Genomic DNA, 57,671 nt, shown 5'->3' with positions numbered 1-57,671 from the left:
AGAAAAAATATTAATTTCACATACTTAAATCTAGAATCATGGTCCGCCTGAACTTATTTCCTTTCCAAAAGAAGGAATTCGAATGAATGGTTTAGAATTATTATAACTATTGGACTAGTAAAGGGTATCTACTTGTATTTTAAGTTTGTTTCTGTAAACCAAATTTAAATAAACAGGAAATTTAATGGATAGGGGAGGTGTTGAAAATCGAGAAGGATGAAAAATACTTAAAAGCAAAAAGAAGAGTACAAAATTTGAAGGCTTTTTATCTTCATTTAACCGTATTCATTTTAGTAAATAGCATGTTAATTTTTATTAATTTTAATTCTGATTATGGGAATTGGTGGTTTCTCTATCCGCTTGGTGGATGGGGGATTGGACTCCTAGTACACGCAATAACCACATTAGCCTATGGACGTTTCGGGTCTGATTGGGAAGAAAAAAAGATTAAAGAGTATATGGATCAAGATCGTTAAACTTCTCTAATATAGAGGAGTTTTTTTGTTGTTTACAAAACTATATATTTCTCGCATTGTGAATAACTCTTTTATATTGATTGTCCACGTCCAGCTCCAGCGCCTAGCCCCTCGAGGTCAAATAACCTTCAACCCTAAAAGTCGAAAGGCAGACTTTTAGGGTTGAAGAACATTTGCTTGTCGGGGCTGACCGAGGCGCTTGCGCTTTTGTCCTTGGAAAAATATTGTTTTCTTTACTATGTAGTGATACGATGTACAGTAAGTAGTATAACGATATAGTAAGGGAGAGAGTGCCAGTTGAATAATAAAACAGAGCTTCTAAAAGGAAGTACGAGTATCATTCTTTTATCCTTATTATCGGAAAAAGACATGTACGGTTACGAAATTACAGAAAAGGTCCAGGAACTTAGTGAAGGGTATCTGAGCTACAAGGAAGGAACTTTATACCCGGCTTTGAAAAAGTTAGAATTAACCGGTTTGGTCGAGAGTTATTGGGAAAATTCGAGTGACGGACCCCGTCGAAAATATTATCGAATGACCAACACGGGTAAAAAGGCGTTAGCGGAACAAAAACAAGAATGGAATATGTTCCAAAAAGTGATGCATCGAATAGTGGGTGATGGGATTGTCGAAACAGGAACGAATTGAGCCATTCGAGCAATACATTAAGAAATTGGTTCTTAACTTGGACTTGGACAAAGAAGAGAAACTGGAATTAGAAGAAGAGTGGAAGCAGCATTTGTATGACCATTTTGCTGCATTACAAAAACAAGATATCAATCGCGAAGAGGCCATAAAAACCGTTCTTGAACAATTTGGTGAGATGGAGATGCTACAAACAGAGGTTAATCAAACGTACCCAAGTTCCATCAAAAACCATGTACAAAAAGAGTTGGTTATTGCAATCATCTGTTTAATAGCAAGTATGATAGGACCTTCTTTGTTGATTAATGCCCGCTTTCAAATTTACTTTATTCTAGCTCCCATTCAAGCACTCATTGTAGCCTATTTACTTTACCGTTTTGTAATAAAAAAGCAATCTTATTGGTTCATATCCATTATTGGATTCGTATGTATTTATTTCTTTTTTCTTCAAACCTTTGCAAACATTTTTCATGATCCTCTAACCTATCAGCTTTATTGGAGCCAGCTTTTTTCTTTAGATTGGAATCAGTTAACCGGAATGAACGGCCTATTTGAGTTTGAAACCATTCATATGATGTGGTATGTGGTGATTGCCATGCAATTTTTAACTAATAATGGTTATATTCCAGTTTGGAAACGGGTTTGTAATGCAACTTTTCAATATTGGGCCATGCTTTTAATTGGTTTTTTACTAGCTGGATTTCAGTCTAGTGGTCAGTGGTCTATTCTTTATTTAAACGTATTTCTGCTCTACTCTTTTCTTCAACAAACTCTTTCAATAAGAGCCTTTTTATTAGTAAAGGAAAAAGTAAGTAGGCGACTAACTCGAGAGTATTTTTAAACGTTAAGTGTCTCTAATGGATATATTTAGCAACATAAAAAGGTCTGATTGTACAACTATGATCAGACCTTTACGTGTGGGTAGCAATCTTAATCAGGCATAATGGAAACAATTTGTTGGATGCGAATAAAGAACGGAGAATCTCCAGCCATAATAAGGATATGATCAGGTTTAACATCTTTTAATGTCCCGCGGATAGTATCTCTTGTTGTTTGTATCACTAATTCCTTGCCTACAACGGTTTGTAATGTTTGGACAACAAAGGGATCAACCATTGTGCGGTATTGAGTATTTAAATTTGTTTGGGTACGTTGTGTTTCGTAACCGTAATACATTCATGCATTCCTCCTGATTCATCTCTCTATTTTTACAAGGGCATTATATGTAATAAAGTGGGATGTGCTTGGGCAGAAAGAGTGCCAACATTGGTGTCCTAGCGCTTTTTTTGCTCTAACTTTTTAAATTGCTTACTAATTCCCCAACAAATGAGTCCTAACAGCCAATAAATAGGGAAGGAATAGATGTTTTTCCAAGTAAATTCTTTGTAAATCATTAAGGCTTCCATAAAGGTTTCAGCCATAAAGGCGAGGAAGGCAGACAGTAGCCCAGTTGCAATAAGGAACTCCTTAAAATCATTCCCCCATCTTTGATAAACAAACATAAATGGAATAATAACAATGCCAACGTCGTATGGGTATAGTTGTGGATACAAGTAAGGTGTCAAACGTATGGGGTAAGTCCAAACTAAGGCATTGCTGCCAATCGAATCAAGGATGATTGCTGCAATTCCGTAGAACATACCAAATGAAGTAATTTCGGTGATCCTACTTTTATCAACAAACTTTATCCATACTATAGGTGACAGAACACTTAAGGTAACGAGCAACCACCATTTAGGCGTGAGAAAATTACTTTCTCTCCAAAAAGTTTTAAGAGTATCATAATATTCTTTCTCCACTTTTAGCACTTGGTCATAGGTAATGGTGTTTAAAAGATGATGATGAAAAATATCCAAAAGCAGATCCATAACTACACCACATTTCAGGGATACTTTTTCTCAGTTAAATGAGCATTGTGAATCACGTTTTATTCTCTTTTATAGTACTTTCCACATGTTATTGTTTTATCCAGAACGGAATGTGCATAATTTGACACAACACAATCGTAGGCGAATATGAGGTGTGACTTAGTAGGGGGCAAAAGAAAAATCACAAGTTTATATGAAGTAACTTGTGATTTTTCATTCAGATATTTATACTTTTAAATACTCTTTTAACGCTTGCTGTAGGGTACCTAGTGTTTTGGTGTTTTTATCAAAGGTGACTCCCATATGAATAATTTTACGAACTACTTCTGGTCTTAACCCCGTGATCACCGTTTTGCATCCCATCATCGAAGACCCATCAATAATTTTCATTAAGTGGTCGATCACATCGCCTTCCATGTCGGCAATTCCCGATAAGTCCATAATGAGTATCTGCATACGAGTACGTCCGATTTCCGTAAGTACTTTTTCCTCAAGTACACTGGTTCGGAATGAATCAACACTTCCAATCAACGGCAAAATACATACTGCCGGGTTGATAGGGATAATCGGAACAGATAATTTCTCGACCAATTCCCTATGTGCTTTAATTAAGGAATCCTTATATGTAGAGTAGCTGATAAAGAAAGTATTTAAAAATTGATCGACTCGATTATTAATTTGTTTCTCTAAGTCAAAGAAATCTTTGAAAGTTTGATTCTTAGAGAAAGAGCTATAACTTTCAATAAAAATCCATAATGTCCTTCTAATCGCTTGTACCCATTCTAATTTGAAGGTTAGGACGATGGAATGAGTCGCCCAGGCAATCCCTTCTTGTCTAGCAAAAAGCTTTAGGGCCTGCTCTTCCCCATTAATAATATCAATCACTAGTTTATGAGCATTATTCACAAGGTCAATATTACCGATTTCTAGAATCTCATCTATTTTATCTCTAACATTCACTGCCTCTGAAAGCAATCTATTTTCAAATTTTTGGTTGTTCGCATTGATAAATTCAATTAGACTAACATTCTCTTGATATATATATTCCACCTGATTTCCTCCAATTGAACAGATTCTAAGTTTCTATACCCTCATTCATCCCTTTTAAACGTGTAAACTGATTTTTTATTTTATGATATGATAAAATTGTCAAGAAATAACTGTATTTTCTTATATTTTAACATATTATTACTATGTTGGTAGTGTTAAATCAATCAGATCCTTAAGGAGAGATTTTAACTTGAGTAGTCATTTAGAGGCTTTTTTAGAAAAGCAAAATGAGCAGTTAGAGACTTTATATAAAAGGGTTGCCTTTAACCATTGGATGTCCGCCACAACTGGCAAAGAAGAGTGGGCTGAGAAAAATAAACATTCATTAAAAGAATATTATAGTTATTTCGCTAATAAAGAACGATTTCAAATGGTTAAATCATTTAGAAGTGAGGATACCATCTCAGTTGTGCAACGCCGCCAGCTAGATGACCTTTATAATAAAATGATAAAAAACCAACGGGACCAAAGCAGTTTAGATGAAACATTAGAGCTGGAAAAAGAATTGTCAGTAGCTTTCAATACATATAGACCGACTGTAGATGGAATGGAAATAACCAATAATGATATTTTAAAAGTTTTAAAAGAAAGTAAAAGTGAGTCAGAAAGAAAGCAAGCTTGGTTAGCTAGTAAACAGATAGTAAAGAAATTGGAAGAACGAATTCTAAAGTTAGTTCGTAAAAGAAATCAAGATGCACGTTCACTTGGATTTTCGAATTATTATGAAATGAATTTTATCACACAAGATTTAGATATTGATGTTGTATTTAAGGTATTTAATGATTTAAAGAAAATTTCAGACTTCGAATTCCGCAAAATAAAAAATGAAATTGATACGGAAATAACAGAAAAATTGAACATAAAAATAGAGGATATTCGACCATGGCATTATACGGATCCATTTTTTCAGGAGGCACCTCCTTTAAAAGGTATCGACGTTGACTGTTTTTATAAGGATAAAGATTTGGAGAAAGTTTCTAGAGCTACATTTGATTCAATGGGATTAAATGTGGATGATATATTAAATCAAAGCGATTTATATGCACGTAAGGATAAAAATCCATTTGGTTTTTGCTCGGACCTTGATCGATCGGGAGACATTAGGATTCTTATTAACTTAGAAAACAATCAGTTTTGGGGAACAGCTCTTTTACATGAATTAGGACATGCTGTTTATTCCAAGTATATTAATAGAACTCTTCCGTTTATTTTACGCTTTCAATCGCATACGTTGACTACGGAAGCAAGTGCACTATTTTTCGGTAGATTAACGAAGTCATCAGCGTGGTTGAAGAAATTCATGGAAGTAGATGATGAAAAGGTCATCTTTTCAATGGAAAAAGCACTACGACGGGACATGATTGTATCGGCAAGATGGTTCCTTACCTTTTCGTACTTTGAGAAAGCATTATATGAAAACCCTGACCAGGATTTAAACCAGCTTTGGTGGACTACTGTGAAGGAAATACAATTGTTAAATCCACCAGAAGATTGTACATATCCGGATTGGGCGTCAAAAATGCACTTTTCATTAGCTCCAGTTTCTTATCAAAATTATTTATTAGGTGAATTGGCAGCCTCTCAGCTTCAAGGTTATATAGAGAATCATATTTCTGTAGATTTATTTAAACCAGAAGTCGGACAATATTTGATAGAAAACTATTTTCAATATGGGGCTGTCTATGATTGGAACGAGAAAATTAAACAGGCAACAGGAGAAAACTTAAATCCTGCATACTTTGTTAAGCAGTTTTTAAAGTGTAAGGGGGATTTGTCGAAAAAACGATATATCTGAATTTTCGATGATATCTTACTAAAAATCGATGATATCTTACCGGAAAACGATGATAAATACTCCAGAATCGATGATATTTTACCGGAAATCGATGATAGGTACTCCAGAATCAATAGATATTACCGGAAATTGATGATAGGTACTCCAGAATCGATGATATCTTTACCGGAAAACGATGATAAATACTCCAGAATCGATAGTATTTGCTGAAATCGATGATATTTATCCCTAATCAATGCGATTTTTCTAGTCGAAATATATTGTTGTAGTATATTTCCGTAGTCAAAGATATATATAGATATGCGAGAGAATAAGAGGGCGGAAAGGGGTATAAAAATGAATTTTCGTTTGGAAGAAGCTATTGAAATTCTAGAACGTACACCTCAGACATTGGAGCTTTTTATAACTGGCTTATCTAAAGGGTGGTTGACTACGAATGAGGGTGAAGGAACTTGGAATGTAACGGAAGTCATTGATCACCTGATTGAGGGCGAAAAGCATAATTGGATCCCGAGGTTAGAGTTAATTTTACAGGAGGGTGAAAAGAGACCCTTTCCCGTATTTGATCGAAACTCTCATCTAAATGAGAAATCTGAAAGTTCAATGGATCAGAAGTTACTCGAGTTTAAAATGATTCGAATTCAAAATGTTGCTAAATTAAAATCTCTACTAGAAACAGAAGATTATCTTGAATTAAAAGGGCAACACCCAGCTTTCGGGGTAGTAAAGGTGAGGGAATTAATCTCCACATGGGCCGTTCATGATTTGACTCATATGGCTCAAATTGTAAGGGTGATGGCGGAGAGGTATAGAACAGATGTTGGTCCGTGGGTAGAGTATTTAGGAGTTTTAAGAAGGAAATAAGGAATATTTGAAAGTTTATGGTCGTCTCTTAAATTATATTTTTCATCCTTTAGGAGGTTTATGATGCAGAAGACTATTAGTATTTTAGAAAAACAACTAGAGGAAACGCTTATTACACTTGAGCAAAAAAATAATTTTGAACTAGCCTTAAATAGTTACAGAGAAATAGAAAATGAACTTCTTTCGCTGATTGAAAGTAATACAGATGATGTTAAAGATATTTCTAGGGTATTAGCACAAGTATACTTAAGACAAGCAGGAATGCTTAGGCAACTAGGACATATGGAAGAAGCAAATAAAGTTCATCTGAAAGAACTGGATTATGCAAAACTCTCAGAAAATTCAATTGCCCATGCTCAAAGTTTATTTTCTTCGGCAATCCATCTTTTATCTAATCGACAAATGGAAGAGGGACTATCAATATTAGAGGAAGCTAAGAGCGCTTTTGAAAAAGGAGAGACGGATGACCATAAGCAAGGGGTAGGATGGTATTGGATTATCCTTGCCGACTTAGGGAATAAAAAGTTAATTAATGTCTCTAGTGCTGAAATTGTTGATTTTTGTAATAAAGCACTTGAGATTCTAGTCCCTCTTAACAATAAACCTGGTGTATCAAGAGCTTACGAGGCAAGGGCGGCTGCTGGTAAACTGTAAGATAAATGAAGCTGGGATAAAAAATATCGTTTATAGGAAGCGAACAAGGAAGTGTCTTACATGTTAAAAAATGAACTTATAGAGAAGTTACATATCAAATATCCCATTATTCAAGCCCCAATGGCAGGTGGAGTAACCACTTCACAACTAGTAGCCGAGGTTTCAAAAGCGGGCGGGCTAGGTATGATTGGAGCGGGTTACATGACCCCTAGCAAATTAAGAGAACAAATTAGAGAAATTAAGCTGCTAACCTCCAATCCGTTTGGAGTCAATCTATTTGTTCCAAGCGAATTCGATTTTACCGAAGAAGAGGTTCAGTATGCTAGCCAAAAAATGCAGCCTATTCATGATGATTTTCAAATTCAACTGTCATTTGATTTTCCTACTGAAACCCAACTTTTCGAAACGTTCAGCGAACAAATTCAAGTTGTCATAGAAGAACAGGTGCCAATCTGCTCTTTTACCTTTGGTGTTCCTAAAGAGGATGTGATTCTTAAGCTAAAACATCAGAACATTATCCTAATGGGGACTGCTACGACTGTTCGAGAAGCTTTGGATAATGAAGATAGAGGAATGGACATCGTTATCGTTCAAGGGAGTGAGGCCGGGGGACATCGAGGAAATTATTTGGGTGGTGTTCAAGAAAGTTTAATTGGTCTAATGTCGCTCATTCCACAAGTTGTAGATAGTGTAAGCATTCCTGTTATAGCAGCTGGGGGAATTATGGATGGGAGAGGTGTAATGGCTTCTCTTTGTCTAGGGGCAAAAGGAGTTCAAATGGGTACCGCGTTTTTAACCTGTGTTGAAAGTGGTGCTAATGCTGTTCATAAAGAAGCAATTTTTCATGCTAGTGAAGATGAGATCGTGTTAACTCGTGCCTTTTCAGGTAAATCGGCAAGGGGGATAAAAAATCAATTTATTTCGGATATGCAAAAACATGAATCAAATCTTCCAGTATTTCCTGTACAAAACACACTGACACAAAAAATGAGGTCAGCTTCAACAGCACAAAGCAATCCAGCATACATGTCACTCTGGTCCGGGCAAAGTCCAAGATTAGCGAAGGTCCAAACAGTGGAAGCGTTGATGCACAATATAATGGAAGAAGTAAATAAAATTAGAAGTAGGACATTACTTTAATAGAAGTGGTGTGTTTTTTATCGAATAGTAGAGACAAACATACCGTTGAATTCATTATAATGAAGTGACATCTTTGGGTGACTTGGATGAAGGCCCATTCATATAAATTGAAGTACATTCTTTTCCCATAGGCATATGATATTTTCGTAAGGCCTTTTTCCAATTTTTATAAGTGGAAAGTTTTAAGATAGGCTCTTATTAAAAATCTGTGGAGGGAAAAAGATGTATTTTATGCCCAATATGTATTCATATCCTTATTACGCTAGTGGTATCACTCCGACAACTGATTTAAGTATGTTGAGATATTCTCAAGAAGATTACCACCAAGCTGCTGAGTCGTTGCTTGGAGCTATAAAAAGAGAGGCTTCAGCAATGGAACTTCATAGAGAGTTAGCTCATTTTGCTCCAAATCAAGAGCATAAAAGTGAAATTCTACATTCAATAGAAAAGAAGCAAGCTCATTTGATGCAGTTCACGAATCTCTATATTCAATTAACTGGATCTCATCCGATGTATCAAATCGAGAAAACTCCTTTCCAAAGTTACAGAGACGGATTACAAAAAGCATATAATAAGGAAGTTGAAAGCTACGGCGAATATCATAAAAACTATTTACTGCATCAACAGCCTCAGCTTCAAAATGTATTTTTGAGAGCGTTAACGGATGAACATGAAAGTGCCACAAGGTTTGGTTATTTAAATGAGTCCATGTCAAGTCGTGCTACCGATTTCGGTAAACAACCCTTTGTCGTTAATATAGAGGAGGCAACAAAGCAAAATAATACATTCCGTACAGCTATATGGACAGGAACCCACTTGCAATTAACATTAATGAGTATTAATGTTGGCGAGGACATAGGTTTAGAAATACATCCGAATCTTGATCAATTTTTACGTGTAGAACAAGGGCAGGGCATGGTTTTAATGGGTGATCGAAAAGAACAACTTAATTTCCAACAAAAAGTATCTGATGGTTACGCCATTATCATACCTGCAGGGAAATGGCACAATTTAATTAATACAGGAAAAGAACCACTAAAGCTGTACTCCATTTATGCACCACCACAACATCCATTTGGAACCGTCCACGAAACGAAAGCAATTGCTATGGCTGCTGAAGAGGAACATAACCATTAATAATAGAAGTAAAATGTTAGGATGAGAAAATCTCGTCCTTTTTTTAAATTTAAATAGTCTTGTGAAAATGAATGAAATGATGGATAATTCTCAGAAACAAGATTAGAACCACTAATGAGGTGAAAGTATGGATGTATTTCTCCAAAGACCGTTTCATGAAGAACAATCTTTTAGAGACATTATTAGAGGGAAGAAGAGTTTAGTTGTTTTCCTTAGGCACCCTGGCTGACCGGTTTGTCGTGAAATGCTTACGCAGTTGCGTGAGAGATATAGCGAATTAACATCTACAGGATTTCAAGTTATCGTTATTACTCCTTCTATTGGTTCCTATTTAGAGCAGTTTGAACAAGCTTTTGGCCCATTCCCATTTCCGGTTTATGGCGACGTTAAACGAGAGCTATATAGGAGTATGGGGCATAGGACAATGAAAAAATGGAAGTTACTTTCTAAGGCTTTAAAGGCATTTTTGATGCAAGGGTCTAAAACTTTCTTTCCAGAACATCTAGAACAGAAAAAGCTTGTCCAAAAGGCAATGAAAACCCATGATGTATATATACAAGGGGGAACATGGGTGTTTGATGAAAAAGGAAACACCCTCTGGAATCATATAGATACAGCTCCTGAAGACCATGCATCAATAGATAGGATACTTTCCGTATTAAATAAATTCTAAAAAAGCAGTGAGAGGCCGTTTTCCGGATCTCACTGCTTTATAAAGGGAAAAATAAATCATGCGATAGATTTATTTTAAGAAAGTACTTGGCATTACAACAGCAACAACTTCCCCACGGGCACATAGCGTATCATTGGCATATACCTCAGTATGTATTTTCCATCTCTTTGGATGTATTTCTTCAATCGTACCAATTGCTTTCAGTGGAACATCTTGTGGGGTAGGCTTTAAAAAGTCAACGTTAAGTGAAGCTGTTACAAACCTAGGCAGTTCAGTTCCGTCTCCAATTTCATGTCCATTCTTACGATGTAGAGCAAGTGCGGCAGAACCTGTCCCGTGACAATCTATAATTGAAGCAATCATTCCTCCGTAAATAAATCCTGGTATACCCATATACTTTTTCTCTGGGGTATAAATCGTAACTGTATTTTCCCCTTGCCAACCTGTACGAAGATGATGACCATCTTCATTCAAACGACCACATCCATAACACCAAGCAAAATCATCTGGATAAAAATCTTGAATCGCTTTAACCACTGTTTCCTCCATTACTTCTCCCCCTAATAAAATCATTGAAAATTTAAAATTTTTCGTCTTTATTGTAACATATTCTGTTCAAACGGTAACTAGTGGTTGCTGTTTAAACTTGGTTTATTATGAGATTTTTAATTTAATTTAGTGTAAAAATCCACCAGTATTGATTTATTTAAATTATATTGACTTCTTTGAGCTCTACTAGTAAGATAATAACTCTCGCAGGAAATGAGTTGCGAGACTGAAATTAGTCTTGACACAAACAACTAGATTTGATAGTATTTATAACTGTTGCTGTGAAGTAATTTAGTAATAGAAACTTTTTTTGGAGGATTAGCTCAGCTGGGAGAGCACCTGCCTTACAAGCAGGGGGTCGGCGGTTCGATCCCGTCATCCTCCACCAAAACTTTTTTGCGGAATGTTAGTGGAGCAAAAAGAATTTTCCTTATTTTCTTAATTTCCACGTAACGTAGTGAAGTAAAAAAGTTACTTCTTTAAATTATTGAGAGCCATTAGCTCAGTCGGTAGAGCATCTGACTTTTAATCAGAGGGTCGGAGGTTCGAGTCCTCCATGGCTCACCAAATCTTTTTGCGTAAGCAAAAAAGATTCCCTTATTATATTTTTGCTATAGCAAAAAGAAGTTTCCTTAATTTTTGCGATATCAAAAGAAGTATCCTTATTATTGTTCTTTTCGATAGCAAAAGAAGTATCATATTTTATTGCGGGTGTGGCGGAATTGGCAGACGCACTAGACTTAGGATCTAGCGCCGCAAGGCGTGGGGGTTCGACTCCCTTCACCCGCACCATAATATTTTATCTTATGACTAGAAAATTAATATAATGCGGAAGTAGTTCAGTGGTAGAACACCACCTTGCCAAGGTGGGGGTCGCGGGTTCGAATCCCGTCTTCCGCTCCAAATGAAAGTGCCGGGGTGGCGGAACTGGCAGACGCACAGGACTTAAAATCCTGCGGTAGGTGACTACCGTACCGGTTCGATTCCGGTCCTCGGCACCAAGTTTTTTCAATAATGATAAATAAAAAGTATTGCGCCCGTAGCTCAATTGGATAGAGCGTCTGACTACGGATCAGAAGGTTATGGGTTCGACTCCTTTCGGGCGCGCCATTATTATCAAGCAGTTACAACTAGATATCGGGGAGTAGCTCAGCTTGGTAGAGCACTTGGTTTGGGACCAAGGGGTCGCAGGTTCGAATCCTGTCTTCCCGACCATTGAATCAACTTAAGGGGACTCAAATCAGCGTAGTGGAGTGAAAAAGGAAGATTCCCTTAATTTTATTCTTAACGTAGTGGTGAAAAGAGAATTTACCTTAATATATCTTGGCGGTGTAGCTCAGCTGGCTAGAGCGTACGGTTCATACCCGTGAGGTCGTGGGTTCGACTCCCTCCGCCGCTACCATATTATTTTTTGGAGGTATACCCAAGTCCGGCTGAAGGGATCGGTCTTGAAAACCGACAGGCGGGTCAAACCGCGCGGGGGTTCGAATCCCTCTACCTCCTCCATTTATTTATGAAAATTGAATAGTATTTTAATATACGGCTCAGTAGCTCAGTTGGTAGAGCACGTTGAATAAGCTGCTTGAAGATGCATCCAGCGTACCGATTTGAATGACTTCAATGTTTTTTCATCCTCGTAAATCGGGACGAAGGACGGAGCTAAAATATGGTTGAATAGTGATTAAATATACGGCTCAGTAGCTCAGTTGGTAGAGCACGATGAATAAGCTGCTTGAAGATGCATCCAGCGTACCGATTTAAATGACTTCATTGTTTTTTTCATCCTCGTAAATCGGGACGAAGGACGAAGTAAAAATAGGTTGAATAGCGTTTTTGAATACGGCTCAGTAGCTCAGTTGGTAGAGCACGATGAATAAGCTGCTTGAAGATGCATCCAGCGTACCGATTTGAATGACTTCAATGTTTTTTCATCCTCGTAAATCGGGACGAAGGACGGAGCTAAAATATGTTGAATAGTGATTAAATATACGGCTCAGTAGCTCAGTTGGTAGAGCAAAGGACTGAAAATCCTTGTGTCGGCGGTTCGATTCCGTCCTGAGCCACCATGTATTACGGCGATTGTGGCGAAGTGGTTAACGCATCGGATTGTGGTTCCGACATTCGTGGGTTCGATTCCCATCAGTCGCCCCATATTTCTTTTTTTATTGGGCTATAGCCAAGCGGTAAGGCATCGCACTTTGACTGCGACATGCGTTGGTTCGAATCCAGCTAGCCCAGCCATTTATTTATTTGCGGGTGTAGTTTAATGGTAAAACCTCAGCCTTCCAAGCTGATGTCGTGAGTTCGATTCTCATCACCCGCTCCAATTGGGGCCTATAGCTCAGCTGGTTAGAGCGCACGCCTGATAAGCGTGAGGTCGATGGTTCGAGTCCATTTAGGCCCACCATTAATTAGTTGTATAATTACTAATTAATTGATTATACTATTTTTGTATTAATTATTCCCCAGTAGCTCAGTGGTAGAGCAACGAGCATTACTTCACTGAATTAACTACGAGTTGTACCCATCGAGCTTCTTCTTGTAGTACATTCTGAGATGGGGACATTCGGCATAGCTTGATTAACTTTAGGGAATTATATTAACTATTCCGCAGTAGCTCAGTGGTAGAGCATTCGGCTGTTAACCGAACGGTCGTAGGTTCGAGTCCTACCTGCGGAGCCATACATATTAAATCAAGACACTAACTGAAAATAGTTAGTGTCTTTTTTGCGAATGGTTGAATCTAAAGTTGTTTGTTTCTTCAATATTTTGTAGTATTTAAGTAAAGAAATGTGAAAGGAATCATCTATGCTTACAACTCAACACTTGCTCTTTAACTTCTCTATGTTGATTGGGATTTTGTTTGTCTATCACTTGTGGTCCGATCGTTTTGGAAGGAAAACCTCTAAAATTATATGGTTTCACGTTTTATTTGGAGCACTTGTTGTATGTTTTATTTTTAGTTTACCAGTGAATCATGAATTCAGGTTTGATTTACGCGTAATACCTGTAATAGTTTCAGGGTTGTATTTTAATATGGGATGGATTTTCGTTGGTCTGACGATGTTATTACGAGCTGCATTTGGCATTGATGGTGGGTTTTACGTTACTGCTGTAGTCTATTTTCTTTTAGGACTAGCTATGCATGTTTTGCATCCTTGGTTTATCCAACAGCATTCGTCTAGAAAAATAATGGTTGCTATTATGTTAACATTAAGTACTCATGTTGGTTCTCTAGCAGGTATTTATCTGTACGATCCAGTTAGTGAAATGAGCGTATGGCTACCATTTTTATTGGTACCACTTATGGGTATAAGTATTTTTGTATATATGTTAGAGTACATCACTCATACCGACCAGTTAAGAGAACAAGTTATCCAAGCGAGAAAAATGGATGCGATGGAACATTTAGGTGCGGCTATATCACATGAAATTAGAAACCCTTTAACCTCTGCCAAAGGATTTTTACAACTAGTCCAAGAAAAAAAGGAGCTATCCGAGGAAACGAGGGGGTATCTCAAAATAGCTTCAGAAGAATTAAATCAGGCTGAAAAAGTCATTCAGGATTATTTAACATTTGCGAAGCCTTCTTTGGAAGAAGTAGTGGAGCTAGATGTTTATGCAGAACTGCGGTATGTCATAAATACCGTACTTCCATTGGCGAATCGCCATTCGGTGAATATTAAAAAAGACTTTTTTCCTGTTCCAGCCATCCAGGGGGATCGTGCAAAATTTCGGCAGTGCTTGTTTAATGTGATTAAGAATAGTATCGAAGCAATGCCAAGTGGAGGTACGCTCTTACTGACAACGATGTCCACTGAAAAAAGTACCTTAATTATTGTACAGGACAATGGAATGGGAATGACAAAGGAGCAGATTGCACGTATTGGAGAACCTTATTACTCGACAAAAGAAGGAAATGGAACTGGTTTAGGTCTTATGGTTGTTAGGAGCATTTTAAAAGCAATGAAAGGTCAGTTGGAGATTTCAAGTGAAGTAGGAATTGGAACGAAGATGACTCTTTTATTTCCATCCTGTCAACAACGAAAGAAGAGTGTAGTACATGATGAAATTACAAGGGAAGGGTAGCTTATGGAGTGCGAAAAAGAGCTAACCTTTTTCTTGTATTAGGACGGTTTCCAAGTTTCCAGTAATTCAGTTAGTTCTTCTATATCTTGAGTGTGAAAGATGATATCATTGTCGTCAAAAACACAATATACGGGTATAGTGTCAAAAGGCATCTCTGGATAATATCTCTGTAGTTCTAATGGATAAGAGGTTCCTTCTAAATGAGCTAAAATAGGATTCTGACCTATTTTTTCAAATACTTTGTCCATCTGTTCTTGGTCGTTAGTTATTATTAATACTGATAGTCGTTCTGGATCTTGAGATAACCAATGTACATAACGAGATCCAAAAGAAGATAGATGCTCTATCATTTCGTTAGAATCATTTGTACGGTAGGCTTCAGATTTTTGGTCAAACAGAAAATAGGCAGGTAGTTTAGTAAGATTTAGCTCTGGATATTGTTGCTGAAGGTTTTCTAAGTCCCCACTAATGGTTTCAATTCCTGTTAGATGGTAAGCAATATGAGGGGGCAGGTAGATCTCATCACCCATCATGACTAGTGTATATTTTTCAGGAATGGAATTTAACCATTGTTGATAGGACCATTTTTTCTCCATTTGTATGGGAATAATATAAGAAGCTTTTCTTTTCTTATCCCATTCTGCTTCCACAATAAAAGTCATATTTCCCGGATATGTAGGTAGTTTCATCGTTTTTTCTTCTGTTTCAGTAGGTAAATAAGAACGCTGGAAGGCTCCTTCCTCTAGGACCCTTATCTTATAGGAAGTTGGATGTTTCTCTTCTGGGAACGTTACAACCAAGTCTTCAAAAGGCTCTACAAGAGTCCTTTTTGGCTGTGTGGTGTCTATTTTCGCTTGATATTTGTTCCCGTTTTCCCATGTATACGATTCGTACAGGGTAGGAATGGTTTGACTCCCAACTATTACATTTGGTAGGGGAGGTTTTTCCTCGCGTTTAAGTTTTTGTTGATCCATAAGCACCATAATAACCAAGAGTACGGCTCCTGCAATGGCCCATATATATTTCTTTTTCATATAATCACCTCATAAAGAATAGACCATTTTCTAAAGGTTTTGTTGCCCCTCAACAGGCATTATTCTATTTGTTAAAAGAGAAAAAATTTCTTTAACTATTAACAATAATTATTGTGAAAACAGCTTAATATTTAAACCTAATTCTCTCTAATTTTACCATGCTAAATAGAAATAATAGAAGAATTATTGTTGAAAAATGTATGTTTCTAAATGATAGAGTCAATATCATTACTTTTTAAAAGGGTTATTGAGAAATGTCTCGAATGTAAATATAGTGATGTTTTTTATGCTAGGAGGAATGGTTGATGGAAAATAAGTTTGTGTCTTTATCGATAGAAAATCATGTGGGGATTGTTACTTTAAATCGCCCTGAAGTAGGCAATGCATTGAATTTAGAAATGGCTCAGGATTTGTTGGATGTAGCCATCTATTGTTCGGAGAGTCAGGAGATTCGAGCGGTGGTGATTACTGGAGCGGGAAATAAATTCTCAGTTGGTGGGGATTTAAAGAGTTTTGCAAACGAAGGCAATGAGATTGGTTCACACCTTAAACGAGTTACGACCTACTTGCATCAGGCAATTTCCTATTTTGCTAGAATGAATAAACCGTTTATTGGGGCTATAAATGGAGTAGCTGCGGGAGCTGGTATGAGTCTTGCTTGCGCATGTGACATAGCTTACGCTTCTGATCAATCGAAATTTGTAATGGCTTATAATAAAATAGGATTAACTCCAGACGGTTCGGGCAGCTACTTTCTACCAAGAGTCGTGGGAATTAGACGTGCAATAGAATTGATGTACACAAACCGTATGTTAAATGCTCAAGAGGCGTGTGAGTGGGGAATTGTAAATCATGTTGTAGCAGATGATGAATTAATGAATGTGGTGCTAGAATTAGCCAAAAACCTGGCTAATGGTCCAGTAGGTGCTTTCGGAGCAACAAAAAAATTAATGTATCATTCTTTACAAGAAACCCTCGAGTCACAAATGAGTTTAGAATCAGAGTTTCTTGCACAAAGAGCAAGTTGTGCAGAAGGAAACGAGGGGATTTCCGCTTTCCTCGAGAAACGAGAAGCAGACTTTATAAATCTAGATAAATAATGAAATTAAATGCAATTACCACATCATAGGGTAATTGCTTTTTTAGGCAATGAAGTAATTCATGGAACTTTCTAATAAAGTAAAACGTAGTATTAGATGAAATTAAAATTGTTGTTAGAAAGGATGCCGAAAATGAAAAAATTAAGATTAATGGTTTTAATTATGGCTGCCACATTGTTAAGTGCATGTTCCTTCTTGGATGAGGTTAATAATTCTCTAGACTATGTAAACACAGCAACAGAACATATAAATAAATTGAACACATTTGCTGAAGAGGCCCCTCAATTAGTTGAAAATGCATTAACGAATCCAGAAATTGCTGGGCAACTTGAAACAGAACTATTAACATTAAAAAAAGACATTGAAGAGTTTATTGCCCTAAATGATATTCCTACTCTAGCAAAAGATATTCATCAAGAATTAGTCGATAAAAATGAACTTCTGCTAGGGGAAATCAATAAACTACTAGAAAATGGGAATCTGGCACTTGATAAAATAGAAAACTCACAATTATTTTCAACCATTAATGATGTGACCAGTTTAATTAATCGGATTGAGAGTCTTGGTCAGTGAGTGTAATGGTGTCCAATCACTTTAATCTAAAACAAAAAGAGAGAGGCCGGCCTCTCTCTTTTTTGATACATTTCTTTTAAAAATACTTATCTTTTTATCATCCAATTATTATTTTCTCTTGAGGATAGTGATATTTCTCTTGAGTTGGATTCCCACGGATTAAGAATAAAAATGAGAATATTCCGATCCGGCCTATAAACATCAATAAAATGATGATTGTTTTTCCGGTTGTGCTTAAATCGGCTGTAATTCCCATAGACAGGCCGGTTGTACCGAAAGCAGAAGAGACCTCAAACATGATCTCCATGAGACTAAAGGTTGGTTCAATAAAACATAACAAGATGACTGAGACACTACAGATCATAATGGCCGTTGTAATAACAATGTATGATTTAATAACATCTTCTTGCATCACTTCTCTATGAAAAATCTTAATAGTGTTTCTACCACGTGCATAGGTGTAGATACTTAAGATCATAATGGCAAATGTAGTCGTTCGTATTCCACCACCTACACTACTTGGCGATGCCCCAATAAACATGAGAATACATAATACGATGAGAGTAGGAATTGAAAATTCACTTACATGCATTGTAGCTAAGCCACCATTTCTTGTGGAAACGGATTGAAAAAGGGCATAGAAAAAGGATTCGTGCCAGCTCTTTCCTATAAAAAAATGATGATATTCAAATAGTGCAATGGCCATTGTACCTAAAACAACTAGAGCAAAAAAAGTTAGCGTAGTGATTTTTGTGAAAAGGGAAAAGCGAAACTTACTTTCACCCTTGTAAGTAATAAACTCTCGAAGCTCAATAAGGACTGGGAAGCCAATAGCCCCAATAATTAATAACACGATATTAATGAGTTGTACAAAGTAGTCTTGTGCAAAAGGAATAAGAGATGAACCAGTAATATCAAATCCTGCATTCGTTGTAGCACTTACAGAGGCGAAAAATCCTTGCAGAAAGGCTTCTTGCCAAGTAGGGAAATACTTCAAAAAGTACAAGCCTAAAATAACTGCTCCTATAGCTTCAATGGTCAAAATTAAATATAAAATTTGCTTCATAAGTTGTACTAGACCAGAAAGAGTCGATTGATTTTGGTCTGTCATAATTAGTTTTCTTTCTCTTAGTCCAATCTTTTTTCCCATTAACAACCATACAAAGGTTCCTAAAGTCATTACTCCGATCCCACCAAATTGGAGTATAAATGCAAATATAAAGGTGCCGGGGACACTTAAGACCTCATTAATGGCAATTGTGGAGAGGCCAGTGACACTTACAGCACTCGCTGCTGTAAATAAGGCGTCGACAAGTGAAATTTCTGCGCATTCTTTTAAAGTGATCGGTAACATAATTAATATGGTTGAAATGATCACCGAAATAACATAGTAAAGAACAATGATTTGTACAGATGATAGTTTTTCTGATATTTTTACTGCTTTAGTTTTCATGTTTGTACCTTTCAGTTTTTTATAAGTGTCCAACGTTATAAGAACAAAAAAAACCATTCTTTCCACGAAAAAGAATGGTCAATAAATATATTGGCCTTTCTCTCAAATGCTTTCGAGGTTAGCTGTCGGATTAGGAAATGAGAGTTTCCTTCTTAATTTCTAAGATTCACCCCTTGTAAATGTAACCATAGTCCCTAAGATACATTCACTATAATGGTTCCCCCGATCTGTAAAAACAGACTCAGCAAAGATAAAATTTTCCAAAATGCATGATGCAATTAAATCTATTGAAACTTTACAACTCCTGAAGAAAGAAGTCAATATTATTTTCCAATTTTATGCTACACTGTTTTTTGTTCTAAATAAGGGGATAGGAAAATTTACAAAATTGTAATTGACATTAAAATCGAACAGGAGTAAATTAATCTGCATAACAAAAAAAACAAATAAATACCTAACACCTTTTAATCGCTGAATCAATTTTGAGCGGGGGAACCATTTTTGACTTTTTAGTCTTGGGGTGAGTCTTACTATGTAAGAGGGGATACTCTCAGTCCCTAATCCGACAGCTAACTCCGTAAGCGTTATTTGTATCTTTCTAAGAGAGAAGGGTCAAGGTTTAAACCTAGACCATTCTATTTTGTGATGGTCTTTTTTCTATGGTGTTAAGGGAAGAAGGAGAAAAAGAAATGAAGAAGCAATTTGCTGTCATTGGTTTAGGGCGTTTTGGAAGTAGTGTTTGTAAGGAGCTTTATCATTTAGGGCATGACGTACTGGCTATTGATAATGATGAGGTTAAGTTGAATGGTGTTTCAGATTATGCCACGCATCATGTGATTACGAATGCAACGGATGAAAGTGCTCTAAAATCATTAGGCATTAGAAATTTTGATTACGTTATTGTTGCGATTGGTGATCATATACAATCTAGCATTTTATGTACAATGCTGTTAAAGGAAATAGGGGTTAAAAAGGTTTGGGTCAAAGCACAAAATGATTATCATCATAAAGTGTTGGAAAAAATAGGGGCTGACCGAATTGTTCGTCCTGAGCATGATATGGGAATTAGGGTTGCTCATCATTTAGATTCTGAGAGAATTATAGATTATATCGAACTATCAGAGGATTATAGTATCGTAGAGTTAGTGGCAACTGAAAAAAATAACAAACAAACGCTCATCGAAATGGATGTAAGAGCTAAATTTGGTTGTACCGTTCTAGCCATAAAAAGAGGGAGCGACGTAAACATTTCTCCCTCACCAATGGATGAAATAGTAAGTGAAGATATTCTAGTCGTAATGGGTCATAAAAATGATTTGAAGCGATTTGAAGCAGAGGGGATGTAACAACCATGGGAAAATTCTTCTCCTTTACAAAATGGAAAGGAATGGTCATCCATTTAAGTCCACCACAAATTTTAGCAATAAGTTTTTTAGCTTTAATTTTAATTGGAACTGGATTACTTAAGATTCCCGCAGCTTCAAATGCATATATCACTTGGCTTGATGCTTTATTTACTGCTACTTCTGCCATTACTGTTACAGGTCTGGTTGTAGTGGATACGGGTATGGATTACTCTGTATTCGGTCAAATCGTGATCATGTGTCTCATTCAATTGGGCGGATTAGGGTTAATGACTTTTGCCGTTTTAATCGTAATGATGTTAGGGAAAAAGATAGGACTCCAACAACGAATTCTCATTCAAGAATCATTTAATCAAACGTCTTTAGGAGGACTTGTCCGATTAATAAAAGTACTTTTTATTTTCACTATTGCTCTAGAAAGTATTGCGTTTGTCATTTTATCTATTAGATGGGTACCTGAATTTGGTTGGATAGAGGGAATGTACCAAAGCTTATTTCATACCATTTCAGCCTACAATAATGCAGGGTTTTCATTATGGTCCGACGGCTTAACAGCATATGTAGGGGACCCAACCGTTAATATTGTCATTACTGGACTTTTTATAACGGGAGGAATCGGATTTACCGTTATTGCTGACCTTTGGTATAAAAAGAGCTTTAAAAAGCTAGCTCTTCATACAAAAATAATGATTGTTGGTACCTTTTTAATAAACATTTTTGCTTTTATCTTAATCTTTATTTTAGAGTATGCTAATCCTGCTACACTAGGAACATTACCTTTATCTGATAAACTGTGGGGGGCATATTTTCAAGCTGTTACTCCAAGAACGGCAGGATTTAATTCTATCGATATTGGATCTATGACTACACCATCTATATTACTGATGATTTTATTAATGTTTATTGGAGCAGGAAGTGCCTCTACAGGGAGTGGGATTAAAGTGACTACTTTCTTGGTAATGGTTTTTGCGACCGTTACGTTCTTAAGGGGGAGAAGTGAAACAGTCGTATTTAATCGTACCATTAAAACTCAAACCATCATTCGAGCGTTGGCGATAATCGTCATTAGTCTTCTAGCGGTTTTCGTTGTATTATTCACCCTTACCATTACAGAGGACCAACCATTTTTAGCTCTATTATTTGAGGTCGTTTCTGCATTTGGTACAGTAGGCTTATCCATGGGAATAACAGCAGATTTGACATCCATAGGAAAACAAGTGATTATTATCATGATGTTTATTGGCCGGATAGGACCATTAACGTTAGCCTTTAGCTTAGCTAAACCTAAAAAGTCTCCTATTCGTTACCCAGATGAAGAGATATTTACAGGATGATAATAGAAAATAGTGATTGCAGCTTCGTTTTTTAGGAGGTTTACATGAAAACTGAAAAGCAAAAAATGTTAGATGGCGAACTTTATGAGCCTTGGGACGCAGAATTAGTGAAAGAACGAGAGAGAGCAAGATATTTAACTCGTAAATTGAATCAAACTACAGAAATTCAATATGATGAACGGACACAATTGATTAAGGAGTTGTTTGGTTCCACTGGAGAAAAGGTATATATGGAACCGAATTTCAGGTGTGATTATGGCTACAATATTCATGTTGGTGAAAATTTCTTTGCCAATTTTGATTGTGTGATTTTAGATGTTTGTGAAGTTCGTTTTGGAGATCATTGTATGCTTGGCCCTGGGGTGCATATTTACACGGCTACTCACCCGGTAAATCCATACGAACGGATTAAAGGACCTGAATATGGTAAGCCGGTTACTATTGGACATCACGCATGGATTGGTGGAGGTGCTATTATTAATCCAGGTGTTACGATTGGTGATAATGTAATCGTAGCGTCAGGAGCAGTCGTCACAAAGGATGTTGCCTCTAATACCATAGTAGGTGGAAATCCAGCAAGAGTAATTAAAGAGATTGATCTTGAGGATAAAAGGTAGAAATACGTTTAATTTAGGGCTCTTTCAATAGGGAAGAGTCCTTTTTTTATGCAATAAAGAAGTGAAATTACTTAAAGAACATTAGGCTAATTATGTTAAACTTTTAAAAGGGGGGATACATTTGGATGCGGTTAGTGCTATTTTTAATCTTATCGTTGTTATATTAGTGATTTATGGTGTTTCAAGAATTGCCCATTATTTTAATGATACAAGGAAGAAGTTGAATGAGATAGATAAGAAGTTGGATGATTTGAAAGAGCTATATAACGGGGATAAAAGTAAGAAATAACGGTGTATCTGTACACATTGGTTGACGTTCAAATGCTCAGAAGAAATAACGCTCAGAAGTGAATCTGAGCGTTGTTTTGTTTATGGTTAACGATTAAAATGCACCAGATCCACCGCCACCGCCACCTGTTCCGCCACCAGACGAACTAGACGAAGATCCGCTAGTGGTTGACTGAGTAGTCTTGTGGGCAGAGTGAAAGCAGGTTGAGGCTGCAGGACCGATTGAATACAGTGGGCTATCATATACTGTTTGAGAGTGATTAAACCTGTTTGGTTCAGGTGGTTGGAGGGACTGAAGGAGTTCCTCGTTTTTCTTCATTAGTTTTTTATCTTTTGTTCCGACCCCATAGATAAAGGCACGCATTTGGTCATCCTTTGTCAGTGTCTCCCATTCCTTTGAGGAAACCTCTTGTATACGATCCTTCATTAACTCCCACTCATGAGTAAGCATCACCCCATGCAAAGATTTAGGCTTATAAGCAACTCCAAATATAAAATAGGTCACACCTAACACCAACGTAGCGAAGAACCAAGCAAATAATTCATATATAAGGAATAGAAAAGATAATGGTAGTAAAACCAGGCCAATAAGTATTAATGTCCATCGAAGACCTTTATTTGTTTCCCGTAACCCTAATTGTTTCACTTCATTTATTACAGCATGCTGCCATTTGAGAATCTTAGATTGATATTTTTCGTGATTCTTCTTTTTATTGGTATATGCCTTTACATCGTCAAAGCTAAATTCTTCACCAGAGCCAATTTCGTTAAACAAAAGCGAAAGGAGCATTCTCTCATGTTCGAGCATGTCGGCTGGAGTTTTTACTAATCGGAATTGAGTTTCACCTACTTTTGAAACATACCCCTTCCTAACCAAATCTAATAAAGCGGCAGCTGTTGCTTCAGGGGGAAGAAATCCTTTTGTAAAATAGATGCTTCCTGGTAAACTTAGTGTTTCTTCTGGCACAAAGAAGCTTTGAGGTGCTTTCCGTTCTACATCTAATTTTTTCATGCGCGCTCTCGTACGGGTGACTACGATTAGGATTAAGATGATTAGTGAGAAGAAAGGAATGATGATGAGAGCAATCAAGGAATACTTTTCTTTCGATTCAGCGGCAGCTTGGATCTCATCATAGATACTCTGTTTAGCTTGTAATATTTGATCTTTCATTGGTTTATCTGCGGAAATATTCGCATCTGGGAAAAGGATCACATCATAGGCAACACGAATATCCCCATTTTCTTCATAGGGAACCTCACCCATTTGAAAAATAACGGTCCCATCAGCCTTTATTTCCTCCGTTTCAAATGCTTCATCATAGCCAAATGCAATGACATCTTGTGTTTCTTTTGGAGGATGAATGGTAATGATCATATTTTCATAGGTGGATTCATTGCGATCGTCAAAAAAAGGCCAGTAAAACTCAGCCACATCTGAATAAACATCCACTCCATTTTTTATCGTATAAGAAAGCTTGACCGTAATGGTTTCATCTTCACCTTTACGATAAATTTTATACAAATGTTCATCTCTTTCCACCTTTAATTTTTTCCCGTTTTCCGTAGCTTCTAGTTTCCCGATACTCGAACCTTCCTTAGGGATAATTTCTCTTGTGATTCCGTTAAATTCACCATCAAAAGAATAGGTATGAGTTTCTTCTACCTCAACTAAACCATCTTCTTTTAAATAAGCATCGATCTTTACATCTGTTATCGAGAAATCAACAGCTAATCCTACACTTGGAAAAAGCAAAAATAACGCAAAAATCCCTAGAAAAATCGGTAAAAAGATTATTCGCGTACTCTTCATCTTCATTTCGAACACCTACCTTATAGAATTATTACGAAGGATATGGGTAAAAGGTTTCGTATCATTTCAAAGAAATAATACAGAATTTTTCTATAATATAGAATAATTTACTATTATTACTAGGAATTAGATGTTAAATTAGAGAAGAATTTGATTACATAATTAAATAATATGATTCCTTTTGTCGCAGTTATGTTAGAGCATAGATTTAAAAAGTTATATATGGAGTCAACTTGATATGTAATGATAAAGAAAAATAGAGCTTTGCAGATTAAGCAAAGCTCTACATCTTCTACCAATATGGATATGGATAAGGAGCGTAAGGATACCCGTAACCGAATCCAGGACCAGGGGCTAATAATGCACCTGTAGCTAATCCAGTTGCCAAGCCTAATCCGAAACCACCAAATCCACCAAATCCAAAGCCTGGGCGTCCAAAACCAAATCCATAACCAAAACCAGGACGTCCAAAACCAAAACCAGGTCGCCCAAAACCAAAACCAGGTCGGCCAAAGCCAAATCCCGGACGAATTCTTACATCTGCTGGATTAAAGTTCACATCAATCTTCCTTTCGTGTGTATATACACTAAAGAATATGCAAAATTGGGTGAATGTTCTTGGGTATCTGTCCCGAGTATTAAAATTTCTATGACAAATGCGGAGACTAGTAATCTCGTATGGTTTTGAAAGGGGACTTGGTCCGAAGTAGTTTTTTATCAAGGGGGATAAAATATGTTCCGAAAAATAATACCATTCTATTTAGTAACACTTGTTCTCATTCCATTGTTCTTTCCTTCTGTTTCTCAGGCATCTTCATCTAGTTGTTATAATATAAATCAAAATTCTAAAACATTGATCAATGTACCAGTGGCAAATATTTGGAAGGACACGAGTGCAAAAAGAACAATTGATCAAAACACTTTAACAAAAGTTGTGGATATGAAATCATGGACGAGTAAAATGTCAACCACGGAATTCCGTAAATGGTTAGTAGGTAAATTGGAGACTCAAGCTTTATACGGTTCAGAAGTAAAGGTGTTAAAAACGAGTGGTAGTTGGGTACAAGTGGCTGTTAAGGACCAGGGGACACCAAAGAATAAGTACGGATACCCAGGGTGGATGCCTAAATCACAGATTAGCAAACAAAAAGGTGATTTTACGGAATGTAATATAGCTAGTGTGAAAGCGAAAACGGCAAACTTATATGACGATAAGAGGAAAAAATTTTTAGAAGTTAGCTTTAATACAAGATTACCAGTTATTAAAGAAGAGAAGGCTTGGGTTCAAGTCATGATTCCCTCTAACAAACGAAAATGGATGAAAAAGAAAGATCTTCATCTTTACTCTTCTTTAGCAAACATCCCTAAACCTAAAGGAAATGATTTAGTTCAAACAGGAAAGACCTTTTTAGGACTACCTTATTTATGGGCGGGAATATCCGCATATGGGTTTGATTGTTCTGGTTTTACCTATAGCATTTATCAGTACCATGGGATAACGATTCCAAGGGATGCTGCTGACCAAGCCAAACAGGGGAAGTTTGTATATAAATCAAAGTTAAAGCCTGGGGACTTACTTTTCTTTGCTTATGAAAAAGGGAAAGGAAGGGTTCACCATGTGGGGATGTATGTCGGTAACGGAAAAATGATTCATTCCCCAAACTCAGGGAAGAACATTGAGATGGTTTCTATACATATTTCTCCTTTTAAAGAGGAATACGCGGGTGCACGTAGATATATAAAATAGACGGATATAAATATTAATTTTTGGAGGAAAGTATGCTTGTACCAACAGTCATAAGAAATATATTGGGGTTGATTGGGTTACCGTTTACTGCTTGGAATGTAACGATGGATAGAATCAACCGCGTGACTCCACCAGGTAAAATAGTGAAAACGAAACATTCAGATGTGCATGTAATGGTGACGGGAGATGGGCCTGTAACGGTTATTTTAGAGGCAGGGTTCAGTTCCATTTCAATAGATTGGTGTTATGTTCAACCAGAAATCTCAAAGGTTGCTAGAGTCATATCTTATGACCGTGGAAACTATGGGTGGAGTAGGACTGAAAGAAAAACAATGACTTCCCTAGATAGTGTGGAAGAAATAAGAGAAGTACTAGATAAACTGGATGTTAAACCACCTTTTGTTTTAGTTGGTCACTCCTTTGGCGGTTTATCGATGAGGCTATTTGCAAGTATGTATCCAGATGATGTCATTGGAGTTGTACTAGAAGATGCTGCTCATGAAAATCAATATATAGATTCAGAGGAGAATCAAAAGAGGAGACGTAATTTTAAAAGGCTTGTTACTTTCGGCTACCTTACATCCCTTGTAGGAATTCCAAGGATGTTACGACAAAGAATTGGTCGAAAGTTTTTGGCCAAGGAGTATGATGCCTCATTGAAATATATTGGATATACATTAGGGTCCTATCAATCGGCTTACATGGAGTATTTAGATTCGGTTACTTCTGCTAATCAATTAATGCAGGCTAAACCCCTACCTAAAGAAATGCCCGTTATCGTCATTAGTGCGAAAAATCAACCGGAAGAGTGGAAGAAAAATCAGCAAAACCTATCAAAACTTACTGAACAAACGGAACAAGTGGAAGTGGAAACAGGGCATTCAGTTCATTTGGAAAATCCTCAAATTGTGATTGATAGTATTTTAAAGATGGTAAGCTTAGTAAAGCAAACGAATCAGTGATTGATAGTCCTTAAGGATGGGTAAACTTAGTTAACAAATTGAATGCAACTCATATTAGAGGACGCACATTATTAAAATGGAGTCCTCTTTCTTTTTGTTCACATAGTAATACCCACTTTACTTCTTGGTAAAAGAAACTCAAGACTAAAATTGGTAAATAATTAGTATTAATGACTGATAAATTGTGGGTAGCTTAAGTGTGAATGAATAGTGGAGGAGTAGGTCAAATGGAGTTTGATTTAACGATAAATTCAACGAGGCGCTATGAGAATTTTGTTAAGAGAGTATTAAAAAGTAACTTAGTTTGGGGATTAGAAAGTGATGAGGGCTGGTGCATTTGTGAGTCAAATGAATTTGAAGACACAGAAGTGATGATATTTTGGTCAGACGAAGCCTATGCCAAACAGTGTGCTATTGAAGAATGGTCACATTATAGACCCAGTTCTATACCGTTAGAAGCGTTTATGAATGCTTGGTTAAACGGAATGGAAGAGGATGGGTTGCTAGTTGGGGTGAATTGGAATGCTAAGCTGATTGGATTAGAACTAGAACCGCTAGAGCTTCTTAAAGAATTACAAGGAACGGAGGATTAAACTATCGTTAGAGTAACCGTTGATAATGCGAGAGGCTTGAAGCAAACTAAAGAAATCAACCTTTGTAATTAAAAATGAATAATTAACTAAAGATATACCTATGCCGAGATTATGGATTTGGAGGTAATCAAGTGAGTGGTAATCGTTTTCCTAAAGGATTTTTATGGGGTGGAGCTACTGCTGCTAACCAGTTAGAAGGTGCCTATCGTGAAGGTGGAAAAGGCTTAAACGTACCTGATGTTTTACCAGGTGGGAAAATTCGTCATCAGCTTATTTCTGACCCTCATTTTGATTTAGAAATTAAAGAAGAGGTTTATACATACCCGAATCAAGAGGGCATTGACTTTTACCACCGGTACAAGGGGGACATTGCCCTTTTTGCGGAAATGGGATTTAAAGTGTACCGAATGTCTATCGCATGGTCACGTATTTTTCCAAATGGAGATGAAGAAACTCCAAATGAAGAGGGGTTAGCTTTCTACGACCGTGTTTTTGATGAATTGCACCAATATGGAATTGAACCTGTCGTTACCATTTCTCATTATGAAATGCCGTTGCACCTGGTAAAAGCATATGGTGGGTGGAGAAACCGAGAGCTCATTGCTCTCTTTGAGAGATATGCTAAGGTTGTTTTTACCCGTTATAAAAGTAAGGTTAAATACTGGATCACCTTTAATGAAATTAATAGTGGACTCGTTATGCCTATTTATGGACTCGGTTTTATGGTGGAAAAAGAAGAAGATAAATATCAGGCAACCTTTCAAGCTTTTCATCATCAATTTGTCGCTAGTGCACTAGCGGTAAAAGCTTGTCATGAAATTATTCCGGGCTCCAAAGTTGGTAATATGATTTTATATGTTCCGACCTATTCCTATGATGCGAATCCAGAAAATGTGTTGTTTGCATTAGAGGAAGAAAGATTGCTTAATTATTTTTGTGGAGATGTTCAAGTTAGAGGGGAATATCCGTCTTTCATTAAGCGTTATTTTAAGGAACATCATATTCAGCTTGATATTGAAAAAGGAGACCTGGAAATCATTAGAGAAGGTACGGTTGATTTTATTGGATTCAGTTATTATATGTCACGAACGGAGAAAAAAGATAAGTCATCTGAACAGGTGAGTGAAGGAAATATTGTGGGAGGGGTGAAAAATCCTTTTCTAGCGAGAAGCGACTGGGGGTGGGAAATTGACCCAATCGGACTTCGAATTTCGTTAAATCAACTGTATGACCGTTACCAAAAGCCTTTATTTATTGTTGAGAATGGTTTTGGGGCGTACGATAAAGTGGAGAAAGATGGTTCCATTCAGGATGATTATCGAATCGATTATATTCGCTCGCACATTCAAGCGATGGGCGAGGCTATTGAAGATGGTGTTGACTTAATGGGATACACCACTTGGGGATGCATTGATTTAGTGAGTAACTCAACAGGGGAAATGTCAAAACGATATGGCTTCATATATGTTGACAAGCATGACGATGGTAGTGGTACGCTTGAGCGGAAACGGAAAAAGTCATTTTTCTGGTATAAGGATGTTATTGCTACGAATGGGGAGAAGTTATAAAGCTAGGGAAAAGAACCAGTTTATTTGCTGGTTCTATTTCTGTACAAAAACCAGAGGGCATTATTAAAATCTGGTATATGACTAGATGTAACAATGTAGTCAAAGCTTGGTTCAAGTGGTAGTTCCTAAATCTTTAATTTAAATATATTTGAATTTTATAGTTTCCAAATGTATCATTAATGAATGAATTTAACATTAGTTAGGGGAATTATAAAATGTCGATATACTATGCTATTTTAGGGATGCTAACCCATAAAGATATGACAGGCTACGAGATTAAGACGGCTTTTGATTCAACGATAAAGTGTCTTTGGCCCTCGCACTTAAGTCAAATCTATCGTGAACTAGGTAAGCTCGAAAGTAAAGAGAGTGTTTCATCCTATATTGAACAACAAGATATTCGTCCGGATAAAAAAGTATATAGTATAACAGAATCAGGTAAAGAAGAATTTTTAGAATGGTTACATTCTACTCCTAAAAACAAAAATACAGTTATTAAAGATGAAGTAGGATTAAGAATGTTTTTTGGTAACCAGGTAAGCGGGAGGGAGTTAAAATTCCAGTTACAATCCTTTATAAAAGATAAGAGAGAAACCCTTACCTATTTAGATAGCGTAGTAAAGAATATAGAAGATGGACCATTTACAGATGAAAAAATGTATTGGTTATTTTCAGTTAGGAAATCAATCAAGACTATTTCAGCAGAGGTTGAATGGGCGGAAGAATGTATTCATGAATTAGAACATATGTAGCTTATCATAGAATAAGAGAGAGTCAGCAATCGAATGCAGGCTCTTTATTTTTTAAAAAATTGGAAAAAAAGGGTTGCTATCTCCAAATTAATGTATTATAAATTATATATAACATGTTATATATAATTTATTAATAAGGAGACTATTTAAATATGAAAATAGTAAAATATTATAATCATGGTGGACCAGAAGTTTTAGTTTTAGAGGAAGTACCCGTACCAATGCCAGGAACAGGTGAAGTAGTCATTAAAGTAAGCTATTTTTCTATCAATTACTCAGAGATTCAGCAAAGAAAGGGTATCTATCCAATTCCATCATCATTACCTGCAACGATGGGCCAATGGGGTGTAGTTACTGGTGAAATCGTTGATATAGGTGATGAAGTGGACTCACTGCTTCTGGGGGCAAATGTATTAACACAAGTCCCAAGCGGATCTTATGCAGAATATGTTGTTGTACCATCTTATTTATTAATTCCCTTACCTGCCGAGCTTGATAGTGTTCTGGCAACGGCCTTGCCAACTCAAGGTCAAACAGCATATCATGCACTGAAAACGGTAGGGAAACTAAGTAATAGCGAAACGGTAATGATCCATGCAGCAAGTGGAGGAGTGGGTAACATTGCAATCCAGATGGCCGAGGCGTTTGGAGCAAAAAAAATAATTGCTACAGCAAGTTCTCATGAAAAACTCGATGTTGCTTTATCATTAGGAGCTCATATAGCCATTAATTATAGTTCTCCTAACTGGAGTGATGAAGTTTTGGCACAGACAGGAGGTAAGGGGGTAGACTTGGTACTGAGTAGTGTCGGTGGAACCGTGTTAAGGGAAAGCACGAAGGTACTAAGCACGTTTGGTCGATTACTGTATTTTGGATCTTCCAGTTCAGAGAATCACCACTGGGATGACTTAAATTTAGTAAGTATATTATCAAATAAAACCTTTATCGGATTTAATATTGCCCACCTATTAACAAATCGCCCTGAACTTGTTAGAGAAGGCTTAGAAAGCATGTTTGGACTAATGATTGCGGGACAATTAAAGCCAAAAGTCAGTCAGATCTTTTCGTTAGATGAAGTAGGTCAAGCTCATGCCTTAATTGAATCAAGGAAAAATATCGGTACTGTGGTAATAAAACCATAACTACATGTAAACAGCTCCCTACCTATTAGAGAGGGAGCTGTTTGGCTTTAAATACAAGCAGTTTTTTCAAATCATTAGCCCATTGATGGAATAACACTCAAATAATATTGTGCCTCCCGTTTAATATGCTGAACAAAGAAGAGAGGAAGTTTATCTAGAATAGAATTTTGTGCTTCTAATATTTCTAGCTGATTAAGTGATTCTATAAATTCAACTACAAGCCTTTTCGTATCTTCTTGAAATTTTAATAATGCCGGGAATTCAGTTAATCCTATCCTCATTATTCCTTTAAGCTCAATAGCAAATACATATTGCTTTTCAAATAAATCTGCGTAATGAAGATATTTTGTCACAAGGGAGCGTTCTAAACTATCAAGTGCACCTTGGATAGTAAAAGCGTCACCAGATAAGACCAACAACCATGTCAAATGTGATGCTAAAGGAGATGGATCTATCTTTTCAGAAGCAAACCGTAGGGCCATGTTACTTTCTGTAATAAGATGACTTAAAAATGTTGGAGTTAATAAAATTTTTAAACCAGTAGTCACTTGCTTTCTCAGTAACTGAATAAGGAACTGTTGAAAAGAATTTACATCACGGATAAATAAATGTATATCCATCGTTTTTTTATCATCGATATACTTTTGAAATAGTTGAAAATACTGCCTTGCTTTCGTTTGAGCCTCATGCTCCATGGGTGAAAGAGTATCATATAGGATGACTGTATGCTCATACATATTTATTTTCCAAAAACTTAATGAATTTGGCTTCATTGTGATCCTCCATAACATCTGATTTATAAAAATGATATGAATGACTACAATATATCAGTACACAGGTTATAGAACATTTGAACAGCGTAATGGATTCGCAACCATTAGATTTTGCAGAAGAAAGAGAAAATGGATTTACAAAGGTGGCTGTAAAAGCTCAAAAAAGACGTCAACATTAAAAAGTGGGACAGTGAACCTGTCCCCACGACCCTATTTCTTAATTTCCTCGTTCAACAGGTTAAACACATTTCTAAGTTCCTCTATTGGAATAGCTGCCAGTCTATCTCCAACACTCACTTCATAGTAGCAAGAATGCTCTCCCGTTTTATTTAAATAGTGAGTAAGCCCAATTCCTGTTTCTTCATATAACTGAATTAATATTTGCTCCATCTTTTCTTTTGAGTGGTTGAAATGAACGTGAAACATATTGGATACCGGCTCCAATGGCAAAGTTGAAATTCCTTCACATTCATTAAACAGACGTGCTAGTGTTTTTGCTCCCTCATAGTATTCATCCATGTTTTGTGACCTTTTATCAAAATAATAATCGGCACTAACGATATATGGATACAGGCTGATTAAATCTCCACCGTAACGTCTTTTCCAACTTTTCGACTCTTCTATAAAATCCTTCTCTCCAGCTAGAATTGCCCCTGCGATACCACCGATTCCTTTATAAAAGGACACATACACGCTATCAAAAAGGGAACTAATTTCAGCAGCTGTTTTTTTATAGTAAGGTGTTATTTCATAAAGCCTCGCACCATCTAGATGAAGCTTGATTCCTTTTTCACGGCAATAAGTGGAGATGGACTCAAGCGTTTCGTAACTAGGTAATTGACCGCCAATTTCACGTTGAGGAAGTTCTAATAAGATACAGGAAACATCCTCATCCATTCCTACAATATCTTCTAATTCTATCACACTATTTTTATCCGCCAGTAAAACAGGCTCGATATGGTGTATTTTTTTCAGCCCATCTTCCTCATGAATTTCAAGATGGCTTAACGGATGATAGGCTACTTTTTTCAGACCCTTTCGATCACACCAGATTCTCAATGCAATCTGTTGTGCCATCGTTCCACTGGGAAAAAACACAGCAGATTCTTTCCCTAGATAGGATGCTAGCTTGTCTTGAAATTCTTCAATGATTTTACCAGATCCATACATATCACTTTCCTGTTGCTCATCCATTTGTTCAAAAGCATCTTTAAGAACTTTGATATTCCTGTTTCCGTGTCCTGATAGTTGAAACTTCGTCTGTTTAAATGCTTCTAATAAGTTCATTTTAGAATGACTCCTTTACTTATTAAACCTATTTTTATATTTAATGATATCGATTACTGGAGACATATGAAAGTAAAATTTGTTGATGACTGGAAATTTTAAAAAATCAACTAGCATACCAAAAACCATTCAAAGCAAACTAAAATCGTGGGTTCTTTTATGTAGATCCTGACATCAAATCAAACGAACGGTGGTGTAACTATGGCAAAAAATAAAAATAAGAAAAATAAGGCTAACAATGCTCTACCAAAAGCGGATGTAGAGTTTGCAGAAGAGAGAGGAAATGGACTTGAAAAAGTGGCATTGAAAGCTCAAAAAAGCCATCAAAAATAATTCCCTAAAAAAATGGGGCAGTGTATACTGTCCCATTTTTTTAGGGAATTATTGTAGGAATTTTCAAAAAACACTTACCATATAAACTTTGACCCTTTATAATAATAAATGGCAATACTTGGTTGAACTATATCTCAATTTAAAGGAGAAAAAAATGAGTACATCGCTATTAAATGATATTCACTATTTTCGTATTCCTGTTGTTAATTTGGAGCAATCAGTCACATGGTATACGGAATGTTTAGGTTTTCAGTTGAGATTTAATCAGGGGGACTTAGCCGTGCTCGCACTAAATTCTGGGCCTCTTTATGTGTTAGTAGAAGCTGATCAAGATTCTCGTGGGCATTTTACGATTAACGGGCAGCCTGAGTTTTCCGTGGGATTCACCACTTCAAACATTCGAAAATTACACGACCATTTGAGTCATAATGGTGTAAAAGTGGAACATATTCAAGAAGACAATGGACACAACTTCTTTTACTTCTACGATCCAAGTGGAAACAAACTTCAAGTTCATAACTAATTTTCAGGATACAAAAAAGGAGGTAATAGAATGATCCAAAAACAAACCGTTTCAGTTGTAAAAGGAATCAATTGTATCTATATACCTACTTCTAATATTAAAAAATCAGCTACTTGGTATATGGAGAATTTGAATTTAGTATTACTAATTGATGTTAATGAGGAGTCTACCCAAGCTCAACTAAAAATTACGCCGGAACAGAGCATCTTTCTGATCAAAACACCTGAAAAGTTTAATCTAACGTATAAAGAAATAGATGGCCATGAACAATGTTTATTAACGTTAGAGGTTACAAATATTAATGATTTACATGAAAAACTAAGGAATAATTTAGACGATATAGAAGAGATACAAGATCATAACGAATGTGGCTCATCGTTTTATATAAAAGATCCAGATGGAAACAAGATAGATATTTGGGGTGGTTGGGGTTAATTTGCGGTGAAAACTAGGACAAAGGAGTAGAGAAAAGGTACATATCATCTCTGGAGGTACCTTTCTCTATTGTAATTATGTTTGACTGTTACTCAAGTGCATAAAGACAACCATCTGTACTACCTACATATATCGACCCATCTTCAATAAATGGCGTTGATAGTATCGAACCTAGACTCATAATATCGTCATATACTTCAACAAAATCTTGTATGGTTTTTGCATTTTGTATTTTTTCTTTTAAATGTTCTACTAATCGTCCGTCTTCTTGAAGTACTTTACTTTCATTACTTTTACTAGATTCTGTTTGAAAAAGCCATTGAAGCTCAGCGGTCTCCTTATTAATGGCATAAAGCTTACCATTCATGTTTCCAACATACAATAAATCACCAGTCATAACGCTAGATCCGAAAGTATTAATATATAATGGGAAGTTCCATTTCAATACACCGGTTTTGGCGTCCATAGCATACAGTTGTGAGTCATCTGAAGTAGCAAAATAGATCAGTCCGTCATGAACGGTTGGTGTCGTAATAATCCAAGTTCCAGGGGCTTTAAAGTTCCATTTTCCTCTACCTGTTTCAGCATCGAGAGCGTATAAATTATAATCACGACTTCCGAAATAAACAATACCATCTGAAACACATGCGGTACCTTGAATATCTCCTCTAGGAAACCACGTATCTCCTACCGTTCTAAATTTCCACTTTTCTGTTCCTGTTTGAATATCCAAGGCATAGAAATATCCATCAAAGCTTCCGATATATAAGGTTTCCTTGTAAAGGGTAGGAGAGGCATGAACAGGCCCTTCCGTTTTATATTTCCATATCTCTTCACCAGTTGCACCGTCGATAGCATATATATGGTGGTCACCACTACCAAAATAAACTTTTCCATCTGAGCAAGCGGGGGTTGAGAGGTAGTAGTCCCAAGGATCAAGCGTTTTTTCATCTTTAGTTTGAAAACGCCATTTTTCTATACCAGTATGGATGTTAATTGCATAAAGGAACCCATCTAAACTTGTAAAATAGACTAGACCGTTACCAACCGCTGCGGAAGATTTTACAGGGCCTTGACTCTGAAATTCCCAATTCAATTCTCCACTCGATTTATTAATTGAATAAAGTTTTGAATCGTCACTTCCAATGAATACAGAGTCTCCATGAATCACTGGAGATGAAAAAATTCTATTGCTAGTTTGGAACTTCCATTTAATTCCCTTTAATTTCTGAATGCCAGTAGTATGAAAAATGCCAGTACGGCTTAGATCTCCGTGAAAGGGAATATGTTTTATTTCAACGGCATTTATGTATTCTGATTTTGTTCTCATCGTTTCCTCCATTGATTAAATTGGGATAATTTAGAATATATAAACATTATAACTAACGTACGTTAATTAGCGCAAATGATTTGCCTTTTATTTACAGATGGCTTAGCTAGTTTTATATTCAAGAGTGATATATTGTGATATTGTAACTCTACTATTGGAGGTACCAAGAGGCTATTCATCATTAGAAATACAAATAATCCCCAAGGGTAAGCTTGAGGATTATTTGATACCTACTTAATTCATTGAAACGAATTCTTCATGTTTGAACACCATAGACACAGCAGTACGGCCATCTTCTTTACCCCCTGATAGGGCTACAACAATGGCATCTCCATCTTCACTTGTATCACCTTCTACCTCGACACGAAGCATATTGTTCCCTCTGAAGGTAGTAGGACCAGCATTCAGTCTAATTACTGCACAGTTTCCAGCAGGTATTGTTACTTGTTGTCTATAAATCTCAATCTCTGGTGGAGTAGCTGGATACAGCTCAATGTCTCTACAAACGTGAACGGATACATCTACAGTTGAAGTTTCATTTGCAAGATTTTTAAAGCCAATTAATAGAAATTCTACAGCACCATATTTACTTCCGTCGACTGATAGTGGTACAAAAAATGGTCCGGATGTGATTCGATTACAAGGATTCATTCCCATCTTAATTTTCCTCCTTTCCGATTTAATAGAATATCTTATTCAGTTTTGTCTTTCCTGACTGGACAAGTCTCTTAAGAGAATCAACCATTTTTACTACTACTATTCAATATAAGTATCTATTTGAGGTTGAAAATTACTCCCTATGATTAGCAGAATTCCGCTATTTATAGTTGTGAAATGCCTATACAAGAAGCTTTTGAAACGAATATACTAAACTGACAAATTAGAAAGAAAGGAAGTAGAAGAATGGGGATAAAACCAAAAACCTCCGCTTTTAAAGCGGTGAATGACGGTGGGATTCAAATCGTACCTGCTGGACCAGATCCAACAGATGTGGAATATCCAAATGTTTTATTTGATTTAAACGAAGAGTATGATCCAGAGGAATCAACCTTTATTCCTAATCAAGATGGAATATATTTGGTAATCGGTAGTGTAGTATTCGCCCAAGACCTTGAAATAGATTATCGGGTAAGAATCTTCATATTAGTAAATGGTGAACCTGCAGTTGGGGATAACGACTTTTGGGGTAAGGAAGTGCCTTTCGCCAACGGAGTTAGTGTTTCTGGAATTTTACAATTAAATAAAGGAGATAGAGTTAGTATTAATGTTAATAGTACAGCGGACGGAGTAATTGTGGGTGATCCAGTTGGGACCCATTTCGAAGCAGCTCGATTTCCTTCTCCGCTAGAAAATGAGTCCCCTATATTATTAAAATCTTCCAATACATCAAAAACATATGAACTCTAATTTCTTTATAATAGTAATCTAGTCTTGGTAACGTAATAGGAAGAAATTAGGATAAGAACTTAGATGAATTTCTAAAAAATCCTATCCTGTTCTAATTGTATTTATGGCAACTTTATTCCGGCATACTCCCAACATAAGCCGACTCTGGACGGAATATCTTATTGTTTTCTCCTTGTTCAATTACATGAGCCGTCCAACCAACGATTCTACTTACCGTAAAAGTAGGAGTGAATAATTCAGCCGGCATTCCTACTGCTCTTAAAACAGCAGCCGCGTAAAACTCAACATTGGTATATAGCTTTCTACCAGGTTTATATTCTTCTAGTAGTTTAATGGCCGTGTTTTCTACATGATAGGCAAGATCCAGCCAAGTGTCGCTTCCTGCTAGTTGGGAAGTGACGGTTCTTAATGCCTCCGCTCGAGGGTCTTTTGTTTTATAGACTCGATGCCCAAATCCCATTATAAGCTCTTTGTTTTCCAGTTTATTTCTAAGGTAAGATTCTGCATTTTCCTTCGTTCCAATTTCATTTAGTAATTGTACGACCTCTGTTGGTGCTCCCCCGTGAAGTGGACCTTTCATGCTCCCGATTGCGCCGGAAATCGCCGATGTCATATCTGATTGAGTGGATGAAATGACTCTTGCAGTAAAAGTAGAAGCATTCATTCCATGCTCCATTGTTAATATCATGTAGGCGGTGAGAGCTCGGGTATGTGCTTCATTCGGTATTATTCCTGTAAGCATGTATAAGTAATTTGCTGCGTGGTCTAAATGTTGACTAGGTTGAATAAAATCTAGCCCTTTCATTTTTCGATATCGATAGCTAATAATCGTTGGTGTAATTGCTGTTAGTTTAGTGGCTTGGTTTACCGTTGGCTGCCAATCAAAGGTTGAACTTCCTAATGCAGATATGGCAGTCCTTAACACACTCATCATGTCCATCTCAACTGGAAGTCGGTCAATAATATCCATTAAGAAATCGGGCAAGTATCGATTTTCTTTTAATTCTTCATTAAATACTTTCAGAGAAATCTCATTTGGAAGCTGACCGTACCACAGTAAGTAAGCAATTTCTTCAAATGAATAATGTACAGCTAGCTCTTTTGCCCAATGCCCTCTGTAAACCAAATGACCGTTTTCTCCATCGACAAGGCTCAATTTAGTTTCCGCAGCAACAACACCAGTTAACCCAGGATTCATTAATATTTTCATATTTTTATCAACCTTTCCATTATTTGTCTTGTTAATAGTGTACAATGAAAATATCATTATGAATAATAAAGAATTTTATTGAATTGATTATGATTTATAATTGATTAGGGGATACATATGGATATTAAATGGATTAAAACTTTTGTGATTGCGGCGGAATATGAGAATTTTAGAAAAGCATCTGAAGTATTATTTATTGCTCAGCCGACCATTACTGTGCACATCAAACATTTAGAAGAAGCTCTAGGACAATCTCTATTTGAGAAGTCTGGCCGAAATGTGGTCCTTACTCAAGCAGGTAAAAGGTTTTTCCCACATGCCAAAAGAATCTTAGATCAATATCATACAGGGATACATGATATGGAAAGCTGGAGACAGGGCTACACGAATAAAATGGTAGTAGCCGTATCGCCTTTAATTGCTGCATCCATTTTACCTTCCATCATAAGACAGTTTGTAAAGAAAAATAGAGAAATAGAGATAGTCATTAAGGTAATGGAATCAGCAGATATTGGGGAGGAAGTTTATTCTGGGGAGGCTCATGTTGGATTAACGCGGATGGAACCATTAAGACAAGAATTAACGATTATGGAGTTATATAAGGATCCGGTTATATTGGTTACGTCTCATGATGGAATGGATAGTGAAAATGGTCCACCTATTGATGTGGAAGAACTGATACAGGAGCAAATAATTCTAACCCATAACCACCCGGTATATTGGGATGATTTACTATATGAGATTGGACAAAAATATCATCGATACCGTACGATGGTCGTTTCACAAGTGCATGTGACAAAAAGATTTATTGAGGAGGGGTTAGGAATATCTTTTCTTCCACGTTCAACGGTAAGGCGAGAATTGATGGAGGGGAGAATGCTAGAGGTTTTAACTCCTGATTTTAAGCTTCCGGTAGCTTCGACGTACATCGTAACGAAAGAAGAGAGTAAGGAAGTATTAAAGTTCAAACAGTTTTTAAGGCAATTTTATACGTTGTAAGGCTATTATTAAAAAATCAAAGTTGCAAGTTCTTAAATAAGGAAGTTTTGTTGTAAAAATCTAATATTAGAACACTAAGCTCTTTCTATTTTAGAAGAGCTTTCACAGAATAAAATCGAAAATGTCACCTACCTTTTTTAGAACCTAGTATTCCAATAACTTAAAGATACCTTCATGATAAATATAGAAGACCAGTAACACATTCCATATGATTAAACCTAGGATTAATAGTAAGAGTGGTTTCATGATTTTAGGATAAGTAATTATGGAAGGATTATACATATAGTGGGATTTTCTTATTGAGTGTTAAAATGATTAAATCGTACAGATTCTAGTCTCATAAATAGGTGGATACGATAGTCTAGTCAAGGATATCTATAATATAAGAACTATTCTTCATCAATGATTTAAAATCCCCTCCATACCTTTAATATAGAGGGGGTGAATTTTACTATATGGTTATCAAATTATTTTTAGGAGTTATAGTGAGGTTTCCCTTCGATAGTTTGGCTGTTGTATCTGACTGTTTTGCAATACTTTGGTCATGGGTAACGACTATCACACATTTTCTTTCATGATGGGCCAATTCTTGGAGTAGTTGTACAATTTCCTGAGCTGTTGTTTCATCCAAATTTCCTGTCGGTTCATCAGCTACGATTAAGTCAGCATTACAGCATAATGCACGTGCGATAGAGACCCTTTGTTGCTGTCCACCACTTAAGGTTAATACTCTTTGACGTGCTTGCTCTGCTGATATACCCACTCGCTCTAGCATCTTTAAAGCATATTGCATCTTATTCTTATGATTTGATCCTGTTATTTCCATGGCGGTGGTTACATTTTGTAGAGCAGTCATATAAGGAAGAAGGTTATATGCCTGAAAAACGATAGATACATATTTGTTACGAAAGGTAGTAAGTCCAATCTTTTTTAGATCTTTTCCTTTGTATAGTACAGAGCCTTCTTTAGGGAGATCCAATGCACTTGCAAGAGCAAGAAAAGTTGTCTTACCAGAACCTGAGGGACCAACAATCGTGTAAAAAATTCCTCGTTCAAAACTTACGTTTACTTGCCTAAGAATGTCCTGTTGTTTATTTTCATGTTTATACCAATAACTTACATTTCTAAATTCAAGCAATGTACTCATAATATTCATCTCCTAAAAGTTTCTAATCTTGTTTACTAAGAATGCTCTTCGGTTGAAGTCTAAGAACGGTAAGTAAGGGGAGTAGAGCAGAAATAATGGCAATCAACGTACCAATGATAGTCAATAACCCTAAATCCCTTGTTGTTACACTTATATCAAGTTGATCAATGGCTTCAACTTGTTGGGGTTGTCCTCCAAACATGCCAGGCATTCCTCCACTAAATCCCATCCCTCGGCCTCTAAAGGATTCAGGTGTATTTGTTTGTTCAGCTGATTGTATTTCTTGATTTAATAATTGTTTACTTACTTGATTTGCCACAGCCTTTCCACTGATTGTTGCAATTCCTAGTGAGAGGCTAGCAACTAGTAATATTTCCACAATAAATTGTCCAACGAGTTTCCACCGTCTTTCACCAAGTGCCAAAAGAACACCCATTTCATATTTTCTTTCTCTTATGGTCATCATGACAATCAAAGCCAATATAATGGCACCAGCAATGGATACAAGATAAACAATATTATTTGAAAAATTTGCAACGTTTTCGATAGGGCCAACCATTTGTTGATATAGTTGGTCACTTGCATGAAGTTTAAAAGTTTCAAAATCAATGTTGGTTTCTTTCTTGGCTTGAGTAATAAAACTTTCCATATTAGCAGGGTCTTCAATATAATAAACAGCACTATCTATCGTCCCTTCATATTCTGAGCCTTTAACCAATACAGAAGCTGTATAGGGAACGTATATTTTGTTATAAGGGATCATTGCAGTAAAATTCATTGCCTGATCAGAACCAGTGGCAGTAGTTTGATAAATTCCTTTTATCATTAAATCTAATGTAATAGAATCGTCGCGGGGATTAGTAACGGTAATTGAATCTCCAACCTTCAATTCGTTTTCTTCTGCTAGAGTTTGTTCAATGATAGCAACATGACTTCCTTTATCTTCTGATGTAATGGGTTCCCCCTCTATCATGCTTGAAGTGTGATTCATAAATTCAGCTGTCGAATCTGTAAAGCTGACCCCTTGAAGGCTTATATCACCTTGAGCCATTCCACCACCCATACCTCTTCCTTGTCCTTCTGATTGTGTAATACTTTCTTGTGATTCTTCGTTTTCGATAGGTTTAAAATTAGAGGCAAGGGCTGTTGTCGTTGAATAGAAATTATAGCCTTTTATTTGTTTGAATGACACTAACTCCTCAGCAGCATTCAATGGAATGGGGGTTGATTGAAATCGTGCACGTTCCCCAGATATTTGCTGTGATTGCATTTTCTCGCGTAATTTTTCCATATCAACTTGAAGTGTCACATCTGCTCCTAATTTCAGTCTAGCTAAATCTCCAGCCTTTTTTGCTGCGGATTGAATAGTTAGTCCTGCTAGTACTAAGACGAAAATGGCAGAAAAAATGAAAATCTGTAAGAAACTTTTTCCTAACCTTTCTTTTACACTTAAAAATGCTCTTTTAATAAAATTCATGTTTCGTCTCCTTTAAAAAATTCTATTTTATCTACTAGTTCAAGCTTAGGGGAAAGATATGACCAAATTATGGCTAAATGATTTCCAAATTTAAAATAAGTTTTTAATAAAAATGAATTTTTAAAATTAAAAAGAAATCATGCCTTCACCATAAGAAATTTATTTAATGATAGTCTAAAAAATAGTATTCCAGTAATTAAATCAATCCTTCATAATAAAGGGAAGACTGTGAGCTAGTAATAAAATTTTAAATTCAGAAAAATGGGTAAAACATTATAGACGCGAGGTGACATTTTGGCCATTAATATAGTGCTAATAATTATTGCAGTGTTAGTCATCTGTATTTATTTTTCAATTAAAAGCAGATCTAATATTGGAACAGCTCTTTACAGATCTACTGGAGTGAAACATGAGTTTCATCAGGTTGATTTAGAGAAGCAACAAGTGGTTGGTGTCGTTACCTATCAAAATCATACATACATGACGGTTCTAGTAGATGTAAAAATGGACACCGTGCAGGTTGAAGGAAGTGTTGATGAGTTAGGAGATTTGGCTATGGATAAAGATTCATATATTGATATGTTCAAACATCAAGCGAAGTTTTTTATCGACAATGATATCGCCAATCCGAAAGAGTATTATGAAAAGTTGTCTACTATGAGATAAGGGGGATTTTACATTGGGAAAAGAAGCGTTGTTAATCATTGATGTTCAAAATGCTATGTTTGACGAAAGAGACCCTGTATTTGAGGCTGATGTTCTGTTAGAAAACTTAAAGAAACTCATTTTAAAAGCCCGTTTAACTAATACGCCCATTTATTATATCCAGCATAATGAGGCAGAAGGAGAACCTTTAGAAACAGGAACAAAAGGGTGGGAAATACATAGGGATGTGACTCCAAAAGAGAATGAATTGGTTGTACAAAAGACAACCCCGGATTCTTTTTTTAGGACAAGCTTGCATGAGGTACTACAGAAGAACGGGATTGAACAGCTAATATTAGCAGGAATCCAAACCGAATATTGTGTTGATACAACGTGTAGAAGGGCTTTTAGTTTAGGATATGAAGTTACTTTAGTTTCTGATGCTCATGGGACTTGGAATACGGAAGAAATAACGGCAAAGCAGATTTTGAACCATCACAACCGAGTGTTAAGGAGTTTTGCTAGCATTCAACAAACAGATGAAATCAAATTTAGTTAGAATCATAGGCTAATAGAAACTGCGCCATTTAGGAGCAGTTTTTCCATTATTTCTGCAGAAAAACTTGGAGGATTAAAACGTGAATAAATTAAAGCAAATAGGAAAAAGAGTGGCATTCATATTGCTTTTACTCATTATTTTTATATTTGTAAACAATAGTTCTATGTTTACAAAGGTATCTGTTCAAGAGCCTTTGTTACTGGCCCACCGTGGATTGGCACAAACTTTTCCAATGGACGGAATTACAGGTGATACTTGTACGGCCGAGAGAATTAACGAACCGGAACATCCATACATAGAGAACACCATTCCTTCCATGAAAGCTGCTTTTGAGGCTGGTGCAGACGTTGTTGAACTAGATGTGCATCCAACCATGGATGGAGAGTTTGCTGTATTTCACGATTGGACGTTAGAGTGCCGAACAAACGGAACCGGAGTAACTAGAGAACAAACAATGGAAGAGTTGAAAAAATTGGATATAGGTTACGGCTACACGGCTGATCATGGGAAAACTTATCCTTTTCGCGGTAAGGGGGTAGGGTTAATGCCTACTCTAGATGAGGTATTAAACACGTTTCCAGATAAAAATTTCCTTATTCATATTAAAAGTGATGACCCAAGTGAAGGAGAATTGCTTGCACAATATTTAGAAAAATTCCCTAAAGATCAACTTGAGCAGTTATCCGTCTATGGTGGAAATCAACCGATTGATACATTAAATCGTCAAATACCCACTTTGCGTGTCATGTCTAAACAGACGATGAAAAGTTGTTTGATTCCGTACTTGGCAGTAGGGTGGACAGGCTATGTACCGACAGCTTGTGAGAATACACAACTACATGTGCCAGAAACAATCGCAAAGTGGTTATGGGGTTATCCAGGCAAATTTTTAAATCGGATGGAGGATGCAAACACTAGAATTATTTTAGTCAAAGGGGATGGCAGTTGGTCTGAAGGATTTGATCAAGTAGAGGATTTAGAAAGCCTGCCTGAAAAATATACAGGTGGGATATGGACGAATCGAATAGATGTTATAGCCCCAGTTATAAGGGAATAAAGTGTTACAAACGAGTTTATTTAAGCAGGGATAAGATGAATAAAGTAAAAATAGTATTAACTCAATTCATATTCATGTAGAATACGAGCATGGAGGTTGAAAGACATCATGAAAACGTTAATTAAGAATTTTATTAATGGTATTTTAACAATTGTTCCTATTATACTGGTCGGTTATGTTGTATATAAGGTTTTTATGTTTTTAGATGGCATTCTAGGTGATGTACTGAAATCATATTTAAAAGAGTCCTATGTTCCTGGGGTTGGACTGTTTATAACCATTCTTTTAATTACGTTACTAGGCTGGTTAACTACAACGTTTGTGACGGGGAAAATTTATCGGTTGATCGACGGATTGTTGAGTAAAGTTCCCTTGGTTAAGACAATTTACTCCATTATCAAAGATACGGTTCAATCTTTCCTTGGTGAGAAGAAATCATTTTCAAAAGTGGTCTTAATTCCTCATGCGGGTTCAGACATGAAAAGCATAGGATTTTTAACTTCGGAGGAAGTAGAGAAATTTTATGAGCCCCTTGGTCATACAGTCGCAGTATATATTCCACAAACGTTCCAAGTTGCAGGATTTACTGTCCTTGTACCACGAGACCAAGTAGAAGTCATTGATGTAAAGCCGGAGGAAGCCATGAAGTTTATTTTATCTGGTGGAATGACAAGTAAATAAGGATAGAATATTAGATTTAGAGTTGTTCAAATTAACTTAAATTTGAGCAACTTTTTTTATAGTAACCTATGTCATAGAGTAAATGTTATATTATGGGTAAAGGATAGACTCGAATATGTCTTAGTAGAGGGGAGAATGAATTGAAAAAAAGAATGAATCGTATAGCCACAATATTCTTACTCCTATTTTTTATGTTATGTATTGTAATAGATCATTTTCCAGAAATGAATATTGAAATGTCAGTAGGTTCAACTGGCGTTATTTTCTTTGTTTTATTATCTATTTTTACTCAAGAATGGGGAACACCTATATTCAAATCAAATAAACAAAAATTAAAATTTAATGTTTATTCAGGTTTAGCTCTAATCACTTTCCTAGTTATATTAAATGCATTAGGAGGAATCTCACAAAGTGGTTTACATTTAAATAACCCCATTTTATGGTTCATTTATTTCGTGAGTGTTTTAGCTTCGTATATTAAGTATAGGGAAGAAATTAGAGCTTCAAAAATTAATGGAGTTTGATCGTTTTTCAATAATTGAATTTAATACAAATAGAACATATCAATGCATCCAATTTAAATAAAGAAAGCTTGAGAATCCCCCAAGCCTATTGTCTTGCCGTATAAAATTTTATAAAAAACTTCGTGATCCCATATGCAATCATCGCGATGGTAATATCGATAAAAAATATATGAACGATTGTAAGTCCCTTTACCAGGGAAACGATACCTAACGCCTTTTCAATGGGAGCAAAGCCAAAAGCTATTACAGCACTTAAACCAAAAGCCCCTATAAGAAAACTTTTATTATGGTTGATGCAATATTGATATACGAGCATAAATGAAACAGGTATAAAGGATGCAGTTGTTCCCAAGCCTTGTGGTAAGAAGGGAAATAGGAAGTAGTAATGGTCTATAAAACCTTGTCTGATAAGTGAGAGATCCGTATATGTCCATAACATATGTACGGTATAGCCAAAGAAAAGAATCTCAAAAGTTCTTTTGCGGTCTAGCTTTAGTAAAAGCACAAGTAAAGGAGCCAGTAAGAACACCAGTATAAACCAAAATTGCCAGTTTCCCCAGTCAGAGTGTTGATGCCAATAAGAATACATTAACGATGTAACCTTCTCACTCGCCTTATTTATTTCATTCCAATACTGTTTTACTGAAATGTTAACACCTCCCGGCTAACGATAGAAGGATACCTATATCCAAGTAATTGGTAAGATAGCTTTCTCACTTATCATTTGTTTGAGAAAATCACTACTTGATTAAATTTACCAGTAGCACTTATATTTATTCAAATATGAAGAATGTAGGTGTTTCTAAATACTTTGTTTTGCTTTTATTAAACTTAATAAAATTTGGTAAAATAGATATATGTTCCCTCTAGGGAGGGACAAAAAATGATAATGATTTTTAGAGGTATAAAAACTTTAAAAACCGAGTGGAGTGTAAAAATGGCTAGATTAATAGAAGAAACAGACTATTTTACTTTGCATTTTCTGAGTGACGGAGTGTATGGTGCCATAGCTAAGCATGGTCAAGGTGCTTGGAGTAATGCGGGTATCGTTGATTTGGGAGATGAATGTTTAGTATTTGATTCATTCTCCACTCCTTCAGCAGGTGCCGATCTGAGAAGAGTAGCTGAAACGATTACAGGAAAAAAAGTTAAATATTTGATCAACAGCCATTACCACGGCGATCATGTTTTTGGAAACCAGGCTTTCATTGATGCTACGATAATCTCCACTTCTATGACAAAGGACTTGTTTAAAGAAAAAAATAAAATTGGTAATTTAGCGAAGGAAACGAAAGAGACTAAGGATTATTTAAATCAACTTAAAATCCAAATGGAAAAGAGTCAAAGTGAAGTAGTAAAAGCTAGTTTCGTAAATCAGTTTAACGAAATGTCAAAGGTGTTAGAGGACTTACCTATCATGAAACTAGTGTTCCCAACATTACTGTTTGAAGATAAGCTAGTCATAGAGGGATCGAAAAGAAGGATAGAGCTATATTGTTTTGGAGGAGGTCATACTCCAAGTGACACATTTATGTATTTGCCGGAAGAAAAAATCGCATTTATGGGAGATTTAGTAACTGAAAACTTACATCTTCCTATTGTTAATCCTTTAGAGTTTAAATCTATATTAGACAAAGTAAGACTAATGGATATAGGTACCTTTGTACCAGGTCATGGTATTGTTGGTAAAGTGGATTTGCTGGAATCGGTATATGATTACATTAGCTATTTAATGGAGAAGTCAAATGAAGCATTACAGAGCAATCAATCTTTAGAAACATTTCTTAGCGAATTTCAAACACCTGAACCTTATAGTAAATGGAGAGGGATGAATGGCATTAAAGATAATCTATCTAAAGTATATAAATTCCTAGATAGATAGTTTTAGCATTGTATTTGTTTTCACTTTTATAAAGATAGTATTTTAAAAAGATCAGTTTAAATTTGCAAAGGATTGATTTAGATTGACAAAAAAAATCGGGTTAAGATTAGTCTATACCTTAATAGGTATTTTCCTTACTTTGTTAAGCTATTCTGCTTATAGCATTTGGTCTTTTGGTAATAAAGTCCAAATAGTTAATACTGACGTTGCTGTGGTACTAGGTGCTGCTGCTTGGGGCGATGAACCATCACCTGTTTTGCGTGAAAGGATTAATCATTCTATCTGGCTCTATGAGAATAATTATGTAGATAAAATTATTTTTACCGGTGGAAAGGGCAAGGAGGATAAGTATGCAGAATCCGAGGTTGCAAGGGAGTATGCTATTATAAATAATGTTCATTCTGAAGATATACTGATTGAAACTAAATCAAAAATTACAGAAGAAAACCTAAAATACGCTTATGAAATTGCGCGTGAGAATAACTTCAATACATTTACTATCGTAAGCGACCCTTTGCATATGAAAAGAGCCATTTTAATAGCAAAAAATACAGGAATGGAAGCATATTCATCACCCACTCAGAGTTCGGTATATAAGACATTAAGTAGTAAAATACCATTCTTCTTACGAGAGTTGTTTTACTATATTGGTTACATCGTCAGTTTACCATTTAGGTAATCATAGATTGAAAGGGGATACAAAGGGTGTCCTTTTTTCTTGGGAAAATATCAGACCCATTTTCAAGTAGAATCATTTTTTATGAAGGAATGCAGGTATTAAGATAAAACATTAATGGTAAGGTATAAATCTTCATCCAATTAAATAGTTATATACAAAGAGAGTACAAGTTTAAAGTAGTTGTGATCATTTGTTTGCCTACTTTAGTCCTGAAAGAAGCTGATTCTTTGTATAGAAATAGAAATGTGAATATCGTTCTTTTTTTACTTTTTTGCCTACTTATAATCCTTATTGTGAATGTTTTTCTGCATGTGCGGATTTATATAGTTTATAGTTCAGGTGTTGGACCGATATTTATGATTGGTCTTATCATCTTTTTAATTGTAATATTTTATTTAAAGGGGTAAATTTTTAAGTTATTTGAGACGTTCAAATAATGAAGAAGTAAAGCCCTTAAAAAGGTTGTTTTATATTTAGTAATTTAATCCTCGGAAGAAATTGCACAAATAAAAATATAAACATTAAAGTCGTCAAGGACCTTACTTGACGGCTTTGTTTTTTGTAGTCCAAAAAATTTAAAAGATATTTCCTTCACTAAGTTTTGATTAAAACTTTAATAAATTTTTTGTAATTTTGTAGGGGTTTTAGTCGGTTGATACGTCTATTATAATGAGAAGTAATTTTGAAGTTGCTTTTTGCAAAATTAGCCGTCACAGCTTAGATTAAACTTCATAAGTTAGGCTAGGGGAGTTGTTTTACATGTTAAAAAGAAAATTACCTTACTTATTATTGCTATTCGTGATGCCTGTATTGGGTTGGATTTATGAACTATTAAACAATCATTCTATTAATTCAAGGAATGTAATGCTTCCTTTGGATAACCAAATTCCTTTCTTGTCAGTATTTATTATTCCTTACGTCATTTGGTACCTCTATATATTAGGATATTTGATTTATTTCTGTTTTAAGGATACAAAGGTTTATATTCAGGCATTAACTACGATTGTACTAGGGGAAATCATTTGTTTTATCGTCTATTATTGTTTTCAGACGACCGTTCCTAGACCGGCTGTTACAGGAGAGGGTATACTGGTTTCTTTAGTTCAGTTCATTTACGCAAATGATCAGCCTTACAACTGTTTTCCTAGTATTCATGTATTAACCACATTTATCATCATGGTTTGTTCAAGTAAAATTAAAGATAAGCATGTTCTAAATACACTATTTATTCAAGCAATGGGTGTCCTCATTATTGCGTCTACTTTATTCGTTAAGCAGCATGCCATTTTAGATGTAATCGGTTCGATAGTGTTGGTTTCCTTCGTTTATTCGTTAGTGACGAATAAAAGCGTCGTTTCAGTCAAAGAGCTTATGTTTGAATCACCCCCTGAAAAGACGAGAGTGTTAGTTAATAACCAGCATAAATAGTTGGTCAAAAAAATAAACCCTACAACAGGGTTTATTTTTTGACCTTATTTTACAGTTCCGATTGGGTTCCCACGCATGAATAAGCACAGCAACAGCATTAAAATACTACAACAAATAAATAAACTAGATACATTCCAAGCTTCTGCCCATATTCCCGAAATGAATAAACCAAACGGTAATGCTAGTTTCATCAACATAGAAGAAGTTCCTGCTACTCTTCCTAATAAGTAATTAGGAGTAAATTCTTGTCTAAAACTAAAATAATTGACGTTAATAACAATAACGGCAAATGTTCGAATGAATTGGGAGATCCCTACTAACCACCACGTGTCAGCGAAGTTTAAAATGATCGTACCAGCCAGCACTATGTACATAGAATATTGAAAAAGTTGACCTCGACGAAAATGCTTTTTTAAATGCGGTACAGCAAGTGAACCAACTAACCCTCCAACTGCTCCAATGCTTAACATATAACCAACTTCTTTTTCGGTCGCTTGCAATAGGTCGACCGCATAGAAAACAATAATATTACCAAGGCCGCTGATGAAATTTAATAGTAGGATGATGATGGTTGGTGCTAGAAGAAGCTTGTTTTGTACTAGTTCATCCCAACCTTCTTTCATATCCTTTAAAAATGAGCTTTTATCCTTCGTTTTTGGCGGTGCTAAAACTTTTGGAATGGTTGTTAATTGGACTAAAACGAGGGATATCAATAATATAACTAAGTAAGTGATGAAGTTTGTTTCATATGAAAACCATACAATCATCATCCCTGCTATCCCAGGTCCGATCATACTCATCAGTGTATTCGCAAATGAAAAGTGTGAGTTTGCTTCGGTTAACTGTTCTTTTGAAAAGATTTGCGGGAACGCTGAATGTTGGGCATTCCCAAATGCATAACCGGCAGTAGAAACGATAAATCCAATTAAGTACATGTGCCAAATGTGTAAACTTTCTGCCATTAGTAAAATGACGAGAATACATAAACATAGTACTTGAACTAAGGTTGTAACAAACATGACCTTCTTTCTACTATATCGATCGACAATTACACCAATTATCATACCGAACATAATATTTGGAATAAACTCAACAGCCCGCATGATTGACATGGCACTGGCTGATTGTGAAAGTTTATAAATCAGTAAGGGTAAGGCAACGTAGTAAAACTGAAAACCAAATGACCACAATAGTCCGCTCGTCCAAAGTAAGAGGAAGTTCCGTTGCTTCCAAAGGGAACGCTTCGAGTCAATCTTTGGTTCGGATTGATAAGCTACATCCATATTGTCATCTCCTAAAAAATACATAAGTGGTTTATATTCTACACACATAGGAATATTCCTCTATTAAAATAGGAAAATAATTCATTTATATGGCTTATCATTTCTGTTATGGAGACTTCCTTCTCGTTAAAGAAAAGTAGAGAATAGTATTTTACGTAAAGGATTCCAGGTTTAACTAGAGAATTTATTTTGATATAAAAAATATTTCTAAATTTAGATCAGAAGGGGGGAACGGATATGGGGAAAATAAAAGTAAGATTAATCATCCTTGGACTGCTTGTCGTATTGATTATTAGTTCCTTAATGACGAACCCAACAACAGAGGAGTATCTAAAATTTACTGAAGAGGAAAGTGGAATTGCAACACCTAAAAATATAGAGATTGAAAGAATAAATTTTTATATATTTTCAACCTATGCTCCAAAGAGGCCGCTAGATAATTATGGTTCTGTCCATTTGGGTTTTATGGGCAAGTTTTATCAAATTTCGGAGGGTCAATTTGATTATCCTTGGTGGTTAGAGTTTTTTAATTAGAAACTGCCAAACTTTTGACAATCTTTGTTAGAAATGAAACTTAATTGATTTTAAGTCGTATTAATTTTAAACAGTTTATTTATCGGAAGTTGCCATTCTAGGAAAAAAAACGTTCTAAGTATTGCAGGGGGGGATAAGATTGGACTTAAAAAAAATGAGAGTCAAACAGGTTGCCACCACCAATGTACTTCTCATCATGTCTGTTACACTGTATTTTACTATTATTAGTATTTTTAATATAACAATCTCCCAATTTTTTTTCGTATTTGGAGTAATAACTTTATTGCAGGCAGTTTATACGTTTTTAAAGCGTAGTTCGACAAAATCAATTATTCCTATATACGAACAGGTAGCTATTTATGAAAAAGAAAAAATGGGGAAAGAGTGGAAGAAGCAACGTAAATCCAATTCTCTATGGAATCTCTTCTTAAGTGGATTAATGTTTTTTAACTTTTTTATTAATCGTGGATCAACCGATGTGATGTTCCAATTTGATTTAGGATTTATCCTAATCCTAGTTATTAGTGTATTGTTTATGGTGAATTTAAGTTTATTTCTGCATATAAGAAAGGTTGACCAAGCAAGGACAGCAGACGATTTGAAAGGTTATACAAAAGAGTTAAATGTTAAAGGAGTTATAATAGGATCCATTTTTGCAGTAGTCATAATTATTATTACAATAGTCATTATAATGAATACTATTTAAATACTATAGGTGATTAAATGTTTTTAAAAAGAATAACGCTTTTGCGTGAAGAAATAGAGTCATATAACGAGTACCCCTTTACCATTCCTTCCATAAAAAGCCTTCAAGAAATTGAATTGAAGAGTAATGTTACTTTTTTTGTTGGGGAAAATGGTTCAGGAAAATCAACTTTATTAGAAGCCATCGCCGATAAGTGCGAATTTAATACCGCGGGTGGTGGACGTAATAATATGTATGAATCGTACGCAGCCGAGTCATCTTTAGGTGATTATATAAGATTGTCATGGCTCCCTAAAGTAACGAACGGATTTTTTCTAAGGGCTGAGTCCTTTTATAATTTTGCTACCCATATTGATGATGTGGATACAACTGGGTATAGAGATTATGGTGGGAAGTCCCTACACAAGCAGTCTCATGGTGAATCTTTCTTATCCTTGTTTTTAAATCGTTTTAAGGATGAATCTATTTTCTTATTGGATGAACCTGAGGCTGCATTGTCTCCAGCAAGACAGCTTTCTTTTCTAAGAATTATCCATGATTTAACTTTGAATAATCAAACCCAGTTTATTATTGCCACACATTCTCCTATTTTACTGGGCTATCCAAATGCAGAAATTCTAAGTTTTGATCATGGGCAAATTACAAAAATAGAGTACGAAATGACGGACCACTACCAAATAACGAAATATTTTTTGCAACATAGGGAGAAGTTTTTGTCAGAAATTTTAAGGGAAGATTGATACTCTACAAAGTTCTTTATAAAAATATAAGATATTCCTCCAAAATGTATTTGTTATAATATTAGCCTGTTCTGGGTCATATTAAATTCAAAGACCTGTAAAAGGAACTATTTATTATGACAAACCAACCTCCTACATACGAAGAAATACGTAATGTCCATCAACAACTATTTGAGATGAAATTAGATTATTGGATTTCCCATGATTTATTTTCATTTCAATGGTGGTTATTATTATTTGTATTATTAATCCCTTGGCTAGTATGGTGGAAATTTGTAGACAAACAGAGAATAAATGAAATTCTTTTATTTGGAACAACGTTAATGATTATCGTTATGATACTGGATGACTTGGGGGTAGAATTGCACTTATGGTCCTATCCATATCAACTAGTAAATATCTTGCCAAGATTAATTGCAGTCGATCAAGGGATTATTATTATTGCTCATATGTTTGTATACCAGTTTTTCAGAAAATGGAAACCATTTCTGATAGCCAATCTAATTATGGCAAGTATATTTACCTTTATCTTTGAACCATTGACTGTTTGGCTAGGTATTTATAAGCTTGAAAATTGGCGATACATATACTCTCTACCCATTTATATATTGAAAGCATCTGTCGTTAAGGGATTAGTCGATAAGATTATTAAAATGAGTGACAAACCATTTAGGGCTTCCAAATGAGAGTGGCCCATTTTTTTCGTACATAAAATATAAGATTGTATTCAGATTTGGTAATAGTAAATGTTTTGAATTACGATAGTTAAAAAAGAATATAGGAGTTCAAAAATGACTGAATTGAATCTATTATTCCGTAAGAGAGTAGGATTATCATTTAATGAGGAAATTACTTTTGATCAATTACCAAGCCTCCTAGAAAAGACAGCGATGACTATACCGTTTGAAAATTTATGCGTAATTAGAAATACTTCAACGGAATTATCAATAGAGAACTTAGTGCACAAAATTTTAGTCAAAAATGAAGGAGGACTTTGCTACGATCTCAACTCCATTCTTTACTTATTTTTAAAAGAAAATGGTATGAACATCTATTTAGTTCGCGGAGTGGTTTATGACCATTTGAATCAACGATGGAGTCCAGTGGGGAAAACTCATGTGGCAAATTTGATATCACATGAGAATCAATTTTACATTGTTGACACTGGTTTTGGAGGCAACCTACCTTTAAGGCCAGTACCATTAAACGGAGAAGTGGTCACATCAAAGAATGGGCAATTTAAAGTCGAGAAGTTAAAAACGGAATATGGCGATTATGCTTTATATATGAAATTAAAGTATAAGGACGATAATTGGAAATTAGGATATGCCTTTGATTCTCTTGAAAAAATAATGAATCTAGCAGATTTAAATGAAGTACAAAAACGAATCGTCGAGCATCCTGAATCACCTTTTAATAAAAAACCACTAGTTACCCGATTAACCGAAACTGGCAACGTAACACTAACAGACTCTTCGTTTACTGAATGGGTGAATGGAAAGGTTGGAAAAGAAGAGGTTGATGAGAGAAGATTTAATGAGATAGTGAAAGAAATTTTTGATTTACGTGCATATTAGGTTTCAGAGTGATATGGACAAAAGCGCAAGCGCCTCGGTCAGCCCCGACAAGCAAATGTTCTTCAACCCTAAAAGTCTGCCTTTCGACTTTTAGGGTTGAAGGTTATTTGACCTCGAGGGGCTAGGCGCTGGAGCTGGACGTGGACCATCAATATAAAAGAGTTATTCACAATGCGAGAAATATATAGTTTCCTAACAATAAAAAAGGGGACCGTCTATGGTTCCCCTTCTTAAATCCTTATCCAAAGCTTCCGACAGTCAACAAAACCGTATGAATCAAATTCAATATTATTAATCATAGGGTTAAAGATTCGTTTTTTTACAGGGTGATATAAATAGAGAAACAAGTTTTCACTACGAATGAATTCTTCTACTGATTCAATGATAACTTCTCGCTTTTCTCGATTCGTTTCTTGTTTCATTTTCTCAAAATAAAGATTTAATTGTTCCAACTGTTCGGTAGTAAAGAACCGGTTAAAGATGAGTGCTTTATTCAGAAATGCTCCGATAAAAGATAGATGATGGTCTTTAGAAGCTACTTCCCCCATAAATAACAAATCAGCTTCCTCGATATAGGGGTCATAAAGCTGCTCGAGATGATAAGTTTTTATTAAAAATTTTACCCCGTATTTTTCAGCTTCTTTTTTCAGCCAATTGGCTTCCTCTAAATAGTTAGGATAACCGACTGTAAAAATGGTTAACGTCTCTCCGTTGTATCCCGATTCTTTTAATAGAGTGGAGATTCTCTCTTTATGTAACACTTTAGGCTTCGATTTCCAATAAAAATAACTCGATGATTCCTTAAGATTATCCCGTCCTATTTTATTCCACATTTCCTTTATGTCAAAAAGGTGATAAAGAGCCTCACGGAAAAAACGGTTATGAACGATTGTCTTACGTTTAAAGTTAAAAGCTAAAAAGCGAAAACCTACTGATGTCGTCAACATTTCAACTGGTTTTGTATGAGCTTCTTTTTGGTCAATATCATAGTTGATTAATTTAGTACTCTCGTGCTCCACACTATAAGTCTGGATTACATCGATGAAAGGTCGTGCTAGAAAATAATCATCAAATGCTTCAAGTTCAATGAGAGTATCCGTCCGTTTTTTTAACTGAAAAGGACCTGTACCAATCCATTGATTCTCATCAAATGGAATTCCTCTTGGTTGGATGACTAGATTACTAGAACTCACATATCGAAGAAAAAAAGGGTTAGACTTTTCCAGTTCAAATCGGACGATGTAAGGGGAGTGGCATTCAATCCTTTTAATTTCGTCCACTAGCCATTGATGTGGAGAGGCGTTATGTTTAAATCGCTCATACGTATGCTTAATATCTTCACTTGTTAACAATTGATGGTTATGGAATCGAACACTTTTCCGTAAATAAAAGGTCCAAATTTTATGCTTAGCATCTGACTCCCAATGATGGGCTAATTGAGGTCGAATGGCATCCGCTTGCTCGTCATATGTAACCAATGTATCCCCTAACTGATGGAGTAAAAACGTCTCAAAGTTCATGGATGTATATAGTGGGTCTAGGGTTGTCACCTTTCTCGTAATAATCGTGCGCAATGTATCTTTTGCTTCATTTGATATTTGTAAGCCAAATAGGGCTTGAACCTTTTTCAACACATTAGAGGTCACATGATGGGGAAAAGGGAGCTGAAGCAATTGAATAATATCCTCTAAATGATCACGTTCAATTAACTGATCCACTTCATTTTCAAAATCTTCTTTGAGCGGGAGTGTAAACTGTATCACGGAAGGATTCCCACGGCCAATGCCTGGTTGATAGTGAACCCACTCCTCTTCAGCAAATTGCTTCAGTTTTCTCTTTACACTTTTCTGTGTACAGTACCATAGCTGTTCTAACTCACTTAGTTTAAATTCGACTGACAAATTTGCCTCTCTTACATAGAAATAAGCTCTCATTTGATAGTAATCGATCTTTTTCATTACATGCACCTGATTTCCCTGTTACAAATAGGTTAATAAATTCCCTAAAAGGGGACATTGTTTTTACAATTATACCCTTTTTATGAAGATAAGAACATTACATAATGGTTTATATAGAAAACTTATGTAAAACATCCTAGCAATAGGCTAGTTTAAATGGAGGAAATAGATGATGAAAAAATACGTTTGCGGTAATTGTGGTGCTCAATATAGTGAATCAATAGAAAGTCCAGAAGTTTGTAAGATTTGTTCAGATGAAAGACAATATGTTCCCGAGAGTGGTCAAAAGTGGACGACATTAGAAGAGCTGTTACAAGCTGGATATGAGAATCGATTTAAGGATGTTGAACCTAATGTGTATAGTATTAAAACCTTTCCGCAGGTTGGAATTGGTCAGAATGCCTATTTCATTACTACTGAACATGGCAATTATCTGTGGGATTGTATCACATATTTAGATGACGCAACGATTAGTAAAATCAATGAGTTAGGCGGGTTAAAAGGAATTGTCCTTTCTCATCCACACTATTACAGCACGATTGTAGAGTGGGCAGATGCATTTGATTGCTCGATCTATATTCATGCAGCCGATCAAGAGTGGGTGACCAGATCTTCAAGTAGATATGTATTTTGGGAAGGTAAGCAGCTTCAGTTAACACCTGATATCGAGGTGCTCAATGTGGGTGGCCATTTTGAAGGAAGCTCTGTTTTATTATGGAACCAAGGGGCAAATGGAAAAGGTAGTTTGTTTGTGGGAGATACGATTTTTATCGTCCCAGCACAAGGGTGGGTAAGCTTCTTATATAGCCATCCAAACCGAATCCCTTTACCAGCCTTTGAAGTACAAAGCATCGTGAATGATTTAAGTGACCGTAACTTCGATCGCATGTATGGGGCATTTGACCAAAACATTAAGCAAAAGGGAAAAGAGGCTGTGCTCAAATCTGCGGAGCGTTATATTTATCATGTTGGAAGGAAGCCTACTGATTCTAGAGTTATAAGTTACTAATCCTCTTATAGAAGGAAGAGAAGTAAGATGCAAAACATACTAAAACGTATCCAAGTAAAAGGAGGAGACGGATCAGTCCGTCTTTCTCCCTTCGTCTACATGGCGGCCATTTTAAATGCAACCATTGTCGGACTATCCTTTTTATTTACGAAAATCGCATTAGAGGCAACTTCACCAAGTGATACGTTAGGTTACCGATTTCTGATTGCGT

The 57,671-nt window shown here is 35.9% G+C and carries 59 protein-coding genes, 15 tRNA genes, 1 pseudogene and 2 riboswitches (1 of these 77 cut by a window edge); of the genes and pseudogenes, 57 read left to right on the top strand and 18 right to left on the bottom strand.

All coding sequences use genetic code 11. The features are described 5' to 3' along the window. Positions 1–206 precede the first annotated feature (206 nt). The 3 genes from SM124_RS14500 (at position 207) to SM124_RS14490 (ending at position 1,962) form a co-directional block, all read left to right on the top strand. Complete coding sequence (locus tag SM124_RS14500) at positions 207–476, top strand: 2TM domain-containing protein (protein WP_322447270.1); 270 nt, start codon at positions 207–209, stop codon at positions 474–476. 297 nt (positions 477–773) lie between these two features. Continuing rightward, complete coding sequence (locus tag SM124_RS14495; protein WP_322447227.1) at positions 774–1,124, top strand: PadR family transcriptional regulator; 351 nt, start codon at positions 774–776, stop codon at positions 1,122–1,124. Beyond that, the gene (locus tag SM124_RS14490) at positions 1,102–1,962 is read left to right on the top strand and encodes a permease prefix domain 1-containing protein (protein WP_322447226.1); all 861 of its coding nucleotides are present in this window, start codon (positions 1,102–1,104) and stop codon (positions 1,960–1,962) included. The genes SM124_RS14495 and SM124_RS14490 overlap by 23 nt, the downstream gene beginning before the upstream one ends. 89 nt (positions 1,963–2,051) lie before the next feature. Here the strand turns inward: SM124_RS14490 and SM124_RS14485 are convergent, their stop codons facing one another. The 3 genes from SM124_RS14485 to SM124_RS14475 all read right to left on the bottom strand — a co-directional run bounded on the left by SM124_RS14485 (position 2,052) and on the right by SM124_RS14475 (position 4,039). After that, positions 2,052–2,297 (bottom strand): YuzF family protein, encoded by a 246-nt coding sequence (locus tag SM124_RS14485; RefSeq protein WP_322447225.1) that lies wholly within the window; start codon positions 2,295–2,297, stop codon positions 2,052–2,054. A 98-nt stretch (positions 2,298–2,395) separates the two neighbouring features. Beyond that, positions 2,396–2,989: a hypothetical protein gene (locus SM124_RS14480; RefSeq protein ID WP_322447224.1), complete on the bottom strand. Its 594-nt coding sequence runs from the start codon at positions 2,987–2,989 to the stop codon at positions 2,396–2,398. Between the two features lie 225 nt (positions 2,990–3,214). After that, positions 3,215–4,039 (bottom strand): STAS domain-containing protein, encoded by an 825-nt coding sequence (locus SM124_RS14475; protein ID WP_407691412.1) that lies wholly within the window; start codon positions 4,037–4,039, stop codon positions 3,215–3,217. Positions 4,040–4,229: 190 nt separating this feature from the next. Here SM124_RS14475 and SM124_RS14470 point away from each other — a divergent pair, with 190 nt between their 5' ends. The 6 genes and pseudogenes from SM124_RS14470 to SM124_RS14445 form a co-directional block, all read left to right on the top strand. Further along, positions 4,230–5,834, top strand: a complete 1,605-nt coding sequence (locus SM124_RS14470) for a gluzincin family metallopeptidase (protein ID WP_322447223.1) — start codon at positions 4,230–4,232, stop codon at positions 5,832–5,834. Positions 5,835–6,170: 336 nt separating this feature from the next. Then, positions 6,171–6,698 (top strand): DinB family protein, encoded by a 528-nt coding sequence (locus SM124_RS14465; RefSeq protein WP_322447222.1) that lies wholly within the window; start codon positions 6,171–6,173, stop codon positions 6,696–6,698. A 63-nt stretch (positions 6,699–6,761) separates the two neighbouring features. Further along, complete coding sequence (locus SM124_RS14460; RefSeq protein ID WP_322447221.1) at positions 6,762–7,352, top strand: hypothetical protein; 591 nt, start codon at positions 6,762–6,764, stop codon at positions 7,350–7,352. Between the two features lie 60 nt (positions 7,353–7,412). Further along, positions 7,413–8,492 carry an NAD(P)H-dependent flavin oxidoreductase gene (locus SM124_RS14455; protein ID WP_322447220.1) on the top strand — a complete coding sequence of 360 codons (1,080 nt, stop codon included), beginning with the start codon at positions 7,413–7,415 and terminating at the stop codon, positions 8,490–8,492. A 222-nt stretch (positions 8,493–8,714) separates the two neighbouring features. Next, a complete protein-coding gene (locus SM124_RS14450; protein WP_322447219.1) occupies positions 8,715–9,629 on the top strand; it encodes a cupin domain-containing protein in 915 nt (304 codons plus the stop codon). A gap of 241 nt (positions 9,630–9,870) precedes the next feature. Further along, positions 9,871–10,302: pseudogene (locus SM124_RS14445) on the top strand (peroxiredoxin-like family protein); the annotation flags it as partial. 69 nt (positions 10,303–10,371) lie between these two features. On the opposite strand, the gene SM124_RS14440 reads toward SM124_RS14445, so the two are convergent. Beyond that, on the bottom strand, positions 10,372–10,851 hold the full coding sequence (locus SM124_RS14440; RefSeq protein WP_322447218.1) for a PaaI family thioesterase: 480 nt from the start codon (positions 10,849–10,851) through the stop codon (positions 10,372–10,374). A gap of 312 nt (positions 10,852–11,163) precedes the next feature. On the opposite strand from SM124_RS14440, the gene SM124_RS14435 reads away from it, so the two are divergent. From SM124_RS14435 to SM124_RS14360, 16 genes are all read left to right on the top strand, one after another. Then, a tRNA-Val gene (locus SM124_RS14435) sits at positions 11,164–11,239 on the top strand. Positions 11,240–11,342: 103 nt separating this feature from the next. Beyond that, a tRNA-Lys gene (locus tag SM124_RS14430) sits at positions 11,343–11,418 on the top strand. A gap of 140 nt (positions 11,419–11,558) precedes the next feature. Then, positions 11,559–11,643, top strand: a tRNA-Leu gene (locus tag SM124_RS14425). A gap of 36 nt (positions 11,644–11,679) precedes the next feature. Beyond that, a tRNA-Gly gene (locus SM124_RS14420) sits at positions 11,680–11,754 on the top strand. Between the two features lie 9 nt (positions 11,755–11,763). Then, a tRNA-Leu gene (locus SM124_RS14415) sits at positions 11,764–11,852 on the top strand. A 32-nt stretch (positions 11,853–11,884) separates the two neighbouring features. Then, positions 11,885–11,961, top strand: a tRNA-Arg gene (locus SM124_RS14410). A gap of 28 nt (positions 11,962–11,989) precedes the next feature. Then, positions 11,990–12,066, top strand: a tRNA-Pro gene (locus SM124_RS14405). Between the two features lie 110 nt (positions 12,067–12,176). Continuing rightward, positions 12,177–12,253: transfer RNA gene (locus tag SM124_RS14400), tRNA-Met, on the top strand. 11 nt (positions 12,254–12,264) lie between these two features. After that, positions 12,265–12,357 (top strand) — tRNA-Ser (locus SM124_RS14395). 484 nt (positions 12,358–12,841) lie between these two features. After that, a tRNA-Phe gene (locus SM124_RS14390) sits at positions 12,842–12,917 on the top strand. Between the two features lie 9 nt (positions 12,918–12,926). After that, a tRNA-His gene (locus tag SM124_RS14385) sits at positions 12,927–13,002 on the top strand. 15 nt (positions 13,003–13,017) lie between these two features. Beyond that, positions 13,018–13,092, top strand: a tRNA-Gln gene (locus SM124_RS14380). Between the two features lie 11 nt (positions 13,093–13,103). Further along, positions 13,104–13,177 (top strand) — tRNA-Gly (locus SM124_RS14375). A gap of 4 nt (positions 13,178–13,181) precedes the next feature. Next, positions 13,182–13,258: transfer RNA gene (locus tag SM124_RS14370), tRNA-Ile, on the top strand. Between the two features lie 200 nt (positions 13,259–13,458). Then, positions 13,459–13,533 (top strand) — tRNA-Asn (locus SM124_RS14365). A gap of 126 nt (positions 13,534–13,659) precedes the next feature. Beyond that, complete coding sequence (locus SM124_RS14360; protein WP_322447217.1) at positions 13,660–14,940, top strand: ATP-binding protein; 1,281 nt, start codon at positions 13,660–13,662, stop codon at positions 14,938–14,940. A 38-nt stretch (positions 14,941–14,978) separates the two neighbouring features. On the opposite strand, the gene SM124_RS14355 is transcribed toward SM124_RS14360, so the two are convergent. Then, positions 14,979–15,974 carry a hypothetical protein gene (locus SM124_RS14355; protein WP_322447216.1) on the bottom strand — a complete coding sequence of 332 codons (996 nt, stop codon included), beginning with the start codon at positions 15,972–15,974 and terminating at the stop codon, positions 14,979–14,981. Positions 15,975–16,279: 305 nt separating this feature from the next. Between SM124_RS14355 and SM124_RS14350 the strand changes: the two genes are divergently transcribed. After that, positions 16,280–17,074 carry an enoyl-CoA hydratase/isomerase family protein gene (locus tag SM124_RS14350; RefSeq protein ID WP_322447215.1) on the top strand — a complete coding sequence of 265 codons (795 nt, stop codon included), beginning with the start codon at positions 16,280–16,282 and terminating at the stop codon, positions 17,072–17,074. Between the two features lie 132 nt (positions 17,075–17,206). Next, positions 17,207–17,647 carry a DUF6376 family protein gene (locus SM124_RS14345; protein WP_322447214.1) on the top strand — a complete coding sequence of 147 codons (441 nt, stop codon included), beginning with the start codon at positions 17,207–17,209 and terminating at the stop codon, positions 17,645–17,647. Positions 17,648–17,744: 97 nt separating this feature from the next. Here the strand turns inward: SM124_RS14345 and SM124_RS14340 are convergent, their stop codons facing one another. Beyond that, on the bottom strand, positions 17,745–19,100 hold the full coding sequence (locus SM124_RS14340) for a TrkH family potassium uptake protein (RefSeq protein ID WP_322447213.1): 1,356 nt from the start codon (positions 19,098–19,100) through the stop codon (positions 17,745–17,747). A gap of 92 nt (positions 19,101–19,192) precedes the next feature. Further along, positions 19,193–19,357: riboswitch (cyclic di-AMP (ydaO/yuaA leader) on the bottom strand. A gap of 202 nt (positions 19,358–19,559) precedes the next feature. After that, positions 19,560–19,699, top strand: a riboswitch (cyclic di-AMP (ydaO/yuaA leader). 90 nt (positions 19,700–19,789) lie between these two features. Between SM124_RS14340 and SM124_RS14335 the strand changes: the two genes are divergently transcribed. The 4 genes from SM124_RS14335 to SM124_RS14320 all read left to right on the top strand — a co-directional run bounded on the left by SM124_RS14335 (position 19,790) and on the right by SM124_RS14320 (position 22,704). Then, positions 19,790–20,446, top strand: coding sequence for a potassium channel family protein (locus tag SM124_RS14335; RefSeq protein ID WP_322447212.1), 657 nt, complete (start codon positions 19,790–19,792; stop codon positions 20,444–20,446). A 5-nt stretch (positions 20,447–20,451) separates the two neighbouring features. Continuing rightward, positions 20,452–21,798 (top strand): TrkH family potassium uptake protein, encoded by a 1,347-nt coding sequence (locus tag SM124_RS14330; RefSeq protein ID WP_322447211.1) that lies wholly within the window; start codon positions 20,452–20,454, stop codon positions 21,796–21,798. A 44-nt stretch (positions 21,799–21,842) separates the two neighbouring features. Continuing rightward, entirely contained in the window at positions 21,843–22,415 is a 573-nt protein-coding gene (locus tag SM124_RS14325) for a sugar O-acetyltransferase (protein ID WP_322447210.1), read from the top strand. Between the two features lie 121 nt (positions 22,416–22,536). Then, entirely contained in the window at positions 22,537–22,704 is a 168-nt protein-coding gene (locus SM124_RS14320; RefSeq protein WP_322447209.1) for a hypothetical protein, read from the top strand. Between the two features lie 93 nt (positions 22,705–22,797). Here SM124_RS14320 and SM124_RS14315 read toward each other — a convergent pair whose 3' ends face one another. Together SM124_RS14315 and SM124_RS14310 are read right to left on the bottom strand one after the other, a co-directional pair. Further along, positions 22,798–24,519 carry a DUF2207 domain-containing protein gene (locus SM124_RS14315; protein ID WP_322447208.1) on the bottom strand — a complete coding sequence of 574 codons (1,722 nt, stop codon included), beginning with the start codon at positions 24,517–24,519 and terminating at the stop codon, positions 22,798–22,800. A 286-nt stretch (positions 24,520–24,805) separates the two neighbouring features. Beyond that, on the bottom strand, positions 24,806–25,045 hold the full coding sequence (locus tag SM124_RS14310) for a hypothetical protein (protein ID WP_407691414.1): 240 nt from the start codon (positions 25,043–25,045) through the stop codon (positions 24,806–24,808). Positions 25,046–25,246: 201 nt separating this feature from the next. Between SM124_RS14310 and SM124_RS14305 the strand changes: the two genes are divergently transcribed. The 6 genes from SM124_RS14305 (at position 25,247) to SM124_RS14280 (ending at position 31,277) form a co-directional block, all read left to right on the top strand. Next, entirely contained in the window at positions 25,247–26,260 is a 1,014-nt protein-coding gene (locus SM124_RS14305; RefSeq protein WP_322447206.1) for a C40 family peptidase, read from the top strand. A gap of 32 nt (positions 26,261–26,292) precedes the next feature. Next, on the top strand, positions 26,293–27,222 hold the full coding sequence (locus SM124_RS14300) for an alpha/beta fold hydrolase (RefSeq protein WP_322447205.1): 930 nt from the start codon (positions 26,293–26,295) through the stop codon (positions 27,220–27,222). Positions 27,223–27,449: 227 nt separating this feature from the next. After that, positions 27,450–27,815, top strand: a complete 366-nt coding sequence (locus SM124_RS14295; protein WP_322447204.1) for a DUF2750 domain-containing protein — start codon at positions 27,450–27,452, stop codon at positions 27,813–27,815. Between the two features lie 131 nt (positions 27,816–27,946). Then, positions 27,947–29,383, top strand: coding sequence for a glycoside hydrolase family 1 protein (locus SM124_RS14290; protein ID WP_322447203.1), 1,437 nt, complete (start codon positions 27,947–27,949; stop codon positions 29,381–29,383). 215 nt (positions 29,384–29,598) lie between these two features. Beyond that, positions 29,599–30,135, top strand: a complete 537-nt coding sequence (locus tag SM124_RS14285; protein ID WP_322447202.1) for a PadR family transcriptional regulator — start codon at positions 29,599–29,601, stop codon at positions 30,133–30,135. 152 nt (positions 30,136–30,287) lie between these two features. After that, on the top strand, positions 30,288–31,277 hold the full coding sequence (locus tag SM124_RS14280) for a quinone oxidoreductase family protein (RefSeq protein WP_322447201.1): 990 nt from the start codon (positions 30,288–30,290) through the stop codon (positions 31,275–31,277). Between the two features lie 74 nt (positions 31,278–31,351). Here the strand turns inward: SM124_RS14280 and SM124_RS14275 are convergent, their stop codons facing one another. Both SM124_RS14275 and SM124_RS14270 read right to left on the bottom strand, forming a co-directional pair. Further along, positions 31,352–32,050, bottom strand: coding sequence for a DUF2935 domain-containing protein (locus SM124_RS14275; RefSeq protein WP_322447200.1), 699 nt, complete (start codon positions 32,048–32,050; stop codon positions 31,352–31,354). Positions 32,051–32,260: 210 nt separating this feature from the next. Beyond that, the gene (locus SM124_RS14270; protein WP_322447199.1) at positions 32,261–33,337 is read right to left on the bottom strand and encodes a threonine aldolase family protein; all 1,077 of its coding nucleotides are present in this window, start codon (positions 33,335–33,337) and stop codon (positions 32,261–32,263) included. Positions 33,338–33,538: 201 nt separating this feature from the next. On the opposite strand from SM124_RS14270, the gene SM124_RS14265 reads away from it, so the two are divergent. The 3 genes from SM124_RS14265 to SM124_RS14255 all read left to right on the top strand — a co-directional run bounded on the left by SM124_RS14265 (position 33,539) and on the right by SM124_RS14255 (position 34,628). Further along, entirely contained in the window at positions 33,539–33,670 is a 132-nt protein-coding gene (locus SM124_RS14265) for a hypothetical protein (RefSeq protein WP_322447198.1), read from the top strand. Positions 33,671–33,824: 154 nt separating this feature from the next. After that, positions 33,825–34,193: a VOC family protein gene (locus SM124_RS14260; protein WP_322447197.1), complete on the top strand. Its 369-nt coding sequence runs from the start codon at positions 33,825–33,827 to the stop codon at positions 34,191–34,193. 30 nt (positions 34,194–34,223) lie between these two features. Next, positions 34,224–34,628: a VOC family protein gene (locus tag SM124_RS14255; RefSeq protein WP_322447196.1), complete on the top strand. Its 405-nt coding sequence runs from the start codon at positions 34,224–34,226 to the stop codon at positions 34,626–34,628. Positions 34,629–34,716: 88 nt separating this feature from the next. Here SM124_RS14255 and SM124_RS14250 read toward each other — a convergent pair whose 3' ends face one another. Both SM124_RS14250 and SM124_RS14245 read right to left on the bottom strand, forming a co-directional pair. Further along, complete coding sequence (locus SM124_RS14250) at positions 34,717–35,958, bottom strand: outer membrane protein assembly factor BamB family protein (protein ID WP_322447195.1); 1,242 nt, start codon at positions 35,956–35,958, stop codon at positions 34,717–34,719. Between the two features lie 234 nt (positions 35,959–36,192). Beyond that, positions 36,193–36,615, bottom strand: a complete 423-nt coding sequence (locus tag SM124_RS14245; RefSeq protein WP_322447194.1) for a hypothetical protein — start codon at positions 36,613–36,615, stop codon at positions 36,193–36,195. Positions 36,616–36,861: 246 nt separating this feature from the next. Between SM124_RS14245 and SM124_RS14240 the strand changes: the two genes are divergently transcribed. After that, entirely contained in the window at positions 36,862–37,365 is a 504-nt protein-coding gene (locus SM124_RS14240) for a complement C1q domain-containing protein (RefSeq protein ID WP_322447193.1), read from the top strand. Between the two features lie 112 nt (positions 37,366–37,477). On the opposite strand, the gene SM124_RS14235 is transcribed toward SM124_RS14240, so the two are convergent. Beyond that, positions 37,478–38,575: a citrate synthase gene (locus SM124_RS14235; RefSeq protein WP_322447192.1), complete on the bottom strand. Its 1,098-nt coding sequence runs from the start codon at positions 38,573–38,575 to the stop codon at positions 37,478–37,480. A 117-nt stretch (positions 38,576–38,692) separates the two neighbouring features. Between SM124_RS14235 and SM124_RS14230 the strand changes: the two genes are divergently transcribed. Further along, positions 38,693–39,574, top strand: a complete 882-nt coding sequence (locus SM124_RS14230) for a LysR family transcriptional regulator (protein WP_322447191.1) — start codon at positions 38,693–38,695, stop codon at positions 39,572–39,574. A gap of 451 nt (positions 39,575–40,025) precedes the next feature. On the opposite strand, the gene SM124_RS14225 is transcribed toward SM124_RS14230, so the two are convergent. Together SM124_RS14225 and SM124_RS14220 are read right to left on the bottom strand one after the other, a co-directional pair. Next, on the bottom strand, positions 40,026–40,721 hold the full coding sequence (locus SM124_RS14225) for an ABC transporter ATP-binding protein (protein WP_322447190.1): 696 nt from the start codon (positions 40,719–40,721) through the stop codon (positions 40,026–40,028). A 22-nt stretch (positions 40,722–40,743) separates the two neighbouring features. After that, positions 40,744–42,198, bottom strand: coding sequence for an ABC transporter permease (locus tag SM124_RS14220; protein WP_322447189.1), 1,455 nt, complete (start codon positions 42,196–42,198; stop codon positions 40,744–40,746). A 294-nt stretch (positions 42,199–42,492) separates the two neighbouring features. Between SM124_RS14220 and SM124_RS14215 the strand changes: the two genes are divergently transcribed. From SM124_RS14215 to SM124_RS14195, 5 genes are all read left to right on the top strand, one after another. Then, entirely contained in the window at positions 42,493–42,864 is a 372-nt protein-coding gene (locus SM124_RS14215) for a hypothetical protein (protein WP_322447188.1), read from the top strand. Positions 42,865–42,877: 13 nt separating this feature from the next. Beyond that, positions 42,878–43,402, top strand: coding sequence for a cysteine hydrolase family protein (locus tag SM124_RS14210; RefSeq protein WP_322447187.1), 525 nt, complete (start codon positions 42,878–42,880; stop codon positions 43,400–43,402). Positions 43,403–43,481: 79 nt separating this feature from the next. Continuing rightward, a complete protein-coding gene (locus SM124_RS14205; protein WP_322447186.1) occupies positions 43,482–44,459 on the top strand; it encodes a glycerophosphodiester phosphodiesterase family protein in 978 nt (325 codons plus the stop codon). A gap of 108 nt (positions 44,460–44,567) precedes the next feature. Next, positions 44,568–45,140 (top strand): DUF502 domain-containing protein, encoded by a 573-nt coding sequence (locus tag SM124_RS14200; protein WP_322447185.1) that lies wholly within the window; start codon positions 44,568–44,570, stop codon positions 45,138–45,140. A gap of 140 nt (positions 45,141–45,280) precedes the next feature. Next, positions 45,281–45,664: a hypothetical protein gene (locus tag SM124_RS14195; RefSeq protein WP_322447184.1), complete on the top strand. Its 384-nt coding sequence runs from the start codon at positions 45,281–45,283 to the stop codon at positions 45,662–45,664. An 85-nt stretch (positions 45,665–45,749) separates the two neighbouring features. Here SM124_RS14195 and SM124_RS14190 read toward each other — a convergent pair whose 3' ends face one another. Continuing rightward, complete coding sequence (locus SM124_RS14190; RefSeq protein WP_322447183.1) at positions 45,750–46,253, bottom strand: hypothetical protein; 504 nt, start codon at positions 46,251–46,253, stop codon at positions 45,750–45,752. A gap of 294 nt (positions 46,254–46,547) precedes the next feature. Between SM124_RS14190 and SM124_RS14185 the strand changes: the two genes are divergently transcribed. From SM124_RS14185 to SM124_RS14175, 3 genes are all read left to right on the top strand, one after another. Further along, positions 46,548–47,546: an MBL fold metallo-hydrolase gene (locus SM124_RS14185; protein ID WP_322447182.1), complete on the top strand. Its 999-nt coding sequence runs from the start codon at positions 46,548–46,550 to the stop codon at positions 47,544–47,546. Between the two features lie 82 nt (positions 47,547–47,628). Next, a complete protein-coding gene (locus SM124_RS14180) occupies positions 47,629–48,225 on the top strand; it encodes a YdcF family protein (protein WP_322447181.1) in 597 nt (198 codons plus the stop codon). Positions 48,226–48,984: 759 nt separating this feature from the next. Continuing rightward, positions 48,985–49,653, top strand: a complete 669-nt coding sequence (locus SM124_RS14175) for a phosphatase PAP2 family protein (protein ID WP_322447180.1) — start codon at positions 48,985–48,987, stop codon at positions 49,651–49,653. Between the two features lie 44 nt (positions 49,654–49,697). Here SM124_RS14175 and SM124_RS14170 read toward each other — a convergent pair whose 3' ends face one another. Then, complete coding sequence (locus SM124_RS14170; RefSeq protein ID WP_322447179.1) at positions 49,698–50,936, bottom strand: MFS transporter; 1,239 nt, start codon at positions 50,934–50,936, stop codon at positions 49,698–49,700. 237 nt (positions 50,937–51,173) lie between these two features. Here SM124_RS14170 and SM124_RS14165 point away from each other — a divergent pair, with 237 nt between their 5' ends. The 5 genes from SM124_RS14165 to SM124_RS14145 all read left to right on the top strand — a co-directional run bounded on the left by SM124_RS14165 (position 51,174) and on the right by SM124_RS14145 (position 54,493). Next, entirely contained in the window at positions 51,174–51,470 is a 297-nt protein-coding gene (locus SM124_RS14165) for a hypothetical protein (protein WP_322447178.1), read from the top strand. Between the two features lie 139 nt (positions 51,471–51,609). Beyond that, entirely contained in the window at positions 51,610–52,176 is a 567-nt protein-coding gene (locus tag SM124_RS14160; protein ID WP_322447177.1) for a hypothetical protein, read from the top strand. Between the two features lie 17 nt (positions 52,177–52,193). Continuing rightward, the gene (locus SM124_RS14155; RefSeq protein ID WP_322447176.1) at positions 52,194–52,916 is read left to right on the top strand and encodes an AAA family ATPase; all 723 of its coding nucleotides are present in this window, start codon (positions 52,194–52,196) and stop codon (positions 52,914–52,916) included. A gap of 116 nt (positions 52,917–53,032) precedes the next feature. Further along, positions 53,033–53,602, top strand: a complete 570-nt coding sequence (locus tag SM124_RS14150; protein WP_322447175.1) for a CBO0543 family protein — start codon at positions 53,033–53,035, stop codon at positions 53,600–53,602. A gap of 105 nt (positions 53,603–53,707) precedes the next feature. Further along, a complete protein-coding gene (locus SM124_RS14145; protein WP_322447174.1) occupies positions 53,708–54,493 on the top strand; it encodes an arylamine N-acetyltransferase family protein in 786 nt (261 codons plus the stop codon). A 230-nt stretch (positions 54,494–54,723) separates the two neighbouring features. Here SM124_RS14145 and SM124_RS14140 read toward each other — a convergent pair whose 3' ends face one another. Next, entirely contained in the window at positions 54,724–56,451 is a 1,728-nt protein-coding gene (locus tag SM124_RS14140) for an ABC transporter substrate-binding protein (RefSeq protein ID WP_322447173.1), read from the bottom strand. A 169-nt stretch (positions 56,452–56,620) separates the two neighbouring features. On the opposite strand from SM124_RS14140, the gene SM124_RS14135 reads away from it, so the two are divergent. Together SM124_RS14135 and SM124_RS14130 are read left to right on the top strand one after the other, a co-directional pair. Continuing rightward, positions 56,621–57,460: an MBL fold metallo-hydrolase gene (locus tag SM124_RS14135; RefSeq protein WP_322447172.1), complete on the top strand. Its 840-nt coding sequence runs from the start codon at positions 56,621–56,623 to the stop codon at positions 57,458–57,460. A gap of 27 nt (positions 57,461–57,487) precedes the next feature. Then, positions 57,488–57,671 carry the 5' portion of a DMT family transporter gene (locus SM124_RS14130; RefSeq protein ID WP_322447171.1) on the top strand. The gene runs 812 nt beyond the window's last position, so the window shows 184 of its 996 coding nt (coding positions 1–184); the start codon lies at positions 57,488–57,490; its stop codon lies beyond the right edge, outside the window.

Origin of the sequence: Robertmurraya mangrovi (assembly GCF_034427655.1) — a bacterium.
Taxonomy (GTDB): domain Bacteria; phylum Bacillota; class Bacilli; order Bacillales; family Cytobacillaceae; genus Robertmurraya_A; species Robertmurraya_A mangrovi.
Note: the sequence above shows the minus strand (reverse complement) of the source record. Positions and strands in the feature narration are given on the sequence as shown.

Coding starts and splice junctions, on each gene's coding strand:
- SM124_RS14485 (WP_322447225.1), bottom strand. CDS start 2,297: ATGTATTACGGTTACGAAACACAACGTACCCAAACAAATTTAAATACT.
- SM124_RS14480 (WP_322447224.1), bottom strand. CDS start 2,989: ATGGATCTGCTTTTGGATATTTTTCATCATCATCTTTTAAACACCATT.
- SM124_RS14465 (WP_322447222.1), top strand. CDS start 6,171: ATGAATTTTCGTTTGGAAGAAGCTATTGAAATTCTAGAACGTACACCT.
- SM124_RS14460 (WP_322447221.1), top strand. CDS start 6,762: ATGCAGAAGACTATTAGTATTTTAGAAAAACAACTAGAGGAAACGCTT.
- SM124_RS14455 (WP_322447220.1), top strand. CDS start 7,413: ATGTTAAAAAATGAACTTATAGAGAAGTTACATATCAAATATCCCATT.
- SM124_RS14450 (WP_322447219.1), top strand. CDS start 8,715: ATGTATTTTATGCCCAATATGTATTCATATCCTTATTACGCTAGTGGT.
- SM124_RS14440 (WP_322447218.1), bottom strand. CDS start 10,851: ATGGAGGAAACAGTGGTTAAAGCGATTCAAGATTTTTATCCAGATGAT.
- SM124_RS14360 (WP_322447217.1), top strand. CDS start 13,660: ATGCTTACAACTCAACACTTGCTCTTTAACTTCTCTATGTTGATTGGG.
- SM124_RS14355 (WP_322447216.1), bottom strand. CDS start 15,974: ATGAAAAAGAAATATATATGGGCCATTGCAGGAGCCGTACTCTTGGTT.
- SM124_RS14350 (WP_322447215.1), top strand. CDS start 16,280: ATGGAAAATAAGTTTGTGTCTTTATCGATAGAAAATCATGTGGGGATT.
- SM124_RS14345 (WP_322447214.1), top strand. CDS start 17,207: ATGAAAAAATTAAGATTAATGGTTTTAATTATGGCTGCCACATTGTTA.
- SM124_RS14340 (WP_322447213.1), bottom strand. CDS start 19,100: ATGAAAACTAAAGCAGTAAAAATATCAGAAAAACTATCATCTGTACAA.
- SM124_RS14335 (WP_322447212.1), top strand. CDS start 19,790: ATGAAGAAGCAATTTGCTGTCATTGGTTTAGGGCGTTTTGGAAGTAGT.
- SM124_RS14330 (WP_322447211.1), top strand. CDS start 20,452: ATGGGAAAATTCTTCTCCTTTACAAAATGGAAAGGAATGGTCATCCAT.
- SM124_RS14325 (WP_322447210.1), top strand. CDS start 21,843: ATGAAAACTGAAAAGCAAAAAATGTTAGATGGCGAACTTTATGAGCCT.
- SM124_RS14315 (WP_322447208.1), bottom strand. CDS start 24,519: ATGAAGATGAAGAGTACGCGAATAATCTTTTTACCGATTTTTCTAGGG.
- SM124_RS14305 (WP_322447206.1), top strand. CDS start 25,247: ATGTTCCGAAAAATAATACCATTCTATTTAGTAACACTTGTTCTCATT.
- SM124_RS14300 (WP_322447205.1), top strand. CDS start 26,293: ATGCTTGTACCAACAGTCATAAGAAATATATTGGGGTTGATTGGGTTA.
- SM124_RS14295 (WP_322447204.1), top strand. CDS start 27,450: ATGGAGTTTGATTTAACGATAAATTCAACGAGGCGCTATGAGAATTTT.
- SM124_RS14285 (WP_322447202.1), top strand. CDS start 29,599: ATGTCGATATACTATGCTATTTTAGGGATGCTAACCCATAAAGATATG.
- SM124_RS14280 (WP_322447201.1), top strand. CDS start 30,288: ATGAAAATAGTAAAATATTATAATCATGGTGGACCAGAAGTTTTAGTT.
- SM124_RS14275 (WP_322447200.1), bottom strand. CDS start 32,050: ATGAAGCCAAATTCATTAAGTTTTTGGAAAATAAATATGTATGAGCAT.
- SM124_RS14270 (WP_322447199.1), bottom strand. CDS start 33,337: ATGAACTTATTAGAAGCATTTAAACAGACGAAGTTTCAACTATCAGGA.
- SM124_RS14265 (WP_322447198.1), top strand. CDS start 33,539: ATGGCAAAAAATAAAAATAAGAAAAATAAGGCTAACAATGCTCTACCA.
- SM124_RS14260 (WP_322447197.1), top strand. CDS start 33,825: ATGAGTACATCGCTATTAAATGATATTCACTATTTTCGTATTCCTGTT.
- SM124_RS14255 (WP_322447196.1), top strand. CDS start 34,224: ATGATCCAAAAACAAACCGTTTCAGTTGTAAAAGGAATCAATTGTATC.
- SM124_RS14250 (WP_322447195.1), bottom strand. CDS start 35,958: ATGAGAACAAAATCAGAATACATAAATGCCGTTGAAATAAAACATATT.
- SM124_RS14245 (WP_322447194.1), bottom strand. CDS start 36,615: ATGGGAATGAATCCTTGTAATCGAATCACATCCGGACCATTTTTTGTA.
- SM124_RS14240 (WP_322447193.1), top strand. CDS start 36,862: ATGGGGATAAAACCAAAAACCTCCGCTTTTAAAGCGGTGAATGACGGT.
- SM124_RS14235 (WP_322447192.1), bottom strand. CDS start 38,575: ATGAAAATATTAATGAATCCTGGGTTAACTGGTGTTGTTGCTGCGGAA.
- SM124_RS14230 (WP_322447191.1), top strand. CDS start 38,693: ATGGATATTAAATGGATTAAAACTTTTGTGATTGCGGCGGAATATGAG.
- SM124_RS14225 (WP_322447190.1), bottom strand. CDS start 40,721: ATGAGTACATTGCTTGAATTTAGAAATGTAAGTTATTGGTATAAACAT.
- SM124_RS14220 (WP_322447189.1), bottom strand. CDS start 42,198: ATGAATTTTATTAAAAGAGCATTTTTAAGTGTAAAAGAAAGGTTAGGA.
- SM124_RS14200 (WP_322447185.1), top strand. CDS start 44,568: ATGAAAACGTTAATTAAGAATTTTATTAATGGTATTTTAACAATTGTT.
- SM124_RS14190 (WP_322447183.1), bottom strand. CDS start 46,253: ATGTATTCTTATTGGCATCAACACTCTGACTGGGGAAACTGGCAATTT.
- SM124_RS14185 (WP_322447182.1), top strand. CDS start 46,548: ATGATAATGATTTTTAGAGGTATAAAAACTTTAAAAACCGAGTGGAGT.
- SM124_RS14175 (WP_322447180.1), top strand. CDS start 48,985: ATGTTAAAAAGAAAATTACCTTACTTATTATTGCTATTCGTGATGCCT.
- SM124_RS14170 (WP_322447179.1), bottom strand. CDS start 50,936: ATGGATGTAGCTTATCAATCCGAACCAAAGATTGACTCGAAGCGTTCC.
- SM124_RS14165 (WP_322447178.1), top strand. CDS start 51,174: ATGGGGAAAATAAAAGTAAGATTAATCATCCTTGGACTGCTTGTCGTA.
- SM124_RS14155 (WP_322447176.1), top strand. CDS start 52,194: ATGTTTTTAAAAAGAATAACGCTTTTGCGTGAAGAAATAGAGTCATAT.
- SM124_RS14150 (WP_322447175.1), top strand. CDS start 53,033: ATGACAAACCAACCTCCTACATACGAAGAAATACGTAATGTCCATCAA.
- SM124_RS14145 (WP_322447174.1), top strand. CDS start 53,708: ATGACTGAATTGAATCTATTATTCCGTAAGAGAGTAGGATTATCATTT.
- SM124_RS14140 (WP_322447173.1), bottom strand. CDS start 56,451: ATGAAAAAGATCGATTACTATCAAATGAGAGCTTATTTCTATGTAAGA.
- SM124_RS14135 (WP_322447172.1), top strand. CDS start 56,621: ATGATGAAAAAATACGTTTGCGGTAATTGTGGTGCTCAATATAGTGAA.